Source organism: Kitasatospora sp. NPDC007106 (genome assembly GCF_040634455.1).
GTDB lineage: Bacteria > Actinomycetota > Actinomycetes > Streptomycetales > Streptomycetaceae > Kitasatospora > Kitasatospora arboriphila.
Map to the genome: position 1 here is coordinate 1 of NZ_JBEYFP010000005.1, position 51,987 is coordinate 51,987.

54 protein-coding genes are annotated in these 51,987 nt (G+C 70.6%); 46 read left to right on the top strand and 8 right to left on the bottom strand.

The features are described from left to right. The first annotated feature begins 113 nt into the window (after nucleotides 1-113). The 8 genes from ABZ641_RS01125 (at nucleotide 114) to ABZ641_RS01160 (ending at nucleotide 13,438) form a co-directional block, all read left to right on the top strand. On the top strand, nucleotides 114-941 hold the full coding sequence (locus ABZ641_RS01125; RefSeq protein ID WP_344621446.1) for a hypothetical protein: 828 nt from the start codon (nucleotides 114-116) through the stop codon (nucleotides 939-941). 333 nt (nucleotides 942-1,274) lie between these two features. Continuing rightward, nucleotides 1,275-1,829, top strand: a complete 555-nt coding sequence (rplJ, locus tag ABZ641_RS01130; RefSeq protein ID WP_095874414.1) for a 50S ribosomal protein L10 — start codon at nucleotides 1,275-1,277, stop codon at nucleotides 1,827-1,829. An 87-nt stretch (nucleotides 1,830-1,916) separates the two neighbouring features. Next, nucleotides 1,917-2,300 carry a 50S ribosomal protein L7/L12 gene (gene rplL / locus ABZ641_RS01135; protein WP_344621447.1) on the top strand — a complete coding sequence of 128 codons (384 nt, stop codon included), beginning with the start codon at nucleotides 1,917-1,919 and terminating at the stop codon, nucleotides 2,298-2,300. An 816-nt stretch (nucleotides 2,301-3,116) separates the two neighbouring features. After that, nucleotides 3,117-6,593 (top strand): DNA-directed RNA polymerase subunit beta, encoded by a 3,477-nt coding sequence (rpoB, locus tag ABZ641_RS01140; RefSeq protein ID WP_344621448.1) that lies wholly within the window; start codon nucleotides 3,117-3,119, stop codon nucleotides 6,591-6,593. Between the two features lie 98 nt (nucleotides 6,594-6,691). After that, nucleotides 6,692-10,585, top strand: coding sequence for a DNA-directed RNA polymerase subunit beta' (locus ABZ641_RS01145; protein WP_344621449.1), 3,894 nt, complete (start codon nucleotides 6,692-6,694; stop codon nucleotides 10,583-10,585). A 216-nt stretch (nucleotides 10,586-10,801) separates the two neighbouring features. Then, nucleotides 10,802-11,482 carry a DUF4097 family beta strand repeat-containing protein gene (locus ABZ641_RS01150; protein WP_344621450.1) on the top strand — a complete coding sequence of 227 codons (681 nt, stop codon included), beginning with the start codon at nucleotides 10,802-10,804 and terminating at the stop codon, nucleotides 11,480-11,482. Nucleotides 11,483-11,549: 67 nt separating this feature from the next. After that, nucleotides 11,550-12,746, top strand: a complete 1,197-nt coding sequence (locus tag ABZ641_RS01155; RefSeq protein WP_359978214.1) for a histidine kinase — start codon at nucleotides 11,550-11,552, stop codon at nucleotides 12,744-12,746. Between the two features lie 17 nt (nucleotides 12,747-12,763). Further along, nucleotides 12,764-13,438 carry a response regulator transcription factor gene (locus ABZ641_RS01160; protein ID WP_344621452.1) on the top strand — a complete coding sequence of 225 codons (675 nt, stop codon included), beginning with the start codon at nucleotides 12,764-12,766 and terminating at the stop codon, nucleotides 13,436-13,438. Between the two features lie 34 nt (nucleotides 13,439-13,472). Here the strand turns inward: ABZ641_RS01160 and ABZ641_RS01165 are convergent, their stop codons facing one another. Both ABZ641_RS01165 and ABZ641_RS01170 read right to left on the bottom strand, forming a co-directional pair. Further along, nucleotides 13,473-15,281: a hypothetical protein gene (locus ABZ641_RS01165; protein WP_344621453.1), complete on the bottom strand. Its 1,809-nt coding sequence runs from the start codon at nucleotides 15,279-15,281 to the stop codon at nucleotides 13,473-13,475. Further along, nucleotides 15,278-16,342: a MoxR family ATPase gene (locus ABZ641_RS01170; RefSeq protein WP_344621454.1), complete on the bottom strand. Its 1,065-nt coding sequence runs from the start codon at nucleotides 16,340-16,342 to the stop codon at nucleotides 15,278-15,280. Before ABZ641_RS01170 ends, ABZ641_RS01165 begins: the two co-directional genes overlap by 4 nt. A gap of 111 nt (nucleotides 16,343-16,453) precedes the next feature. On the opposite strand from ABZ641_RS01170, the gene ABZ641_RS01175 reads away from it, so the two are divergent. Genes ABZ641_RS01175 through ABZ641_RS01185 form a run of 3 tightly spaced genes read left to right on the top strand, consistent with a single transcriptional unit; the run spans nucleotide 16,454 to nucleotide 19,482 of the window. Then, nucleotides 16,454-17,206, top strand: coding sequence for a Sir2 family NAD-dependent protein deacetylase (locus ABZ641_RS01175; RefSeq protein WP_344621455.1), 753 nt, complete (start codon nucleotides 16,454-16,456; stop codon nucleotides 17,204-17,206). A gap of 46 nt (nucleotides 17,207-17,252) precedes the next feature. Then, nucleotides 17,253-18,464 (top strand): cytochrome P450, encoded by a 1,212-nt coding sequence (locus ABZ641_RS01180; protein ID WP_344621456.1) that lies wholly within the window; start codon nucleotides 17,253-17,255, stop codon nucleotides 18,462-18,464. A gap of 19 nt (nucleotides 18,465-18,483) precedes the next feature. Continuing rightward, complete coding sequence (locus ABZ641_RS01185; protein ID WP_359978218.1) at nucleotides 18,484-19,482, top strand: ADP-ribosylglycohydrolase family protein; 999 nt, start codon at nucleotides 18,484-18,486, stop codon at nucleotides 19,480-19,482. Between the two features lie 28 nt (nucleotides 19,483-19,510). Here ABZ641_RS01185 and ABZ641_RS01190 read toward each other — a convergent pair whose 3' ends face one another. Genes ABZ641_RS01190 through ABZ641_RS01200 form a run of 3 tightly spaced genes read right to left on the bottom strand, consistent with a single transcriptional unit; the run spans nucleotide 19,511 to nucleotide 22,711 of the window. Next, nucleotides 19,511-20,230 carry a VWA domain-containing protein gene (locus tag ABZ641_RS01190; RefSeq protein WP_359978221.1) on the bottom strand — a complete coding sequence of 240 codons (720 nt, stop codon included), beginning with the start codon at nucleotides 20,228-20,230 and terminating at the stop codon, nucleotides 19,511-19,513. A gap of 4 nt (nucleotides 20,231-20,234) precedes the next feature. Then, nucleotides 20,235-21,374 (bottom strand): ADP-ribosylglycohydrolase family protein, encoded by a 1,140-nt coding sequence (locus ABZ641_RS01195; RefSeq protein WP_359978224.1) that lies wholly within the window; start codon nucleotides 21,372-21,374, stop codon nucleotides 20,235-20,237. Between the two features lie 29 nt (nucleotides 21,375-21,403). Continuing rightward, nucleotides 21,404-22,711: a DUF2786 domain-containing protein gene (locus ABZ641_RS01200; RefSeq protein ID WP_344621460.1), complete on the bottom strand. Its 1,308-nt coding sequence runs from the start codon at nucleotides 22,709-22,711 to the stop codon at nucleotides 21,404-21,406. 225 nt (nucleotides 22,712-22,936) lie between these two features. On the opposite strand from ABZ641_RS01200, the gene ABZ641_RS01205 reads away from it, so the two are divergent. The 5 genes from ABZ641_RS01205 (at nucleotide 22,937) to tuf (ending at nucleotide 28,310) form a co-directional block, all read left to right on the top strand. Then, nucleotides 22,937-23,497, top strand: coding sequence for a DUF1707 and DUF4190 domain-containing protein (locus ABZ641_RS01205; RefSeq protein WP_344621461.1), 561 nt, complete (start codon nucleotides 22,937-22,939; stop codon nucleotides 23,495-23,497). A gap of 407 nt (nucleotides 23,498-23,904) precedes the next feature. Then, entirely contained in the window at nucleotides 23,905-24,276 is a 372-nt protein-coding gene (rpsL, locus tag ABZ641_RS01210; protein ID WP_014144289.1) for a 30S ribosomal protein S12, read from the top strand. A gap of 2 nt (nucleotides 24,277-24,278) precedes the next feature. Beyond that, nucleotides 24,279-24,749: a 30S ribosomal protein S7 gene (gene rpsG / locus ABZ641_RS01215; protein ID WP_030263556.1), complete on the top strand. Its 471-nt coding sequence runs from the start codon at nucleotides 24,279-24,281 to the stop codon at nucleotides 24,747-24,749. 39 nt (nucleotides 24,750-24,788) lie between these two features. Next, nucleotides 24,789-26,894 carry an elongation factor G gene (gene fusA / locus ABZ641_RS01220; protein ID WP_344621462.1) on the top strand — a complete coding sequence of 702 codons (2,106 nt, stop codon included), beginning with the start codon at nucleotides 24,789-24,791 and terminating at the stop codon, nucleotides 26,892-26,894. 222 nt (nucleotides 26,895-27,116) lie between these two features. Then, on the top strand, nucleotides 27,117-28,310 hold the full coding sequence (gene tuf / locus ABZ641_RS01225) for an elongation factor Tu (protein WP_030263551.1): 1,194 nt from the start codon (nucleotides 27,117-27,119) through the stop codon (nucleotides 28,308-28,310). A 114-nt stretch (nucleotides 28,311-28,424) separates the two neighbouring features. Here the strand turns inward: tuf and rfbC are convergent, their stop codons facing one another. After that, on the bottom strand, nucleotides 28,425-29,009 hold the full coding sequence (gene rfbC, locus ABZ641_RS01230) for a dTDP-4-dehydrorhamnose 3,5-epimerase (protein ID WP_359978260.1): 585 nt from the start codon (nucleotides 29,007-29,009) through the stop codon (nucleotides 28,425-28,427). A gap of 2 nt (nucleotides 29,010-29,011) precedes the next feature. Then, nucleotides 29,012-29,887, bottom strand: a complete 876-nt coding sequence (gene rfbA / locus ABZ641_RS01235) for a glucose-1-phosphate thymidylyltransferase RfbA (RefSeq protein WP_359978230.1) — start codon at nucleotides 29,885-29,887, stop codon at nucleotides 29,012-29,014. An 83-nt stretch (nucleotides 29,888-29,970) separates the two neighbouring features. Here rfbA and rfbB point away from each other — a divergent pair, with 83 nt between their 5' ends. The 6 genes from rfbB to ABZ641_RS01265 all read left to right on the top strand — a co-directional run bounded on the left by rfbB (nucleotide 29,971) and on the right by ABZ641_RS01265 (nucleotide 35,315). After that, nucleotides 29,971-30,948 (top strand): dTDP-glucose 4,6-dehydratase, encoded by a 978-nt coding sequence (gene rfbB, locus ABZ641_RS01240; RefSeq protein WP_359978233.1) that lies wholly within the window; start codon nucleotides 29,971-29,973, stop codon nucleotides 30,946-30,948. Next, a complete protein-coding gene (gene rfbD / locus ABZ641_RS01245; RefSeq protein WP_359978236.1) occupies nucleotides 30,945-31,862 on the top strand; it encodes a dTDP-4-dehydrorhamnose reductase in 918 nt (305 codons plus the stop codon). Before rfbB ends, rfbD begins: the two co-directional genes overlap by 4 nt. Beyond that, nucleotides 31,859-33,154: a hypothetical protein gene (locus ABZ641_RS01250; protein WP_359978239.1), complete on the top strand. Its 1,296-nt coding sequence runs from the start codon at nucleotides 31,859-31,861 to the stop codon at nucleotides 33,152-33,154. The genes rfbD and ABZ641_RS01250 overlap by 4 nt, the downstream gene beginning before the upstream one ends. 93 nt (nucleotides 33,155-33,247) lie before the next feature. After that, nucleotides 33,248-33,649, top strand: coding sequence for a DUF2304 domain-containing protein (locus ABZ641_RS01255; RefSeq protein ID WP_359978241.1), 402 nt, complete (start codon nucleotides 33,248-33,250; stop codon nucleotides 33,647-33,649). Beyond that, nucleotides 33,646-34,425 carry a glycosyltransferase family 2 protein gene (locus ABZ641_RS01260; RefSeq protein WP_359978243.1) on the top strand — a complete coding sequence of 260 codons (780 nt, stop codon included), beginning with the start codon at nucleotides 33,646-33,648 and terminating at the stop codon, nucleotides 34,423-34,425. The genes ABZ641_RS01255 and ABZ641_RS01260 overlap by 4 nt, the downstream gene beginning before the upstream one ends. Nucleotides 34,426-34,430: 5 nt before the next feature. Next, complete coding sequence (locus ABZ641_RS01265; protein ID WP_359978245.1) at nucleotides 34,431-35,315, top strand: glycosyltransferase family 2 protein; 885 nt, start codon at nucleotides 34,431-34,433, stop codon at nucleotides 35,313-35,315. Nucleotides 35,316-35,417: 102 nt separating this feature from the next. Here ABZ641_RS01265 and ABZ641_RS01270 read toward each other — a convergent pair whose 3' ends face one another. Continuing rightward, nucleotides 35,418-37,064 (bottom strand): DUF2142 domain-containing protein, encoded by a 1,647-nt coding sequence (locus ABZ641_RS01270; RefSeq protein WP_359978248.1) that lies wholly within the window; start codon nucleotides 37,062-37,064, stop codon nucleotides 35,418-35,420. A 271-nt stretch (nucleotides 37,065-37,335) separates the two neighbouring features. On the opposite strand from ABZ641_RS01270, the gene ABZ641_RS01275 reads away from it, so the two are divergent. The 24 genes from ABZ641_RS01275 (at nucleotide 37,336) to ABZ641_RS01390 (ending at nucleotide 51,952) form a co-directional block, all read left to right on the top strand. Continuing rightward, a complete protein-coding gene (locus ABZ641_RS01275; protein ID WP_359978251.1) occupies nucleotides 37,336-39,378 on the top strand; it encodes a hypothetical protein in 2,043 nt (680 codons plus the stop codon). A gap of 491 nt (nucleotides 39,379-39,869) precedes the next feature. Continuing rightward, on the top strand, nucleotides 39,870-40,178 hold the full coding sequence (gene rpsJ, locus ABZ641_RS01280; RefSeq protein ID WP_012785157.1) for a 30S ribosomal protein S10: 309 nt from the start codon (nucleotides 39,870-39,872) through the stop codon (nucleotides 40,176-40,178). Nucleotides 40,179-40,192: 14 nt separating this feature from the next. Further along, complete coding sequence (rplC, locus tag ABZ641_RS01285; protein WP_030263524.1) at nucleotides 40,193-40,840, top strand: 50S ribosomal protein L3; 648 nt, start codon at nucleotides 40,193-40,195, stop codon at nucleotides 40,838-40,840. Nucleotides 40,841-40,845: 5 nt separating this feature from the next. Continuing rightward, entirely contained in the window at nucleotides 40,846-41,523 is a 678-nt protein-coding gene (rplD, locus tag ABZ641_RS01290; protein WP_344621476.1) for a 50S ribosomal protein L4, read from the top strand. Continuing rightward, nucleotides 41,520-41,846 (top strand): 50S ribosomal protein L23, encoded by a 327-nt coding sequence (rplW, locus tag ABZ641_RS01295; protein ID WP_199922862.1) that lies wholly within the window; start codon nucleotides 41,520-41,522, stop codon nucleotides 41,844-41,846. Before rplD ends, rplW begins: the two co-directional genes overlap by 4 nt. A 36-nt stretch (nucleotides 41,847-41,882) precedes the next feature. After that, nucleotides 41,883-42,719 (top strand): 50S ribosomal protein L2, encoded by an 837-nt coding sequence (gene rplB, locus ABZ641_RS01300; RefSeq protein ID WP_030263511.1) that lies wholly within the window; start codon nucleotides 41,883-41,885, stop codon nucleotides 42,717-42,719. A gap of 11 nt (nucleotides 42,720-42,730) precedes the next feature. After that, complete coding sequence (gene rpsS / locus ABZ641_RS01305; RefSeq protein WP_014136283.1) at nucleotides 42,731-43,012, top strand: 30S ribosomal protein S19; 282 nt, start codon at nucleotides 42,731-42,733, stop codon at nucleotides 43,010-43,012. Between the two features lie 66 nt (nucleotides 43,013-43,078). Continuing rightward, the gene (gene rplV, locus ABZ641_RS01310) at nucleotides 43,079-43,426 is read left to right on the top strand and encodes a 50S ribosomal protein L22 (RefSeq protein WP_095874452.1); all 348 of its coding nucleotides are present in this window, start codon (nucleotides 43,079-43,081) and stop codon (nucleotides 43,424-43,426) included. Next, nucleotides 43,426-44,250, top strand: a complete 825-nt coding sequence (rpsC, locus tag ABZ641_RS01315; protein WP_030280775.1) for a 30S ribosomal protein S3 — start codon at nucleotides 43,426-43,428, stop codon at nucleotides 44,248-44,250. The genes rplV and rpsC overlap by 1 nt, the downstream gene beginning before the upstream one ends. 5 nt (nucleotides 44,251-44,255) lie before the next feature. Continuing rightward, a complete protein-coding gene (gene rplP / locus ABZ641_RS01320; RefSeq protein WP_030300385.1) occupies nucleotides 44,256-44,675 on the top strand; it encodes a 50S ribosomal protein L16 in 420 nt (139 codons plus the stop codon). Beyond that, nucleotides 44,675-44,899, top strand: a complete 225-nt coding sequence (gene rpmC, locus ABZ641_RS01325; RefSeq protein WP_030263491.1) for a 50S ribosomal protein L29 — start codon at nucleotides 44,675-44,677, stop codon at nucleotides 44,897-44,899. The genes rplP and rpmC overlap by 1 nt, the downstream gene beginning before the upstream one ends. Beyond that, a complete protein-coding gene (gene rpsQ / locus ABZ641_RS01330; protein WP_014136278.1) occupies nucleotides 44,899-45,171 on the top strand; it encodes a 30S ribosomal protein S17 in 273 nt (90 codons plus the stop codon). The genes rpmC and rpsQ overlap by 1 nt, the downstream gene beginning before the upstream one ends. Before the next feature lie 102 nt (nucleotides 45,172-45,273). Beyond that, nucleotides 45,274-45,645, top strand: a complete 372-nt coding sequence (gene rplN, locus ABZ641_RS01335; RefSeq protein WP_145790774.1) for a 50S ribosomal protein L14 — start codon at nucleotides 45,274-45,276, stop codon at nucleotides 45,643-45,645. Nucleotides 45,646-45,661: 16 nt separating this feature from the next. Beyond that, nucleotides 45,662-45,973: a 50S ribosomal protein L24 gene (rplX, locus tag ABZ641_RS01340; protein WP_033214113.1), complete on the top strand. Its 312-nt coding sequence runs from the start codon at nucleotides 45,662-45,664 to the stop codon at nucleotides 45,971-45,973. Continuing rightward, on the top strand, nucleotides 45,973-46,542 hold the full coding sequence (gene rplE, locus ABZ641_RS01345; protein WP_030263480.1) for a 50S ribosomal protein L5: 570 nt from the start codon (nucleotides 45,973-45,975) through the stop codon (nucleotides 46,540-46,542). Before rplX ends, rplE begins: the two co-directional genes overlap by 1 nt. Before the next feature lie 3 nt (nucleotides 46,543-46,545). Next, on the top strand, nucleotides 46,546-46,731 hold the full coding sequence (locus ABZ641_RS01350) for a type Z 30S ribosomal protein S14 (protein WP_030263476.1): 186 nt from the start codon (nucleotides 46,546-46,548) through the stop codon (nucleotides 46,729-46,731). 263 nt (nucleotides 46,732-46,994) lie between these two features. Further along, nucleotides 46,995-47,402: a 30S ribosomal protein S8 gene (gene rpsH / locus ABZ641_RS01355; RefSeq protein ID WP_030263474.1), complete on the top strand. Its 408-nt coding sequence runs from the start codon at nucleotides 46,995-46,997 to the stop codon at nucleotides 47,400-47,402. Nucleotides 47,403-47,424: 22 nt separating this feature from the next. Further along, entirely contained in the window at nucleotides 47,425-47,964 is a 540-nt protein-coding gene (gene rplF / locus ABZ641_RS01360; protein WP_344621478.1) for a 50S ribosomal protein L6, read from the top strand. Nucleotides 47,965-47,967: 3 nt separating this feature from the next. Then, on the top strand, nucleotides 47,968-48,351 hold the full coding sequence (gene rplR, locus ABZ641_RS01365; RefSeq protein WP_030263465.1) for a 50S ribosomal protein L18: 384 nt from the start codon (nucleotides 47,968-47,970) through the stop codon (nucleotides 48,349-48,351). Between the two features lie 49 nt (nucleotides 48,352-48,400). Further along, the gene (gene rpsE / locus ABZ641_RS01370) at nucleotides 48,401-49,021 is read left to right on the top strand and encodes a 30S ribosomal protein S5 (RefSeq protein WP_263104954.1); all 621 of its coding nucleotides are present in this window, start codon (nucleotides 48,401-48,403) and stop codon (nucleotides 49,019-49,021) included. Next, the gene (gene rpmD, locus ABZ641_RS01375; RefSeq protein WP_014136270.1) at nucleotides 49,021-49,203 is read left to right on the top strand and encodes a 50S ribosomal protein L30; all 183 of its coding nucleotides are present in this window, start codon (nucleotides 49,021-49,023) and stop codon (nucleotides 49,201-49,203) included. The genes rpsE and rpmD overlap by 1 nt, the downstream gene beginning before the upstream one ends. Nucleotide 49,204: 1 nt before the next feature. Further along, entirely contained in the window at nucleotides 49,205-49,657 is a 453-nt protein-coding gene (gene rplO / locus ABZ641_RS01380; RefSeq protein WP_095874457.1) for a 50S ribosomal protein L15, read from the top strand. A gap of 325 nt (nucleotides 49,658-49,982) precedes the next feature. After that, nucleotides 49,983-51,293: a preprotein translocase subunit SecY gene (secY, locus tag ABZ641_RS01385; protein ID WP_344621479.1), complete on the top strand. Its 1,311-nt coding sequence runs from the start codon at nucleotides 49,983-49,985 to the stop codon at nucleotides 51,291-51,293. After that, nucleotides 51,293-51,952, top strand: a complete 660-nt coding sequence (locus ABZ641_RS01390) for an adenylate kinase (RefSeq protein ID WP_344621480.1) — start codon at nucleotides 51,293-51,295, stop codon at nucleotides 51,950-51,952. The genes secY and ABZ641_RS01390 overlap by 1 nt, the downstream gene beginning before the upstream one ends. The last annotated feature ends 35 nt before the right edge of the window (nucleotides 51,953-51,987 follow it).

A 51,987-nucleotide genomic window follows, 5' to 3' on the forward strand; every position in this document is an offset into this window, starting at 1 on the left:
GCCGTGTGCGCGGCCGCGCGGGGCCGCGGCCAGGGCCGGCCGGACGCCGGGGCGGCCGGCATGGCAGGGTGAAGGGCAGCGGACGAGGCACGGGACGGGCAGGGGAGGCGGGGATGGCGGGACGGGCGGTGCGCCGCGCGGCTGCGGCCGCGGCACTGGCCGCGGTGCTCACCGCCTGCGGCAGCGGCTCCGGGGGCGCCCCGGCGGCCTCGCCGAGCGCCTCCGCCGACCCGACGGTGCTCGCGACCCCGACCGACCGTTCGCCGCACGGCGTGCTGCTCTCCGCCCAGCTGGCCGTGCACGGCGCCCGGCGGGCCCGCTTCAGCGGCAACCTCGGCTCGGACACCGTGGCCGGCCTGTTGTTCTGGGCGCCCAAGACGGTGCTGCAGCTCAAGCGCCCCGGCACCACCGAGGAGGTCGTGGTGCTGGACACCACCGCCTACCGCGGCGGCGACGCGGCCACCGCGAGCCGGCTCGGCGGGCGGCACTGGGAGAAGTTCACCGGCGTGCCCGGCACCGACGGCCAGCGCGCCGTGCCGTACGCCGACACCGTCGACCGGCTCAACCCGGTGGTGGCGTTGACCGCGGCGGTGGCCGCCCCCGCGCCCGAGCGGATCGGCGCGGAGGAGATCGACGACACCGCCGTGGTGCACTACCGGGTCGCCACCACGGTCGCCGACTACGCCGAGGCGCAGACCCAGCTCCCGCCCGCCCGGCGGGCCGCCCTGCGCACCGCGCTGGGCGACGGCGGGGTGATCACCCTCGACGTCTGGCTGAACGACCGCGACCAGCCCGTCCAACTGCAGCGCACCGGCTCCGGCGCGGCCGAGCGGATCTCCGACACGCTGCGCTTCGACGAGTTCGGCGGGCCGCTGTCGGTGCAGGCCCCGGCCGAGTCGGACACCGCCGACGCGGGCGGGCGGAGCCTGCCGCCGCTGTAGCGGATGCCCGGATTTGGTCGATGCGCCGGGAGTCCAGTACGGTGGTGGCTGCCGAAGACCGCTGGTTGTCGTCCGCTTCCTTTCGGGGGCGAGGCGCCGAAGGATCTGCGATTCGTCGCAGGCAGCCCGCGCAGGAGTGTTTGGAGCTTGGACTTCCGCCCGTCGTGATCCGTCACGTCGGACGTCGAGGTCTTTCAGAGCCCCGTGCGCCTGCGCACCGGGGCTCTCATCGTTTCTGCTGAGGCTTCCTTCGAACCGGCGCGTCGAGGCGTTGAATGGTCGACTGCTCCAAGGTCGGCCCGACTTCGACATCACGGAAGGAGGCGTAAGCCTATGGCAAGGCCCGACAAGGCTGCTGCCGTCGCCGAGATCACGGACAAGTTCCGTGGCTCCTCCGCGGCGCTGCTGACCGAGTACCGCGGTCTCACGGTGAAGCAGGTCAAGACCCTGCGTCGCTCGCTGGGTGAGAACGCCGAGTACGCCGTGGTGAAGAACACGCTGACCAAGATCGCGGCCAATGAGGCCGGGATCTCCGAGCTGGACGACCTGTTCGCCGGCCCGACGGCTGTTGCCTTCGTCACCGGTGACCCGGTGGAGTCGGCGAAGGCTCTGCGTGACTTCGCCAAGGAGAACCCCGCTCTCATCATCAAGGGCGGTGTCCTTGACGGCAAGGCGCTGTCCGCCGATGAGATCAAGAAGCTCGCGGACCTCGAGTCCCGCGAGGTGCTGCTCGCCAAGCTCGCGGGTGCCCTGAAGGCCAAGCCCTCCCAGGCTGCCGCGGTCTTCCAGGCCCTGCCGTCGAAGCTCGTCCGCACCGTGGACGCGCTGCGCGACAAGGTCGAGCAGGGCGGTGCCGGTACGCCGGCTCCCGCCGAGGACGCGGAGTAATCACTCCCGCCCTCTAGCGGGCCCGTAGTACGCCCGCCAATCCGTACATCCGGCACCACCTGCCGATTTAGTGGAAGGACGCCAATCATGGCGAAGCTGACCCAGGACGAGCTGCTCGCGCAGTTCGAGGAGATGACCCTCATCGAGCTCTCCGAGTTCGTGAAGGCCTTCGAGGAGAAGTTCGACGTCACCGCTGCCGCCCCGGTCGCCGTTGCCGGCATCGCCGGCCCGGCCGCCACCGAGGCCGCTGTCGAGGAGCAGGACGAGTTCGACGTCATCCTCGACGGTGCGGGCGACAAGAAGATCCAGGTCATCAAGGAGGTGCGCGCCCTGACCTCCCTCGGCCTGAAGGAGGCCAAGGACCTCGTCGACACCGCCGGTGCCAAGGTTCTCGAGAAGGTCAACAAGGAGACCGCCGAGAAGGCCAAGGCCCAGCTCGAGGGCGCGGGCGCCAAGGTCACCGTCAAGTGACCCCTCCCCGGCCCTGAGGGCCGGGAGGTGCCTCCACGCCCCCGCTGAGGGGGCGCGCAGGAACACGGGCCGGGCCGGCCATCCGCGAGGATGGCCGGCCCGGCCTTTCGCGTACCCGCCCGCCCGTGCCGCGGGCCCGCGTCCGCGGCGCGCCCGGGTCTGCCGGATACCTGCACAGGGCCCGCCCGCTGTGCGCCCGGCCACTGTCGGTGGCGGCCGGTAGGGTGATCACTGTCGTCGCGGCGACTCCACCACGGGATCTGTAACGCTCCCGGGGCCGCGGACGATGAGGCAGGCGAGGTCCGCACTCCGATGGGGGCCTTGACGAACGGCAGCAGGCGCGCGATTCTCAAGGCGCGCGCCGTGCTCGGCCCGTCCGCCCCGGTTGGAGCGGCTCCGGATGCATATTCGGTGGCCCCAGCGGGAAGTGACTCCGAGTAGAGGTGCGGTGGCCCGGGAGCTCCCGGGCCGTCGGTTGTACGAGGGCAGGGCACCCCCTGCGGCACGGCTCCCCGGCGGGGGCCGGAGCGCACGGGATGCGACCGGAGGGAGTGTCCGATTCGGTCTCCGAATCAGGGCTTGTCAGCAGTGTCGCCTTTGGCTACACTGTCCCTTTGCGCTGCCTGTTAGCTGCTCCGTGACTCGTCGCCCGGAGTCTGCGCTGCCCTGAAGGGGTCTGGCTCCGCCTCCGTGAACCGGCACTGACCTGGGGATTCTCCTCCCGGTCGGCGGTGGTCCCCGGTGGTGGCACCGGTCCCGTCTCGGCCCGGCCGGTACGCGCGTAGTGAGCTCCGAGCCCTCGGAAGGACCCCCCTCTTGGCCGCGCCGCGCAACGCCTCGAACAATTCCGCCGCATCCACCGCCCCGCTCCGCGTTTCGTTCGCGAAGATCAAGGAGCCCCTCGAGGTCCCGAACCTCCTGGCCCTGCAGACCGAGAGCTTTGACTGGCTGCTCGGCAATGCGGCCTGGAAGTCCCGGGTCGAGGAGGCGCTGGACAACGGTCAGGACGTCCCCACGAAGTCCGGTCTGGAGGAGATCTTCGAGGAGATCTCGCCGATCGAGGACTTCTCCGGGTCGATGTCGCTGACCTTCCGCGACCACCGTTTCGAGCCGCCGAAGAACTCCATTGACGAGTGCAAGGACCGCGACTTCACCTACGCGGCCCCGCTCTTCGTCACCGCCGAATTCACCAACAACGAGACCGGCGAGATCAAGTCCCAGACGGTCTTCATGGGCGACTTCCCGCTCATGACCCACAAGGGCACGTTCGTGATCAACGGCACCGAGCGCGTCGTCGTGTCGCAGCTGGTCCGTTCCCCGGGCGTCTACTTCGACTCCTCCCTGGACAAGGTGTCCGACAAGGACATCTACTCCGCCAAGATCATCCCCTCCCGCGGTGCCTGGCTGGAGATGGAGATCGACAAGCGCGACATGGTCGGTGTCCGCATCGACCGCAAGCGCAAGCAGTCGGTCACCGTGCTGCTGAAGGCCCTCGGCTGGACCAACGAGATGATCCTCGAGGAGTTCGGCCAGTACGAGTCGATGCGCGCCACCCTGGAGAAGGACCACACCCAGGGTCAGGACGACGCGCTGCTCGACATCTACCGCAAGCTGCGTCCGGGCGAGCCGCCGACGCGTGAGGCCGCGCAGACCCTGCTCGAGAACCTCTACTTCAACCCGAAGCGCTACGACCTGGCCAAGGTCGGCCGCTACAAGGTCAACCGCAAGCTCGGCAACGGCGAGTCCCTGGACTCCGGCGTGCTCACCGAGCCGGACATCATCAACACCATCAAGTACCTGGTGAAGCTGCACGCCGGCGAGACCGAGTGGCGTGACGACGAGGGCCGCGACATCGTCATCGAGGTCGACGACATCGACCACTTCGGCAACCGGCGCCTGCGCAACGTCGGCGAGCTCATCCAGAACCAGGTCCGCACGGGTCTCGCCCGTATGGAGCGCGTCGTGCGCGAGCGCATGACCACCCAGGACGTCGAGGCCATCACGCCGCAGACCCTGATCAACATCCGGCCGGTCGTCGCCTCCATCAAGGAGTTCTTCGGCACCAGCCAGCTGTCGCAGTTCATGGACCAGACGAACCCGCTGTCGGGCCTGACCCACAAGCGCCGTCTGTCCGCGCTCGGCCCCGGTGGTCTGTCCCGTGAGCGGGCCGGCTTCGAGGTCCGTGACGTGCACCCCTCGCACTACGGCCGCATGTGTCCGATCGAGACGCCGGAAGGCCCGAACATCGGTCTGATCGGCTCGCTCGCCTCGTACGGCCGGGTCAACGCGTTCGGCTTCATCGAGACGCCGTACCGCAAGGTCGTCGACGGTGTGGTCACCGAGCAGGTGGACTACCTCACCGCCGACGAGGAGGACCGCTACGTCATCGCGCAGGCCAACGCGCCGCTGACGAACGACCTGCACTTCGCGGAGCCCCGCGTGCTGGTCCGCCGCCGCGGCGGCGAGATCGACTACATCCCGGGCACCGAGATCGACTACATGGACGTCTCGCCGCGCCAGATGGTGTCGGTCGCGACCGCCATGATCCCCTTCCTCGAGCACGACGACGCCAACCGCGCGCTCATGGGCTCGAACATGATGCGCCAGGCGGTGCCGCTGCTGAAGAGCGAGGCCCCGCTGGTCGGCACCGGCATGGAGTACCGCTGCGCGGTCGACGCCGCCGACGTCATCACCGCCGAGAAGGCCGGTGTGGTGCAGGAGGTCTCGGCCGACTACGTCACCGTGGCCAACGACGACGGCACGTACACCACGTACCGCGCCGCCAAGTTCACCCGCTCGAACCAGGGCACCTCCTTCAACCAGAAGGTGCTCGTGGACGAGGGCGCCCGCGTCGAGGCCGGCCAGGTGCTGGCCGACGGCCCGTGCACCGACCAGGGCGAGATGGCGCTCGGCAAGAACCTCCTCGTGGCGTTCATGTCGTGGGAGGGCCACAACTACGAGGACGCGATCATCCTGTCGCAGCGCCTCGTCCAGGACGACGTCCTCTCCTCGATCCACATCGAGGAGCACGAGGTCGACGCCCGTGACACCAAGCTGGGCCCCGAGGAGATCACCCGGGACATCCCGAACGTCTCCGAGGAGGTCCTCGCCGACCTCGACGAGCGCGGCATCATCCGGATCGGCGCCGACGTCGTCACCGGCGACATCCTGGTCGGCAAGGTCACCCCGAAGGGCGAGACCGAGCTGACCCCCGAGGAGCGCCTGCTCCGCGCGATCTTCGGTGAGAAGGCGCGCGAGGTCCGCGACACCTCGCTGAAGGTGCCGCACGGCGAGTCCGGCAAGGTCATCGGCGTCCGCGTCTTCGACCGCGAGGAGGGCGACGAGCTCCCTCCGGGCGTCAACCAGCTGGTCCGCGTCTACGTGGCCCAGAAGCGCAAGATCACCAACGGTGACAAGCTCGCCGGCCGTCACGGCAACAAGGGCGTCATCTCCAAGATCCTGCCGGTCGAGGACATGCCGTTCCTGGAGGACGGCACCCCGGTCGACATCATCCTCAACCCGCTGGGTGTCCCGTCCCGAATGAACCCGGGACAGGTCCTGGAGATCCACCTCGGCTGGCTCGCCCAGCAGGGCTGGGACGTCTCCGGCCTCGCCGACGAGTGGGCCCAGCGCCTGCAGGAGATCGGCGCCGACCAGGTCGTCGGTGGCACCAACCTCGCCACCCCGGTCTTCGACGGCGCCCGCGAGGACGAGATCACCGGCCTGCTGGACAACACCACGCTCACCCGCGACGGCGAGCGCCTGGTGAACTCCACCGGCAAGGCCCGGCTGTTCGACGGCCGCTCCGGCGAGCCGTTCCCGATGCCGATCTCGGTCGGCTACATGTACATCCTCAAGCTGCACCACCTGGTCGACGACAAGCTGCACGCCCGTTCGACCGGTCCGTACTCGATGATCACCCAGCAGCCGCTCGGTGGTAAGGCGCAGTTCGGTGGTCAGCGATTCGGCGAGATGGAGGTGTGGGCCCTCGAGGCGTACGGAGCCGCGTACGCGCTGCAGGAGCTCCTCACCATCAAGTCCGACGACGTCCTCGGCCGCGTGAAGGTCTACGAGGCCATCGTCAAGGGCGAGAACATCCCCGAGCCCGGCATTCCCGAGTCCTTCAAGGTGCTCATCAAGGAAATGCAGTCGCTCTGCCTCAACGTGGAGGTGCTGTCCTCGGACGGCCAGTCCATCGAGATGCGGGACTCCGACGAGGACGTCTTCCGTGCGGCCGAGGAGCTCGGCATTGACCTGTCCCGGCGCGAGCCGAGCAGCGTCGAAGAGGTCTGACGGAGGCCGGGCCGGCTGCCCCGAGCAGCCGGCCCGCCCCCAGGCCCCCCTCAGACCACAGACAAACTCTCGAATCACGAAAGAGGGCTTGACGACCAGTGCTTGACGTCAACTTCTTCGACGAGCTCCGTATCGGCCTGGCCACCGCCGACGACATCCGCCAGTGGTCCCACGGCGAGGTCAAGAAGCCGGAGACCATCAACTACCGCACCCTGAAGCCCGAGAAGGACGGCCTCTTCTGCGAGAAGATCTTCGGCCCCACCCGGGACTGGGAGTGCTACTGCGGTAAGTACAAGCGCGTCCGCTTCAAGGGCATCATCTGCGAGCGCTGCGGCGTCGAGGTGACCCGCGCCAAGGTGCGCCGCGAGCGGATGGGCCACATCGAGCTGGCCGCCCCGGTCACCCACATCTGGTACTTCAAGGGTGTCCCGTCCCGCCTGGGCTACCTGCTGGACCTGGCGCCGAAGGACCTCGAGAAGGTCATCTACTTCGCCGCCTACATGATCACCTGGGTCGACGACGAGCGCCGCCAGCGCGACCTGCCGTCCCTGGAGGCGCACGTCTCGGTCGAGCGCCAGCAGATCGAGAACCGCCGCGACGCCGACCTCGAAGGCCGTGCCAAGAAGGCCGAGACCGACCTGGCCGAGCTGGAGGCCGAGGGCGCCAAGGCCGACGTCCGCCGCAAGGTGCGCGAGGGCGCCGAGCGCGAGATGAAGCAGCTGCGCGACCGCGCCCAGCGCGAGCTGGACCGCCTCGACGAGGTGTGGAGCCGCTTCAAGAACCTCAAGGTCCAGGACCTCGAGGGCGACGAGCTGCTCTACCGCGAGCTGCGCGACCGCTTCGGCACGTACTTCTCCGGCTCGATGGGCGCCGCGGCGCTCAAGGACCGCCTGGAGTCGTTCGACCTGGCGGAGGAGTCCGAGCGCCTGCGCGAGATCATCCGCACCGGCAAGGGCCAGAAGAAGACCCGTGCGCTCAAGCGCCTCAAGGTCGTCTCCGCGTTCCTGCAGACCACCAACAAGCCCAAGGGCATGGTGCTGGACTGCGTGCCGGTCATCCCGCCGGACCTGCGTCCGATGGTGCAGCTCGACGGTGGCCGCTTCGCGACCTCCGACCTGAACGACCTGTACCGCCGCGTCATCAACCGCAACAACCGCCTGAAGCGCCTCCTCGACCTCGGTGCCCCCGAGATCATCGTGAACAACGAGAAGCGCATGCTCCAGGAGGCCGTCGACGCGCTCTTCGACAACGGCCGCCGCGGCCGCCCGGTCACGGGCCCCGGCAACCGTCCGCTGAAGTCGCTGTCCGACATGCTCAAGGGCAAGCAGGGTCGTTTCCGCCAGAACCTGCTCGGCAAGCGCGTCGACTACTCGGCCCGTTCGGTCATCGTCGTCGGCCCGCAGCTCAAGCTGCACCAGTGCGGTCTGCCCAAGGCCATGGCGCTGGAGCTCTTCAAGCCGTTCGTGATGAAGCGCCTGGTCGACCTGAACCACGCGCAGAACATCAAGTCGGCCAAGCGCATGGTCGAGCGCGCCCGCCCGGTCGTGTGGGACGTCCTCGAAGAGGTCATCGCCGAGCACCCCGTCCTGCTGAACCGTGCGCCCACCCTGCACCGCCTCGGCATCCAGGCCTTCGAGCCGCAGCTGGTCGAGGGCAAGGCCATCCAGATCCACCCGCTCGTCTGCACCGCGTTCAACGCGGACTTCGACGGTGACCAGATGGCCGTCCACCTGCCGCTCTCCGCGGAGGCGCAGGCCGAGGCCCGCATCCTGATGCTGTCCTCGAACAACATCCTCAAGCCGGCCGACGGCCGTCCGGTCACCATGCCGACCCAGGACATGGTGCTCGGTCTGTTCTTCCTCACCTCGGACCGCGACGACGTGAAGGGCGCCGGCCGCTCCTTCTCGTCGACCGCCGAGGCGATCATGGCCTTCGACGCCCGCGAGCTGGACGTCCAGGCCCCGATCGACCTGCGCATGCCCGCCGGCACGGTCCCGCCGCGCGGCTGGACGGCGCCGGTGGACGAGGACGGCCAGTCGACCTGGTTCGAGGGCGAGCCGTTCCGCATCACCACCACCCTGGGCCGCGCGCTCTTCAACGAGCTGCTGCCCGAGGACTACCCGTTCGTCGACTACGAGGTCGGCAAGAAGCAGCTGTCGGCCATCGTCAACGACCTGGCCGAGCGCTACCCGAAGGTCGTCGTCGCCGCGACGCTCGACAACCTGAAGGCGTCCGGCTTCCACTGGTCGACCCGTTCCGGTGTCACCGTCTCGATCTCGGACGTCATCGTCCCGCCGAGCAAGCCCCAGATCCTCGAGGGCTACGAGGCGCAGGCGGAGAAGGTCCAGAAGCAGTACGAGCGCGGTCTGATCACCAACGACGAGCGCAAGAGCGAGCTGGTCGGCATCTGGACCCGCGCGACCAACGAGGTCGCCGAGGCCATGGCCGTGAACTTCCCGAAGACGAACCCCATCTTCATGATGGTCGACTCGGGCGCTCGTGGAAACATGATGCAGATGCGTCAGATCGCCGGTATGCGTGGTCTGGTGTCGAACGCCAAGAACGAGACGATCCCGCGTCCCATCAAGGCGTCCTTCCGCGAGGGCCTGTCCGTGCTGGAGTACTTCATCTCCACCCACGGTGCCCGTAAGGGTCTCGCCGACACCGCCCTCCGTACCGCCGACTCCGGCTACCTCACCCGTCGTCTGGTCGACGTCTCCCAGGACGTCATCATCCGCGAGGAGGACTGCGGCACCGAGCGCGGCCTGAAGCTGTCGATCGGTTCCGTGGGCGCCGACGGCGTGCTGCGCAAGGCCGACGACGTCGAGACCAGCGTCTACGCCCGCATGCTCGCCGAGGACATCACCGTCGACGGCAAGCTGCTGGCCACCGCCAACACCGACCTCGGCGACGTCCTGATCGACGAGCTGATCCGGCACGGCATCAGCGAGGTCAAGACCCGCTCGATCCTCACCTGTGAGTCGGCGGTCGGCACCTGCGCCATGTGCTACGGCCGCTCGCTGGCCACCGGCAAGCTGGTCGACATCGGTGAGGCGGTCGGCATCATCGCCGCCCAGTCCATCGGTGAGCCCGGTACCCAGCTGACGATGCGTACCTTCCACACCGGTGGTGTGGCCGGTGACGACATCACCCAGGGTCTGCCGCGTGTCGTCGAGCTCTTCGAGGCCCGTACCCCCAAGGGTGTGGCCCCGATCTCGGAGGCGCAGGGCCGGGTCCGCATCGAGGACACCGAGAAGACCCGCAAGCTGGTCGTCACCCCGGACGACGGCAGCGACGAGATCGCCTACCCGGTCTCCAAGCGCGTCAAGCTCCTGGTGAGCGAGGGCGAGGCGGTCGAGGTCGGCCAAAAGCTGACCGTCGGTGCCACCAACCCGCACGACGTCCTGCGCATCATGGGCCAGCGCGCCGTCCAGGTCCACCTGGTCGCCGAGGTCCAGAAGGTCTACAACTCGCAGGGTGTGTCGATCCACGACAAGCACATCGAGATCATCATCCGGCAGATGCTCCGCCGCGTGACGATCATCGAGTCGGGCGACGCCGAGCTGCTCCCGGGCGAGCTCGTCGAGCGCGGCCGCTTCGAGCAGGAGAACCGCCGCGTGGTGTCCGAGGGCGGTCACCCCGCCTCCGGCCGTCCGCAGCTCATGGGTATCACCAAGGCCTCGCTGGCCACCGAGTCCTGGCTGTCGGCCGCCTCCTTCCAGGAGACGACCCGGGTGCTCACCGACGCGGCGATCCACGCCAAGTCGGACCCGCTGCTGGGCCTCAAGGAGAACGTCATCCTCGGTAAGCTCATCCCGGCCGGTACGGGTCTGCCCCGCTACCGCAACATCCGGGTCGAGCCGACCGAGGAGGCCAAGGCCGCGATGTATTCGGCCGTCGGCTACGACGACTACGACCTGTCGCCCTTCGGCGCCGGCTCCGGCCAGGCGGTCCCGCTGGACGACTACGACTACGGCCCGTACACCGGCTGAGTCCGCAGGCCCTGAACGCCACAGGTCCTTGACGCCGCAGGGCGGCCACCCCGAGAGGGGCGGCCGCCCTGCGGCGTTCCTGCGTTCCTGCGTTCCTCCCCCGCGCGGGGGAGGCGGCAGGACCGCTCCGGCGGGGGATCCGGAGGAGCCCCTCCGACGGGCAGTGTGGTCCCCGCGGCGGTCCGGACGGTCCGGGCGGCCGAGGGGGAGGACCGCATGAACCGTCCACTGGCCAAGGTGCTGCTGTACACGGCCGTGACCGCGCTGACCGGGGCCGCCCTGGTGGGCTGCCTCGCCGAGGACCACCGGCGGGACGTCGGCTACCGGGTCACCGAGCAGGTGCGCACCCTGGTGATCGAGGGGGAGACCGGGGACGTCGAGGTCACCGGCGGCGCCACCGGGATCGAGGTGACCGAGCAGCAGACCTACCGGGAGAGCGCCCCCGAGGCGAGCCACACCGTGGCCGACGGCACGCTGACCCTCTCCTACCGCTGCCCGGACGGCGACTGCGGGGTCGGCTACAAGGTCCGGGTGCCGGCCGGCATCGTGGTGAAGGTGCACGACTCCACCGGCAGCATCCGGCTGACCGGTCTGAGCGGCGAGGTGGAGGCCCGGACCGGTACGGGCGGGATCACCGCCGCCCTGAGCTCGCCGGTGGTCCGGCTGGCGGCCGAGACGGGGGACGTCTCGGCGTCCGTCGACGGCGACGTGCGCCGGGTGGAGGCGGTCAGCAGCACCGGCGACGTCCGGGTCCGGGTGCCCCGGGACCGCCCGTACGCGGTGGACTCCGCCACCGACACCGGCGCGGTGAAGGTCTCGGTGGACCGCTCGGCGGGCGCCGGGTGCAGCATCACGGCCCGCACCGAGACCGGCGACGTGACGGTGGACGGTGTCTGAGCCGCCGCCGGTACGACATGATCGTTCCGGGACGGGTCACGGCGCAGGACACGGGGGAGGTTCGGCGGTGGGGGAGCGGGCGGCGCACGTCCGGGCGCGGGCGGCCGCGCTCGCCGACCGGTGGCGGGCGGGGCCCGGCCGGGCCGGTCCGTACGTGGTGGACACCGGCCTCGCCCTGGCCGCGGCGGCGATCTCGGTCTGGGCGGTGTTCTGCGACGACCGCGGCTGGCCCTGGTGGGTGTACCTGCTGGTGGTGGCCGCGGCCGCGCCGCTGCCCTGGCGCCGCCGGGCGCCGTTCACCGTCTGGCTGGTCAGCGGGGTTTTCTCGCTGACCCAGTCGATCGTCGCGCACTCCGTCGCGCCGCAGATCCCGCTGCACCAGGTGCTGACCGTCTACACCGTCGCCGACCGCGGCCGGGACTGGCAGCGCTGGCTGATGCTGGCGATTCTGGTGCCGGCCAACATCCTGGGCACCCGCTCGCCGAACGGCATGCTGTTCAGCCTGCTGATGTCGGTGGGCAGCTTCATCCTCGGCTCGCTCACCCGCGAACTGCGCCGACGGGCCCGGGTCGCGGCCGAACGGGCCGGCGCCGAGGCGGAACGCGCCCGGGAGGCCGCACTGCGCGCCGCCGGAGAGGCCGGTCGGGCGGTCGCCGAGGAGCGCGGCCGGATCGCCCGCGAGATGCACGACATCCTCGCCCACGCCGTCTCCCTGATGGTCATCCAGGCCGAGGCCGGTCCACTGGTCGTCCGCAGCGACCCCGACCGGGCGATCCGGACCTTCGACACCATCGCCGACTCCGGACGGGACGCGATGGTCCAGCTCCGCCGGGTGCTCGGCGTGCTGAAGGAGGACGGGGCCCGACCCGAACTCGCCCCGCAGCCCACGCTGGCCGAGCTGCCGACAGTGGTCGACCGGGTCCGCGACGCGGGCATCGCCGTCCGGGCCGAGATCGAGGAGCACGGGCCGGCCGACGTGCAGTCCGCCGCCTACCGGATCGTCCAGGAGGCACTGACCAACGTGCTGAAGCACGCCGAGGCGCGGCACGTCAGCGTCCGGGTGGGCGTGCGGGGCCCGGTGCTGGAGGTCGAGGTCGCCGACGACGGCCGGGGCGTACCGCCGGCCCGGACCGGCGGGCTGCCCGGCGGCCGCGGACTGATCGGCATCCGCGAACGGGCGGCCGCCTGCGGCGGCAGCGCCGAGGCGGGGCCGCGGCCGGACGGCGGCTTCCTGGTGAACGCCCGCCTCCCCCTGGACATCTGACGGAAGGAGAGCACGCAGTGGTGATCCGTGTGGTCGTCGCGGACGACCAGGAGCTCGTCCGGGCCGGCTTCGGCATGATCCTGGACGCACAGCCCGACATCGAGGTGGTCGCCGAGGCGGCGGACGGCGCCCAGGCGGTCGAGGCCGTCCGGGAGCACCGGCCAGACGTGCTGCTCCTGGACGTCCGCATGCCGGTCATGGACGGACTGGAGGCGGCCCGCCGGGTCTGCGCCGACCACCCCGGTACCAAGGTCGTCATGCTGACCACCTTCGACATCGACGACTACGTCTTCGACGCGCTGTACGCCGGAGCCAGCGGCTTCCTCCTGAAGGACGTCAGGCGCGACGACCTCACCCACGGCGTCCGCACGGTCGCCTCCGGCGAGGCGCTGCTCGCGCCCTCCGTCACCCGCCGGCTGATCGGCGAGTTCACCGCCCGCCGGGCGGGACCGGCGGGCCCGGCTCGCCCGCCCTCCCGACTGCTGCAGCAGCTGACCGGCCGCGAGGCCGAGACGCTGCGGCTGCTCGCCCGCGGACTCTCCAACGCCGAGATCGCCGCCGAACTCACCGTCAGCGAGCACACCGTGAAGACCCACGTCTCCAACCTCCTCGCCAAGCTGCGGCTGCGCGACCGCGTGCACGCCGTGGTCTTCGCCTACGAGTCCGGGGCGGTGGTCGCGGGAGAGCCGTGACGGCCCGCCCCGACGCGCCGGCAGGGGAGACGGCCTAGTGCATGCGGAAGACCGGGCCGCGGGGGGTGAAGGGGAGGGTGGCGCCGCGGGGGACGAGGTAGGCGTGCTCGCGGCGGATCCGCAGGACGTCGCACTCGGCGTCGGTGATCACCAGCAGCGGAGCCCCCGGCGGGAAGTCCTCGGCGCGTTCCAGCAGGTCGACCCCGGGCTGCAGCACCGTGCCGCCGCGGCCCCGGACGCGGACCCGGCCAGCGATCTCCTCCGGCGGCAGGTAGCCGGCGTCGTGCGGTGCGGCGTCGCAGAACACCACCCGGGCGGCGGCCACGTCGCGGGCCGCCGCGTACGAGGCGATGGCGCCGAGGGCCTTGCCGAGCAGCGGCCGGCTCATCGAGCCGGAGGTGTCGAGCACCACGCCGAAGGTGCACCGGGCGACCTCCTCCTCGGGCCGCCACCGCCCCGCCCGCGGGATGTCCGGGGTGGCGGACTGCCGGCGCGAGGGCCGGGCGTAGCTGCGCACGGTCTGCGGGGACGGCACGAACTCGTCGAACCAGCGGGCGAGCCGCGCGTCCCAGGGCAGCGGCGGGTGGGCGAGCGCGCGGATCTCCTCGACCAGTCCGGCGGGGAGGGTGCCGCGCTCCCGGGTGTGGAGTTCGAAGCCCTGCTGCAGGCCGCGCCGGTAGAACCCGTCCAGGTCGACGTAGTCGCGCGGGCTGCCGAGCGGCTCGCCGAGCACGTCCGGCCGGCCCTTCCCGGCGAGGGTGGCGAGGCGGCGGATCCGCCGCTGGTCGCGGACGATCCGGTCGTACACCTCCTCGGCGGAGAGCCCCTTGAGCTGCGGGTCGTGCAGCAGGCCCTCCGGCATGTCGCCGACGCCCATCTCGACCAGCCAGCCGTTCACCACGAAGTCGCAGGCGACGTTGAAGAGGTACGGGTCGCGGGCGCCCGTCCGGTCGCCGTGCCGCAGGGCGGCGTGCAGCATCTCGTGGCCGAGGACGAACCGCCACTCCTCGTCGGTCAGGTGCAGCAGCGGGTTGACGTAGAGCTCGCCGGCCGCGGCGTTCACCGCGGCGACGGAGATCCCGTGCGCGCGGGCGAGTTCGGCGTCGGCGACGAGGGTCATGCCGGCCGCGATGCCGCCGAGCAGCGGGTAGGAGGAGACGAACCAGTTCAGCGCCCGCATCCAGGGCCGCTGCGGTTCGCGGGCGTCGGTGAGGCCGGCCCGGCGGCCGCCGGCGACGTCCATCGCGGCGGAGACCGTCCGGGTGAGGGCCGCGGCGAACGCGGCCGTCCAGTCCTCCGGGTCCCGGTACCCCTGCCAGGGCACCAGCAGCTGGTCGGCGAGGCCCGGGCCGCAGGCGCTCGGGACGTCCGGCACCCCGTCGCGGCGCCAGCGGGCGGCGAGTTCGTCCTCGTCGCCGGCGGGCAGCGACCGCGGCAGGTCGAACGGGCAGCGCCCCACGTGGAAGGTGGCCTGGAAGCGGTGGACGGCGGTGCAGCGGGCGGCCTGCAGCGCGTCGTCGGCCGGTGTGCGCCGGCCGCGCGCGGCGGGCACGTGGCCGAAGCCGAGGTGGAGCAGGCAGTGCGTCAGCACCCAGGCCCACTCGGCGGGTTCGGCGCGCCGCCCGATGTCGGCGTGCACGGTGCCGTCGGAGTCGACGACCGCCCAGCCGCCGGGTGGGACGGCCTCGCAGTCGGGGGCGGTGCAGATCCGGGCGTCGATCGCGTTCAGGGCGTGGTTGGCCCCGACCAGCGCGAGTCCCGCCCGGAAGGCCTCGGCGGCCGGGTCCGGGCGCTCCTCGGGATCACGGCCGGCGGCGCGGCGCTTCGCGGCGGCCCGGCTCACCGCCGGGCCTCGACCAGCCGCGGCATGTCCCGGGCGGCCTCGACCAGGAACCAGGACGGCAGCACCGGGTTGCCGTCCTCGCCGTCCGCGATGACGGTCTGGGCGACCTCGACGGAGATCTCGGCGAGCTGGACGAGCAGCGACTTCGCCCGGTACGCGGTGCGCCGCAGCTGCTCGGAGGCGTGCTCCTTGCGGGCCGGGAGCACCTTGACCAGCCTCCCGCGGAAGGCGTCGGCCAGGTAGTACAGCAGGTCGCGGTCCTCCGGCCGGGCGGGCCAGCGGGCGTCGCCCTTGAGGATGGCGTCCAGCCCGTACGCGTTGCGGACGATCTTGGCGTAGCCGCAGAAGGCCACCGCGTGCTGCGGGGTGAGCAGTCCGTGCGCGACCACCTGCAGCGCCGCCTCGTCCAGAGCCGGGCCGAAGGAGTGCAGCGCGTCGGAGAGCATGTGCCAGGAGCGCGGGGTGGAGAACGGCTCCTCGGTCTTCGGCGGCGCCGACCACAGGTGGTCCGGCCGGTCGCTGAGGTGGTCCAGCACCCACGGGTGGATGCCCGCGCCGGCCGCCCAGGCCAGCCAGTCGGTGGCGCTGGCCCGCAGGTGCACGTGGACCAGCCGGTTGACCAGCGCGGAGGCCATCGGCCGGGCCAGCGCACCGTCGGTCGCCCGGTTGCCCGCGCCGATCACGATCGAGCCCGGCGGCAGCTCGTAGGAGCCGATCCGGCGGTCCAGGATCAGCGAGTAGAAGGCCTTCTGCACGTCCGGCGAGGCCGCGTTGAGCTCGTCGAGGAACAGGCAGTACGGCTCGTCGCGGGCGATCGACTCCGGCGGGCAGAACCGGGACCGGCCGTCCGCGGTCAGCTGCGGCACGCCGACCAGGTCCTCCGGCGCCAGCTGGGTGCCGATCAGGCTCACGCACTCCAGACCCAGCGAATCGGCGAACCCCCGCACCAGCGAGGACTTGCCGATGCCGGGCGCACCCCACAGGAAGACCGGGCGGACGGTCGCCAGACCCAGCAGCAACTCCGGTACCTGGGACGGCGAGACGGTGACGGCACCCTGCACAGGACTCCTTCGACACGGTGGGGTTCCCGGCCAGTGTGCGCACCGGCCGCCGCGCGGCGCACCAGGTTTTCCGGTGGCGCCGCCCGCGGCCGCCCGCGTACCGTCCCGGCCATGAACGCCAAGCGGCCCCTGATCGCCGTCCTCACCGGCGCCGGCATCTCCACCGACTCCGGCATCCCCGACTACCGCGGCCCGAACGGCCTGTGGCAGCGCGACCCGAAGGCACAGGAGCTCGTCACCATCGGCCCGTACCTCGCCGATCCGGACGTCCGCCGGCGCTCCTGGCAGCTGCGCAAGGAGGTCGGCGCCGTCGGTGCCGAACCCAACGCCGGCCACCTCGCGCTCGTCGAACTGGAGCGCTCCGGGCTGCCGATGCGCGTCCTCACGCAGAACGTCGACGGCCTGCACCGGCGTTCGGGCCTGCCCGAGCGCAAGGTGCTCGAACTCCACGGCACCGCCGACCGGGTGCAGTGCGTCCGCTGCCGCCTGCGCACCCCGATGGCCGAGGCGCTGGCCCGGGTCGACGCCGGCGAACCGGACCCGGCCTGCCTCGCCTGCGGGGGCGTGCTCAAGCCGTGCACCGTGATGTTCGGCGAGGTGCTCGACGAACGGGTGCTCGCGGACGCCGCGGCGATCGCCAAGGCCTGCGACCTGTTCCTCGCCGTCGGCACCCTGCTGCAGGTCCACCCGGCGGCCGGGCTCGCCCGGGTCGCGGTCGAGCACGGCGCCCGGCTGATCGTCGTCAACGCCGACCCGACCCCCTACGACGACGAGGCCGCCGAGGTGATCCGCGAACCCATCTCGCAGGCCCTGCCCGCCCTGGTCGCCCGGATCACCGCAGGGGAGTTCTCCGCCCCGGCCTGACCGGCTGCGTAGCATGGGCCGTCCCCGAGGAAGAGGGAGCCGGACGATGGCAAGCGGTGGTTTCGACCCGTGGTCGGCGGCGTTCGTCGCCCACCCCTACGACGCGTACGCCGAGCTCCGGGCGAAGGCGCCGGTCACCCGGTACGAACCCAGCAACCAGTGGCTGGTCGCCCGGTACGCCGACGTCTCCGCCCTGCTGCGCGACCGCCGGCTCGGCCGTACCTACACCCACCGCTACACCCACGCCGAGTTCGGCCGGCCCGAGCCCGACCCCGCGCACGAGCCCTTCCACACCCTCAACGACAACGGCCTGCTCGACCTGGAGGCCCCCGACCACACCCGCATCCGCCGCCTGGTCTCCAAGGCCTTCACCCCGCGCCGGGTCGAGTCGCTGCGCCCCACCGTCGCCCGGCTCGCCGACGGACTCGTCACCGGCCTGCTGGCCGACGGCGGCGGCGACCTGATCGCGACGGTCGCCGAGCCGCTGCCGGTCGCCGTCATCGCCGAGATGCTCGGCGTTCCGGAGGGCGACCGGCACCTGCTGCGGCCGTGGTCCGCCGACATCACCGGCATGTTCGAGCTCAACCCGGGCGAGGAGACCGCGCGGCGCGCCGTTCGCGCCAGCACCGAGTTCTCCGACTACCTGCGCGCCCTGATCCGACGGCGCCGCACCGACCCCGGCGAGGACCTGATCAGTGCGCTCGCCCTGGTCGCCGACGAGGGGGAGGTGCTCAGCGAGCAGGAGGTCGTCTCCACCTGCGTGCTGCTGCTCAACGCCGGGCACGAGGCGACCGTCAACACCACCGGCAACGGCTGGTGGGCGCTCTTCCGCAACCCCGGCGAACTCGCCCGGCTCCGCGCCTCGGTGGACGAACTGCTGCCCACCGCCGTCGAGGAACTGATGCGCTGGGACACCCCGCTGCAGATGTTCGAACGCTGGGTGCTGGAGGACATCGAGGTCGGCGGGGTCCGGATCCCGCGCGGCTCCGAGGTCGCGCTGCTCTTCGGCTCCGCCAACCGCGACCCCGAGCGCTTCGCCGACCCCGACCGGCTCGACCTCGGCCGCACCGACAACCCGCACATCACCTTCGGCGCCGGAATCCATTTCTGTCTCGGCGCCCCGCTCGCCAGACTGGAGCTCAACGAGTCCTTCGGCGCACTGCTCCGCCGGGCACCCGGCCTGCGCCTCGTCCGCGAGCCCGTCTGGCGGCCCGGTTACGTGATCCGCGGACTCGAAGAACTGCTGGTCGAGGTCTGACACACCGCTGGAGGCGGCCGTGGGAGCGGCAACGGGGGCACTGCTGGGGCTGGCGATCGGCGACGCCATGGGACACCCCACCGAGTTCGACACCATGGCGGGCATCACCGCCGGCTGCCCCGACTGGCGCCGGCTCCCGCTGCCCGACCCGGCCGGGGTCACCGACGACACCCAGATGACCCTCGCCCTCGGCCGCGCGCTGCGCACCGCCCTGGAGCGCGGCCGGCTCACCCCGCTGCGCCTGGAGCGGCCGCTGCGCGAGGAGTTCGTCGACTGGTGGCGCTCTCCGGAGAACAACCGCGCCCCCGGCCGCACCTGCATGCGCTCCTGCTACCGCCTCAGCAAGGACGGCACGCCCTGGCAGCAGGCGAGCGACGTCGGCTCCAAGGGCTGCGGCGCCAACATGCGGGTCGCCCCGCTCGGCCTCGTCCGCGGGCTGACGCCGGCCCAGCTCTCCGGCGCCGCGCAGTTGCAGTCCGGGCTGACCCACGGCCACCCCACCGCGCTCGCCGCCAGCGTGCTCACCGCGCACACCGTGCGGCTGCTCGCCGACGGCACCGCCCCGGCCGAACTCCCGGGCCTGCTGCGCGCGTACGCCACCGGGCAGCGCGGCCGTTACGACGCGTTCTGGCTCGGCGACCTCGCCGCCCACGCCCAGGACCCGTCGCCGGAGACCTTCGCCACCCGCGGCTGGGACGAGTGCCTCTTCGTCCTCGACCGGCTGGACGCCGCGCTCGCCCGGCCCTCCCTCGACACCGACCCGTGCGAGATCACCGGTGCCGGGTGGATCGCCGAAGAGGCCTTCGCCACCGGCCTGCTGTGCTTCCTGCTGCTGCCCGACGATCCGGTCGCCGCCGTCCGCCGGGCCGCCTTCTCCTCCGGCGACTCCGACTCCATCGCCTGCCTCACCGGCGCCTTCGCCGGTGCCCGGCACGGCAGCGCCGCCTGGCCCGCAGAGTGGGCCGGGCGCATCGAGTACCGCGACGAACTCCTCGCGCTCGGCGCGCTCTGGGACTGACACCCGATCAGCCGCCCGGGGCGCCGACTCAGCCGGTCAGGACGCCCGCCGCCCGGGCGGCCGCCAGCCACGCGGGGAAGCCGTCCAGCAGCCGGTCGTACAGCTCGGCGTCGGAGTGGGATCCGGGGTCGCGGCCGGCCGGGAAGAAGCCGGCGTTGTCGACCGGCCGGGCCGCGGGCACCGGGAGCTCGTCCAGCCGGTGCAGGAAGGCGAACTCCTGGTCGGCCGGGTCTCCGAAGCCCACGAACTGCCAGTAGAGCGGCAGTTCGGCGGCCAGGCAGAGCAGCTCGCGGGCCGCGCCGCGGGCGGTCGGGCCGCCGTCGGTCTGGAACACCACCAGCGCCGGGGCGTTCGCCCCGGACAGCTGGTGGTGCCGGATCACGGCCTTCATCGCCAGGTGGTAGTTGGTGCGGCCCATGTGCCCGAGCCCGGCGTGCAGGGCGTCGATCCGGCCGCGGTGGTCGTCGAGCGCGAGCTCGGCCACCCCGTCCACCTCGGTGGAGAAGAACACCACCGGCACCCGCCCGTCGTCGTCCAGGTGCGCGGAGAGCGCCAGCACCTGCTCGGCGAAGCGCTGGACGGCACCCGAGCGGTAGAACGGCCGCATCGACCCGGACCGGTCCAGCACCAGGTACACCGCGGCCCGCACCCCGCGCAGCCCGGACTTCTCCAGGCTGACCCGCGCCGACGCGTAGTGGCCGACCAGCCCCGGCGCGGCGGCCGCCACCTTCTCCGGGCTCAGGCCCACCGGCTCAGTCCCTGGTCCGGAAGCGCTGCCGGCCCGCCGGCGGCGCCGGGGGAGCAGCGGGCACCGGGGCAGCGACGGGAGCCGAGAAGGCGGGAGCCGCGGGAGCCTCCACCGGGGGCAGCAGCGGGTACCGGTCCGCCAGTGCGGCCCGGTCGCCGTCCGCGAAGGCCGCCACCAGGTCGTCCGCGACCTGCAGCACCACGTCCAGGCCCTCCACCTCGGCCGTCCAGTCCGCCGGCAGCCCGGCGGCGCCGTACATCGCGCCGACCAGGTTGCCGCAGACCGCACCGGTGGAGTCGCTGTCCCCCGAGTGGTTCGCCGCCAGCACCAGCGCCTCCCGGGCGTCCGCGCCCACCAGCGCCGCGTACACCGCGATCGCCAGGCACTCCTCGGCGATCCAGCCGAGGCCCACCTGCTCCACCCGCTCGGGGCACGCCGGGCCGAGCCCGGCCACCCGCACCGCGCGCCGCAGCGCCGCCACCGTCTCCTCGCCGCCCGGGTACGCCGCGGTCTGCTCGACGGTCTCCTCGACCGCCCGCCGCAGCTCCGTCCCGTGCACCAGCCGTTCGACCAGCGCCGCGAAGGCCCCCGCCGCCAGGTACCCCGTCGGGTGTCCGTGCGTCAGCTGAGCGCAGTCCGCCGCCAGTTCGAAGGCCCGCCGCACCCCCAGCCGGGCCAGCCCGAACGGTGCCGAGCGCATCACCGTGCCGCAGCCCTTGGACTGCGCGTTCACCTCGCCGTGCAGCCCGTACGCCACCGGCGGCAGGTAGCCGTACCCGGCGAGCCCGCTGGTGCAGGCCGTCCCCGGCGCCCGCGAGGCGTACAGGAACTCCTGGCCGAGCAGCCAGCCGTCCGGGTGGCGCTCCGGCCCGGGCAGCCGCTGGGTCAGCATCCACCGCCGGTACGCCCGGTGGACCTCCTCGCGGGTGCCGCCGCGCAGCAGGCCCTCGGCGGTGAACAGCGTCATCTGGGTGTCGTCGGTCACCTCGCCGTGCCGGCCGCCGGCCGCCGGCGAGCGCAGCCCGTCCGGGCCGAAGCGGTCCCGGATGTCGTCCAGCCGCTGGAACTCCACCGGCCAGCCCAGCGCGTCGCCGAGCGCCCCGCCCACCAGTGAGCCGCGCACCCGGTCCCGGTACTCCACCATCGTCTCCCCCTCCGCGGCCGCCCCGGCCGTCAGTCCTCGATCGCCCCGGCGCGCCCGTGCAGCGCCGCCCGGTCCGCGGCGGCCCGTCCGGCCGCCCACCCCTCTCCGTCGCTGACCCGCACCCGCTGCGAGACCAGCTTCGGGAACATCCGCCCGACCGTGTCGTCCACCGCCTGCCCGCGGGCCGCCAGCACCGGCAGCAGCCGCTCGTCCGGCGCCAGCTGCTCGGAGGTGCCGTCCTCGCGCAGGTGCCGTCCGGCCGCCGCGTCGGCGGTCGCCCGCTCGGTCGCCTCGGTGAGCCGTTCCCGGATCCGCGCAGCATAGGAGATCAGGAAGGACTGACGGAACGCCTTCGTCCGCGGCGCGCCGTCCTGGTGCCGGCGGCTGCCCGCCCGGTGCATCGCCGCGGTGCCCTGCACCAGCAGCGAGGTGTAGAGCAGCTCCACCGCGTCCAGGTCCGCGTCGAAGCCGATCACCGTGCAGAAGCCGAACTCCTTCGCCCACACCACCCGGCACCGGTTCGCCGCCGCCACCGCGTCCAGCAGCATCGCCTTCGGGCTCTCGTACGGCTGGTCGACCCCGATCCGCAGCGCGGCCGGCGCGTCCTTCGCCGGGCCGCCCGCCGCGAGCAGCGCTTCGTCGATCGAGTGCTGCGCCATCAGCTGCTGGGCCTTTTCGGTCAGCGCCTCCGCCTCGTCGGGGAACTCCGTCGACTCGGCCTTCGCCAGCAGCGCCCGGATCCGCCCGAGCATCCGCGGCTCGCCCGCCGCCGGGCGCGCGGCCGCCGGGTCGAACGCCCGACCGCCGCCCTGCTGCCCGGGCACCGGGCCGACCGGCGCGATCGGCGGCAGCAGCGACCAGGCCCGCAGCAGCTCCAGCGCGGCCGTCGCCAGCGCGAACCGGTCCTGCCGGTGCCGGGCCGCGAACTCCGGCAGGTACGCCTCGTCCGACCCCCACCACACCTCGGCCGCCAGCTCCCGCAGCTGCTCCTGCCAGCGCCGGTCCAGCGAGGCGGCCGGGTGCCGCCTGCCCTCCGCCGCGATCAGGTCGACCGCCAGCGCCAGGTGCACCGGCCCCAGCTCGCGCCGCACCACCCGGACGAGGTCGGCGGGCCGCCACCCGGCCGTCCAGCACCGGCCGACCGCGCGCTCCGCGCACGCCAGCAGCGCCCGGCCGACCTCCGGCCACTGCTCCGCCGAGGCGGCCAGCAGCGAGGCGCCGCCGTCCAGCGCGTACTCCAACGTCTCCGCGGGCGCCGCCACGACCTGCTGCACCGCCGAGGCCAGCAGCCCCTCGACGGCGGAGTCCTGCCCGGCCCTGCCGCTGCGCCTGCCCACGATGCCTCTTCCGTCCGCGTCCGCCGGCCCGGCCACGACCGGCCGGACCCCGTCCCATGATGCAGGAGCGGCTTCGACGGGCGGGCCGGCCGCGGGCGGCGCGTGGCGGCCGCCACGTGAATCGGTCTTCGTGGCGGGCAACTACTCGGGGCTGCCGCTCGTCCTGCATTCTGTAGGGGCAGCACGCGCAGCCGACGCGCGACGGGGTGTCAGGGAGGTGGCCGCATGGCCGTTGAGCCGTGGAGGCATCCGCAGCAGCCGTACGGCCCGCCGCCGCAGCCCTGGCAGCCGGCGGCCACCCCGCAGGCCGCGATGCGCGCCGCCCACGCGGACCGCGAGCGGACGGTCGACGTGCTGAAGGCCGCCTACGCCGAGGGCCGGCTGACGGCGGAGGAGTACTCGCAGCGCTTCGACCACGCGCACCGCGCGCAGACGTACGGTCAGCTCGCGCAGCTGGTCGCCGACCTGCCGTCCGGGCCGATGGTGGCGCCGATGGGCGCGGCCGTGCCGGTCGTCCCGCCGACCTTCATGCCGCCGCCGGCGCCGTACGCGCCGCCGCGCACCAACGGGATGGCGATCGCCTCGATGGTGCTGGGCCTGCTCTGCCTGCCGACCATGGGCGCGCTCGGCATCCCGGCCGTGGTCACCGGGCACATCGCGAAGTCGCAGCTGCGGGCCGGCCGCGAGGAGGGCGACGGCATGGCGACCGCCGGTCTGGTGATCGGCTGGCTGTCGGTGGCCGGATGGGCGCTGATGATGCTGCTCGCCGTGGTGTCCGTGCGCTGACCTGCGGGTCCGCCCCGTTCCGCGGGCCGGGACGGCGGCCGGGCCGGGTGGCGGCCCCGTCCGATGTGTGGTAAGACGGCTCGAACGTTCCCGCACCGTTCCGGTTGTCCAGGCTCGCCCGGGTGAGCAGCGGCGTTGCATTTGTTTTGACCGCCGCCGATGCGCTAGGTACGCTCTGATTCGTGCCTGGGGTGTCCCCGGGTCCTTGTGCGTGCCAGTTGACCGGCCGCCGTAGCGGAGCGCTGATCCCGCTCTCGCCGTGCGAGCGCCGTCGCTGTCCATCAGCTCATGGGATTCCGTGATTCCTCCGCCGGGAGACTCGACACACCCGACCGCGTGGGTCGGTGGGTCGAGGGGCGCCGCAGGTTAGTTTTACGCAGCCTTGGCACACAGAAAACGGAGAAACGGTGCCTACGATCCAGCAGCTGGTCCGAAAGGGCCGGCAGGACAAGGTCGAGAAGAACAAGACGCCCGCCCTGAAGGGCTCCCCGCAGCGTCGTGGCGTCTGCACGCGTGTGTACACGACCACCCCGAAGAAGCCGAACTCGGCGCTTCGTAAGGTCGCCCGTGTGCGCCTCACCAGCGGGATCGAGGTCACCGCCTACATCCCGGGCGAGGGCCACAACCTGCAGGAGCACTCCATCGTGCTGGTCCGCGGTGGCCGTGTGAAGGACCTTCCTGGTGTCCGCTACAAGATCATCCGCGGCTCCCTCGACACCCAGGGTGTCAAGAACCGCAAGCAGGCTCGCAGCCGCTACGGCGCCAAGAAGGAGAAGTAAGAATGCCTCGTAAGGGCCCCGCCCCGAAGCGCCCGGTCATCATCGACCCGGTTTACGGCTCCCCGCTGGTGACCTCGCTGGTCAACAAGATCCTGCTGCACGGCAAGCGCTCCACCGCCGAGCGGATCGTGTACGGCGCCCTCGAGGGCGTCCGCGAGAAGACCGGCGCCGACCCGGTGGTCGCGCTCAAGCGCGCCCTGGAGAACGTCAAGCCGACCCTCGAGGTCAAGTCCCGCCGTGTCGGTGGCGCGACCTACCAGGTGCCGGTCGAGGTCAAGCCGGGCCGTGCCAACACCCTGGCGCTGCGCTGGCTCGTCGGTTACTCCCGCGCCCGTCGCGAGAAGACCATGACCGAGCGTCTGCTGAACGAGATCCTCGACGCCAGCAACGGCCTCGGCGCGTCCGTGAAGCGTCGCGAGGACACCCACAAGATGGCCGAGTCCAACAAGGCCTTCGCGCACTACCGCTGGTAGTCCGAACCCCGTCACTAGACAGAGAGAGAACGAGCCACCATGGCTGCAACCTCCCTTGACCTCGCCAAGGTCCGCAACATCGGGATCATGGCGCACATCGACGCGGGCAAGACCACCACCACCGAGCGGATCCTGTTCTACACCGGTGTCTCGTACAAGATCGGTGAAGTCCACGACGGCGCTGCCACCATGGACTGGATGGAGCAGGAGCAGGAGCGCGGCATCACCATCACGTCGGCCGCGACGACCTGTCACTGGACGCTCGACGGCGTCGACAACACCATCAACATCATCGACACCCCGGGCCACGTCGACTTCACCGTCGAGGTGGAGCGCTCGCTGCGCGTGCTCGACGGTGGCGTGACGGTGTTCGACGGCGTCGCCGGCGTCGAGCCCCAGTCCGAGACCGTGTGGCGGCAGGCTGACCGCTACGGCGTCCCGCGCATCTGCTTCATCAACAAGCTGGACCGCACGGGCGCCGACTTCTACTTCTGCGTGCAGACCATCGTGGACCGCCTCGGCGCCACCCCGCTGGTCATGCAGCTCCCGATCGGCGCGGAGTCCGACTTCGTCGGCGTCGTCGACCTGGTGAAGATGAAGGCCCTGGTCTGGTCGCCCGAGGCCACCAAGGGTGAGATGTACGACGTCGTCGACATCCCGGCCGACCTCGCCGACAAGGCCGAGGAGTACCGCGAGGCCCTGCTCGACACCGTGTCGAACGTCAGCGACGAGGTGATGGAGCTCGCCCTGGAGGGCGAGGACATCCCCGAGGAGCTGCTGATCGCCGCGATCCGCAAGGGCACGCTGAACTCGGACTTCACCCCGATCTTCTGCGGCTCGGCGTTCAAGAACAAGGGCGTTCAGCCCCTGCTCGACGCGGTTGTGAAGTACCTGCCGTCGCCCCTCGACATCGAGGGCATCGAGGGCACCAAGCCGAACAACCCCGAAGAGAAGATCGTCCGCCAGGCCTCGGACGACGAGCCGCTGGCCGCCCTGGCGTTCAAGATCATGTCTGACCCGCACCTGGGCAAGCTCACCTTCGTCCGCGTGTACTCCGGCCGCCTGGAGTCCGGCACCTCGGTGCTGAACTCCGTCAAGGGCAAGAAGGAGCGCATCGGCAAGATCTACCGCATGCACGCGAACAAGCGTGAGGAGATCGACTCGGTGGGCGCCGGCGACATCATCGCCGTCATGGGCCTGAAGCAGACCACCACCGGTGAGACGCTGTCCGACGAGAAGCAGCCGGTCATCCTGGAGTCCATGGACTTCCCGGCCCCGGTCATCCGCGTCGCGATCGAGCCCAAGTCCAAGGGTGACCAGGAGAAGCTGGGTGTCGCCATCCAGCGTCTCGCCGAGGAGGACCCGTCCTTCCAGGTCAACACGGACGAGGAGACCGGCCAGACCATCATCGCGGGTATGGGCGAGCTGCACCTCGAGGTGCTCGTCGACCGTATGCGCCGTGAGTTCAAGGTCGAGGCCAACGTCGGCAAGCCGCAGGTCGCGTACCGCGAGACGATCCGCAAGGCCGTCGAGCGCATCGACTACACGCACAAGAAGCAGACCGGTGGTTCGGGTCAGTTCGCGAAGATCCAGATCGCGATCGAGCCGCTGGAGTCGGGCGAGGGCTACGAGTTCGTCAACAAGGTCACCGGTGGCCGCGTGCCGAAGGAGTACATCCCCTCGGTCGACGCCGGTTGCCAGGAGGCCATGGAGTTCGGTGTCCTCGCCGGCTACCCGCTCCAGGGCGTCCGCGTGACCCTGCTCGACGGTGCGTCGCACGACGTCGACTCGTCCGAGCTCGCGTTCAAGATCGCCGGTTCGATGGCCTTCAAGGAAGGCGCCAAGAAGGCCGGTCCGGCCCTCCTGGAGCCGATGATGGCCGTCGAGGTCACCACGCCCGAGGACTACATGGGCGACGTGATCGGCGACATCAACTCCCGCCGTGGCCAGATCCGGGCCATGGAGGAGCGTCACGGTGCGCGCGTCGTCAAGGCGCTCGTGCCGCTCTCCGAGATGTTCGGCTACGTCGGTGACCTGCGCAGCAAGACCTCTGGTCGCGCAAGCTACTCGATGCAGTTCGACTCGTACGCCGAGGTTCCGCGGAACGTGGCGGACGACATCATCGCCAAGGCCAAGGGCGAGTAAGGCCGGCTCCGCCGGTCAAGGTTCGGCCCGTTATTCGGGACGAATCCGACCCCTTAGGCTAGAAGGAGGTAACCCGGGGCGAATCCCCACGGATTCCCCCGGGCCCTCCCGGCACCCCACCCCGCGGGACGGCATGGAGCGCTACCAGCGCCCCGTTCCCAATCCCGATCAAAGACCAACTGACGTCGTACGGCGTACAGAACTGTCCTCAGGAGGACTGCAGTGGCGAAGGCGAAGTTCGAGCGGACGAAGCCCCACGTCAACATCGGCACCATCGGTCACATCGACCACGGTAAGACCACGCTGACCGCGGCGATCACCAAGGTGCTGCACGACGCGTACCCGGACATCAACCCCTTCACGCCGTTCGACCAGATCGACAAGGCGCCGGAGGAGCGGCAGCGCGGTATCACCATCTCGATCGCGCACGTCGAGTACCAGACCGAGGCGCGTCACTACGCCCACGTTGACTGCCCGGGTCACGCTGACTACATCAAGAACATGATCACCGGTGCGGCCCAGATGGACGGTGCGATCCTCGTCGTCGCCGCCACCGACGGCCCGATGCCGCAGACCAAGGAGCACGTCCTCCTGGCCCGCCAGGTCGGCGTCCCCTACATCGTCGTCGCCCTGAACAAGGCCGACATGGTGGACGACGAGGAGATCCTGGAGCTCGTCGAGCTCGAGGTCCGTGAGCTCCTCTCCGAGTACGAGTTCCCGGGCGACGACCTGCCGGTCGTGCGCGTCTCGGCGCTCAAGGCGCTCGAGGGCGACAAGGAGTGGGGCGAGAAGCTCCTCGGCCTCATGCACGCCGTCGACGAGTCGATCCCGACCCCGGCCCGTGCCACCGAGCTGCCGTTCCTGATGCCGATCGAGGACGTCTTCACGATCACCGGTCGTGGCACCGTCGTCACCGGCCGCATCGAGCGCGGTGTCCTCAAGGTCAACGAGACCGTCGACATCATCGGCATCAAGACCACCAAGACCACCACCACGGTCACCGGTATCGAGATGTTCCGCAAGCTGCTCGACGAGGGCCAGGCCGGTGAGAACGTCGGTCTGCTCCTCCGTGGCATCAAGCGCGAGGACGTCGAGCGCGGCCAGGTCATCATCAAGCCGGGTTCGGTCACCCCGCACACCGACTTCGAGGCCCAGGCCTACATCCTGTCGAAGGACGAGGGTGGCCGTCACACCCCCTTCTTCAACAACTACCGCCCGCAGTTCTACTTCCGTACCACGGACGTGACCGGCGTCGTGACCCTCCCCGAGGGCACCGAGATGGTCATGCCGGGCGACAACACCGCCATGACCGTCGCGCTGATCCAGCCCGTCGCCATGGAGGAGGGCCTCAAGTTCGCCATCCGTGAGGGTGGCCGCACCGTCGGCGCCGGCCAGGTCACCAAGATCGTCAAGTGACGATCTGACCCTGGTCTGTCGTAGACAGGCTCGCCGCGAGGCAAACGGAAGGGCCCGCCCCCTCCGTCCGCGAGGACGGGGAGGGCGGGCCCTTCCGCGTTTCCGGTTACCGGGTCACAGGCCCGCGGAGTACGTGCGGCAGGTCTCGTAGTCCGGCAGCAGGCCGGTGGCGATCGCCTCGGCGAGCGAGGGCGCGGCCTCGTCGCGGGCCGACAGCTGCGGCAGCTCGGCCGGCCACTCGATGCCCAGCTCCGCGTCGAGCGGGTGCACCGCGTGCTCCCCGGTGGGGTTGTAGGTCTCCGAGCAGAGGTACGACAGCGTGGCGTCGTCGGTGAGCGCGCAGAAGCCGTGGCCGAGGCCCTCGGCTATGTACAGCGCCCGGCGCTCGGTGTCGTCCAGCCGGACGCCCTCCCAGCGGCCGAAGGTCGGCGAGCCGACCCGCAGGTCCACCACCACGTCGAGCACCGCACCGCGCACGCAGGTCACGTACTTCGCCTGACCGGGCGGCACGTCGGCGAAGTGGATGCCGCGCACCACGCCGCGCGCCGAGACGGAGAGGTTGCCCTGGGCCAGGCGCAGCGGGTGCCCGACCGCCTCGGCCAGCCGGTCGAAGCGGTACCACTCGGTGAACAGGCCGCGCGGGTCCCCGTGCAGCTGCGGGGTGATCTCGAACGCTCCCTCGATGCCGAGCTCGCGGATCTTCACCGGGACTCCTCCTCGTCCAGCAGGTTCAACAGGTAGGTGCCGTAACCGCTCTTCAGCAGCGGCAGGGCCAGCTCGCGCAGCTGCTCGGAGTCGATCAGCCCGGCGCGCCAGCACGCCTCCTCGATGCAGCCGATCTTGAAGCCCTGGCGTTCCTCGATCACGCGGACGAACTCCGAGGCCTGCACCATCGACACGAACGTCCCGGTGTCCAGCCAGGCGGTGCCGCGGTCGAGGATCGTCACGTGCAGCCGGCCGTCGCGCAGGTACGCCTCGTTGACGGCGGTGATCTCGAGCTCGCCGCGGGCGCTCGGCTCCAGGTCGCGGGCGATCTCCACCACGCGGTTGTCGTAGAAGTAGAGGCCCGGCACCGCGTACCGGGACTTCGGCTTCTCCGGCTTCTCCTCGATGGAGATGACCTGGCCCCGCTCGTCGAACTCGACCACGCCGTAGGCGGTCGGGTCGGCCACCGGGTACGCGAAGACCCGGCCGCCGACCGCGTCGGTGTGCTCGGCGAGCCGCGTGCCGAGGCCGCTGCCGTGAAAGATGTTGTCGCCGAGGATCAGCGCCACGTGCTCGTCGCCGATGAAGTCCGCGCCGAGGACGAACGCCTGGGCGATGCCCTCGGGACGCTCCTGCACCGCGTATTCGAGGCTGAGGCCCAGCTGGGAGCCGTCGCCGAGCAGGCGCTCGAACTGCGGCCGGTCCTCCGGGGTCGTGATGATCAGGATCTCGCTGATGCCCGCCATCACCAGGGTGGAGAGCGGGTAGTAGATCATCGGCTTGTCGAAGACCGGGAGCAGCTGCTTCGAGACCGCTCGCGTCAGGGGCCACAGCCGGGACCCGGTGCCGCCGGCCAAGAGAATTCCACGCATGGCGTGCAGCCTATGCGAGGACCGCCCCATACCCCTCGCCCGGGCCGTCCATGCGTCCGGACGGCAAGTAGACTGCGGGCACTATGCGCATTCTCGTCACCGGCGGTGCCGGCTTCATCGGTTCAGAGTTTGTCCGACAGCTGCTCGGCGCGGACGGGTCGCTCAGGATCACCGTGCTCGACAAGCTCACCTACTCGGGCGTCGAGGCGAACCTCGCCCCCGTGGCGGAGCACCCGGGCTACACCTTCGTGAAGGGCGACATCTGCGACGAGGCCGTCGTCGACCAGGTGATGCCCGGCCACGACGTCGTCGTGCACTTCGCCGCGGAGTCCCACGTGGACCGCTCGATCGCCGGTGCCGGCCCCTTCGTCCTCACCAACGTCGTCGGCACCCAGGTGCTGCTCGACGCCGCCCGCAAGCACGGGGTCGGCCGCTTCGTCCACGTCTCCACCGACGAGGTCTACGGCTCCATCACCGAGGGCTCCTGGACGGAGGAGTGGCCGCTCGCGCCCAACTCCCCGTACTCCGCCTCCAAGGCGTCCTCCGACCTGCTGGCGCTGGCCTACCACCGCACCCACGGCATGGACGTGGTGGTCACCCGCTGCTCCAACAACTACGGGTACTACCAGTTCCCGGAGAAGGTCATCCCGCTGTTCACCACCAACCTGATCGACGGCAGGAAGGTGCCGCTGTACGGCGACGGCGGCAACATCCGGGACTGGCTGCACGTCTCCGACCACTGCCGGGGCATCGACCTGGTGATGCGCGGCGGCCGGGCCGGCGAGGTCTACAACATCGGCGGCGGCACCGAGGTCACCAACAAGGAGCTCACCGGCCTCCTGCTGGAAGCCGCCGGCGCCGGCTGGGACATGGTCGAGCACGTCCAGGACCGCAAGGGCCACGACCTGCGCTACTCCCTCGACATCTCCAAGATCCGCGAGGAGCTCGGCTACACCCCGCAGGTGCGCTTCGAGGACGGCCTCGCGGCCACCATCGCCTGGTACCGCGAGAACCGCGCCTGGTGGGAGCCGCTCAAGACGAAGGCGGCCCTGGCGAAGTGAGTACCCGCTGGCTGGTGACGGGCGCGGCCGGCATGCTCGGCCGCGACCTCGTCACCGTCCTCGAGAACGAGGGCGACGAGGTGACGGCGCTGGGCCGGGCCGACCTCGACATCACCGACCCGGCCGCCGTCCGGGCCGCCGTCCGCGGCCACCGGGTGGTCGTCAACTGCGCCGCCTGGACGGACGTCGACGGCGCGGAGAGCGCCGAGGCCGCCGCCACCGCGGTCAACGGCGACGGTGCCCGCAACCTCGCCGCCGCCTGTGCCGCCGAGGGCGCGCGGCTGCTGCAGGTCTCCACCGACTACGTGCTGCCCGGCGACGCCACCGAGCCCTACCCGGAGACCGCCGCCACCGCGCCGGTCAACGCCTACGGCCGCAGCAAGCTGGCCGGCGAGCGCGCCGTGCTGGAGCTGCTGCCGGAGAACGGCTACGTGGTGCGCACCGCGTGGCTCTACGGCGAGCACGGCCCGAACTTCGTCGCCACCATGCTCAAGCTGGCCGCCCAGCGGCCCGCCCTCGACGTCGTCGACGACCAGCACGGCCAGCCCACCTGGTCCCGCGCCCTCGCCCGGCAGCTGGCCGCCCTCGGCCGGTCCGCCGACGCACCGGCCGGTGTCTACCACGGCACCGCCGCCGGCCGGACGACCTGGCACGGGCTCGCCCGGGAGGCCTACCGCCTGGCCGGACTGGACCCGGAGCGGATCCGCACCACCACCTCGGCGGCCTTCGTCCGCCCCGCCGTCCGGCCCGCCTTCAGCGTGCTCGGGCACGACCGCTTCGCCGCGGCCGGCCTCGCGCCGCAGGCCGACTGGCGGGCCCAGCTGGAGGAGGCCATGGCCACCCCGGCGTTCGCCGCGCTCGCCGCCGCCGCCCGCACGTCCGTCCCCGCCGCCGAGGACGGCGGCACCCGATGAGGAACCCGCTCGCCAGGGTCCTGGCCGCCCTTCCGGCCGGCACCCCGGTCGTGGCCGCCGGCACGGTGGTCCTCGGCGCCGCCTCCTACGTCCACCTGGGCGTGGCCGGCCACAGCCTGTCGGTCGACGCGATGGCGAACGTCTCGGTGCTGTGGACCATCGTCATGTCGATCGGGATCGGCGTCTTCTTCCCGATCGAACAGGAGCTGACCCGGATCGTCGCCGCCCGGGCCGTCCTCGGCCACGGCGCGCTCCCGGTGCTGCGCAAGGCGGCCCTGCTCACCGGCGGGATCCTGGCGGCGACCCTCGCCGTCCTCGCGGCCGCGTCCCGGCCGATCGCCGACTCCTTCTTCCACGGCGACCTGGCGATGGTGGCCGCCCTCGGCGCGGCCTTCGTCGGCCTCGCCGCCGGCTACCTCACCCGCGGCATCCTCGCCGGCCTCGGCCGGTTCACCGCGTACGGCACCCAGCTCGGCGTGGACGGCGGCCTGCGGATGGGCCTCGCCTTCGGCTGCGCCGCGGCGGGTGCGCACACGGCCCTGGCCTTCAGCCTGATCCTCGCGGTCGCGCCGCTGGTGTCCGTGCTGGTGACCCTGCCGCCGCTCGTCCGGGTGCTGCGGCCCGGCCCGGCCATCGCCTGGCGGGACCTCTCCCGCGGGCTGTGGCTGCTGATCTGCTCGACCCTGCTCGCCCAGCTCGTGGTGAACGCGGTCGTCCTCAGCACCCAGCTGCTGGAGCCGACGGCGGTCGCGCTGATCGCCGCCCTGCTGAACGCCCTGGTGCTGGCCCGGGTGCCGCTCTTCGTCTTCGGCTCGCTGCAGGCCTCGCTGCTCAGCGGGCTGTCGAGCGCCGCCGCGGCGGGCGACCGCCCGGCCTTCAACCAGCTGCTCCGGCGCAGCGGGGCGGTCATCTGCCTGCTCGGCGGAGCCGGTGGAGCCGTCGCGGTCGCCCTCGGGCCGTGGCTCATCCGCGTGCTGTTCGCCGCACCGCCGGTGCTGGGCGGCTGGGACTTCCTCTGGCTCTCCCTCGGCACCCTCTTCTACATGCTGGCGATGCTCCTCGGCCAGGCCCTCATGGTGCTCGACCGGCACCGCTTCCAGCTGCTCGGCTGGGTCCTGGGAACGGCCTGCCTGGTGGGGGTGACCCTGCTGCCGGGGCCCATCGCCACCCGGACGGAACTCGCCTACTTCGCGGGCTCCGCGGTGACGTGCCTCGGCATGCTCGCCGCGCTCCGGCCCGCCCGCCGCACCTCGTCGCCCAACCCGCCGACCGCCGTGCTCGACCGGGTCTGAACGGCCCGCGCAACGGTTCGACCCCGTCCACGGACCCTGCCGCACGTGCGACTACGATGAGCCTCCCGCCGATGCCGAAAGGCGAATTCTTCCGTGCAACTCACAGTTCTCACCTCGATCACCGGCGTGCTGGTGCTCGCCTGCATCGTCGAGCTGCTGCGCAGGCAACAGCTGCGTGAGAAGTACGCCGCGATATGGATAGCCATCGGCCTGGTCGTGGCTCCGCTGGGGTTCGTCCCCCGGGTCCTCGACGCCACGGCCCGCCGGCTCGGGGTCGCTTCCGGTGTGAGCCTGGTCCTGTTCGCGGGCTTCATCCTCATCCTGCTCGTTTGCCTGCACCTCAGCTGGGAGGCCAGCCGTCTGGAGGCCGAGACCCGCAGCCTTTCCGAGGAGGTCGCGCTGATGCGGGCCCACCTGATGGAACGGGACGGGTACTCGCTGCAGACCGCCCGCGACCTCCCCGAGGACAGTGCCGAAACCGAGGTGCACTCATGATCGACGGGCGCCGAGTCCTCGTCATCCTTCCGGCCTGGAACGAGGCCGAGGGCCTTCCCGGCGTGCTCAAGGAGTTGCAGACCCAACTCCCCTGGGTGGACACGCTGGTGGTGAACGACGGCTCCTCGGACGCCACCGCCCAGGTGGCCGCCGCGGCCGGCTCCGCGGTCGTCAGCCTGCCCTACAACCTCGGCGTCGGCGGCGCGATGCGGCTCGGCTACCGCTACGCGCAGCAGAACGGCTACGACGTCGCGATCCAGGTGGACGCCGACGGCCAGCACGACCCCGCGTACATACCCACCCTGCTCGCGAAGCTCTCCGAGGCCGACCTGGTGATAGGCGCCCGCTTCGACGGCGAGGGCGACTACAAGGTCCGCGGCCCGCGCAAGTGGGCCATGGGCCTGCTCTCCCGGGTGCTGTCGCGGATCGCCCGGACCCGCCTCACCGACACCACCTCCGGCTTCCGCGCCTGCAACCGCGACCTCATCGAGTTCTTCGCCCAGTGGTACCCGGTCGAGTACCTGGGCGACACGGTGGAGAGCATGGTCGGCGCCGTCCGCTGCGGCTACGTCGTCCGCCAGGTCCCGGTCGCGATGCGGCCCCGGACGACCGGCCGGCCGAGCGCCTCCCCGGTCAAGGCGATGATCTACCTCGCCCGGGCCGGCCTGGTCCTGCTGCTCGCCATGATGCGGCGCATGCCGGAGCACCTCCGCACCCGTCCGGTCGCCCCCGTCCACCCGGCCGGGTCCGAACTCCCGTCCGCCCTGAAGGTCTAGGCCCGATGTCGCGTTTCGAGATCCTGCTGCCGTACTACGGCGACGTGGCCCTGATGCAGGACGCCGTGCGCAGCGTCCTCGCCCAGGACGGCGACGACTGGCGGCTGACCGTCGTCGACGACGGGCGCGAGCCCGACGTACCCGGATGGTTCGAGTCCCTGGGCGACGACCGGGTCCGGTACTTCCGCAACGACGAGAACCTCGGCGTCACCGGCAACTTCAACCGCTGCGTGGAGCTCGCCGAGTACGAGTACCTGACCCTCATGGGCTGCGACGACCTGATGCACCCGAACTACCTCCGGGTCGTCCGGGAGGCCGTGGAGCGGTTCCCGGCCGCCACCATGGTCCAGCCGGGCGTCCGGGTCATCGGCAGCGACGGCGAGCCGTTCGACACCCTGGTGGACCGCACCAAGCGGAAGCTGTACGCGCCCAAGGACGCCGGCCGCGAACTGCTCGCCGGCGAGGAGCTCGCGGTCAGCCTGCTGCGCGGCAACTGGCTCTACTTCCCGTCGATCTGCTGGCGCACCGAGTCCATCAGGAAGTTCGGCTTCCGCGCCGACCTCGGCGTGATCCAGGACCTCGCCCTGGTGATCGACCTGCTGGTGGACGGCGCCTCGCTGGCCGTGGCGTCCGAGGAGTGCTTCAGCTACCGGCGGCACGCCGAGAGCGAGTCCTCGGCGAAGGCGTACACCGGTGCCCGCTTCGGCGAGGCCAAGCGCTTCTTCGTGGAGACCGCGGACCGGCTCGGGGCGCACGGCTGGGCCCAGGCGGCCCGGGTGTCCCGCCTCCACCTCTCCTCACGGCTGCACGCCCTCACCCTGCTCCCGGGGGCGGCCAAGCACGCCGGCCGGCCCGGCGTGAACGCCATGCTGCGGCACGCCGTGCGCTGACCCCGGCCACGGGAACACCGGTCGTAGAACGGCACCGGGCCCGCAGGAACGCCTTCGAGGGGCGTCCTGCGGGCCCGGTGCCGTTCCCGGGCCGTGCGGCGGTCAGACCTCGGCCGCCCCGGCGGGGACCGCGGAGGGGACGGTGAGGGACCGGCTGACGCCGGCGTCCGGCGAGGCGGTCACCGGCAGCGCCGCGGAGGCGCTCCCCGTGCCGTCGGCGTCCCCGGCCGTCGGCGGGCGGTAGTCGCTCTGACCCGCCACCAGCCAGACCACGCCGATCGATCCCAGCGCGTACACCACCGTCCACAGCACCCACGTCCCCGGCGGGCTCCACGCCGCCGGCATCGGGATGACGTGCCCCTCGACGCCGACCGTGAAGCGGCGCAGCGCCCAGAAGAACGCCGCCAGCTGTGCGGCGGCCAGCGCGGAGCCGATGACGAGGGTCAGCCGGGCGCGCATCAACCCGCCCTGCGGGGAGCGCTTGGAGAGGATGGTGGCGGCGAGCAGCGGCAGGCCCACCGCGAACGGCAGCAGGTAGCGGCCCTGCCAGATGAGGCCGAGGGTGGAGGCCTGCAGCCCCTGGGCGACGATCGGGATGCCGAGGATCGCCGCCATCAGCCCGAGCAGCGCGATCACGTCGCGGCGCCGTCCGCACGCCAGCGACAGCATGATCAGCAGCAGGATCGTGCCGGACCAGACCGACACGGTCAGGAACGGGCTCTCCGCGTCCAGCCAGCCGAACCAGCCGATCATCTGGCGCAGGTACTTGTCGCTCTCCAGGAAGGTGTGCTCGGCCGCCTTGAAGAAGCTCAGGTCCGCGGAGGTCTGGATGGTCGAGTGGTCGGGATGGGTGCTGTTCCACGCCTGCGCCGCGGCGAGCGCGACGGCCAGGACGACCGCCCAGAGCCGGGTGCTGCGGTGCCTGACGATCTCGCGCACCGCGCCCTGCTGGGAGGCCAGCAGACCGAAGAACACGGTGCCGACGATCCAGGCCAGCCCGAGCGGCCTGATCTCCAGCAGGACGACGCCGGCCACCCCCGTGCGGGCCAACCGCCGCTTCAGCAGGTCCGGTTGCGGATCTATCAGCAGCGACAGCACCGCCGTCCAGAACAGCAGGCCCGCCGCGATCTCGACGCCGTTGGGATTGACCATGCCGCCGAGGAACAGCGTCATGGGCGTGGCGGCGGCGAGCACACCGATCTTCGGCAGCCAGGACCGGCGCCACTCGCCGGCCGTGACCATCGCGCTCGCCAGCAGCAGCGCGGACAGCACGGCGGAGACCAGGCGCATCAGGTAGACGCTGTGCGGGCCGGACACCAGCAGGCTGGGCCAGCCGACCGCGAAGTAGTAGACCGGGTTGTAGCGGCCGGCACTCGTCGTCACCAGCACGGTGTCCGAGTCCTCGTGGACCTTCTTCGCGCACTTCGCGGGGATCTTGCCCTTGAAGCGGTAGCAGGTGTCGGCCGTCTTGAGCTGCTGGTACCAGCTGGGGAGTTCGACGCCGGAGTTCGCCCAGGTGCTGTGGATGTACCCCACCATCTGGGGCTCCATCACCTCGACGCCGTTCACCTGGCCGCGGACCACCGCCGCCGCCCGCACCACGTGCGCGGGCTCGTCGGGCGAGGCCATCAGCGGGGTGGCGACGGACCAGGTGCCGCCGAGGATCGCGAAGGTGAGGAAGGCGATCGTCCACAGTCTGCGCCGGTCGCTCGGCGACCGCGTCGCCATCGCCTTCAGCACCCTGAACATCGGGTTGGGTCCCCCTCGTACGTGCACGCTCCGGTCCGGTCGGAGCGGACAGCCGAATTCGAGCCGCAGGAAGCCGGGCAGCGACCGGCAACCGCTCCGCTCCTACGGAAGAGTATCCGTGCATCGGCGGGGACGGGCGCACCGGGTGCCCCGGAGGCGTCGGGCCCCTCCTGGACACGCTCTGATAGGTTGCTCGCGTCGCGACCTGATCTTAGGCGGCTGGACGCCCCTAACCTAACCATCGAAGGGGCTCGGGTTGCCCTCCGAAACCATGCCGATCAAGACTCTCAACGGCGCTTCCGCCTCCGACCCGGCCCGGCCGGACAGCGGGGGCCGCGGCAGGGGCACGGCCTCCCGGTGGACAGGGGCCCCGGTCTTCGCGGCGGTGCTCCTGCTGGCGCCGGTGCTGCTGCACCTGGTCTCCGCCGACCTGCTGACGCCCCTTCTGCTGTGGACCGCGGCGGCCTCGCTGATCCGCTCGCGCACGTCGCTGCTGGACCGGCTGTTCATATCGGCGGCCGTCCTGGTCGGCTGGATATGCGTGCTCGGCCTGATCGCCTCCTTCTGGCCCTGGGGCCTGGACCCGCTGGCCCTGGCCGAGACCACGGCGCTCGCCCTGACCGGCGTGCGCGTCCTCAGGGGAGCGCCGGACGACTCCGCGCGGCGGCGGACCCGGCGGAACCTGCTGCCGGCCCGGGACGTGCCCGTCCTGCTGACCTCGGCCTTCGGCTTCGCCTTCTTCCTGCGCCCCCTCCTGCACCGCGACGCGGTCGACCGCCTCGCGCTGGTCATCACCTCCGAGGACCTGGGCCGCCACTTCGCGCTGTACGACAGCATGATCCGCTTCTCCGGCTACCTGGCCCTGCGGGCGGACGACGCCGCCAGGACCATCCAGGAGGGCGTGTACACCTACCCGCCCGGCAGCCACATGACGCTGGCCGTGCTGACCTCGTTCGTGCGCGGCACCGACGCGCCGGCCGCGCCGCTGCACGCGCTCTCCCTGTTCATCCTGCTGAGCACGGCCGTCGCGGGGGCCCTGGTGGCCTTCACCGCGTGGGCGGTGCGCTGGGCGGCGGGCCCGGCCGTCGCCGCCCGTTTCCTCCTGCCGGTCTGCCTGGCGGGCGGCGTCTGGGTCGCCGTGGTGGAACTGCCCCGGCTGGTGCTGACCGGCTTCCTCAGCGAGATCTTCGGCCTGGCGCTCTTCGCGGTGTTCCTGGCCCTCGCCGTCCGCCCGCTGAGCCGCACCGGCGAGCAGCTGGTGTGCATGGGCGCGGTCTTCGTGGCGATCGCCTGCAGCTACTACCTGCTGCTGCCGGCCACCGGCCTGGTCGCCCTGGTGTGGGCCTGGGCGCACCGCCGGCGCTGGCTCCGGCAGATCGGCCGCACCCTGCTGGCCGCCGCGGCCGCCGGCGTGCTGGCGCTCCTGCCGATCGCCGCCAACTGGGCGTCGGCCGGATCGGCCAGCGTGCTGACCGTGCCCGGCGCGGTGTACCCCGTCAGCCGCCACCTGCTCTACCCGGTGCTCGCCGTGGCGGCGGTCCTGCTGCTCGGACGCGGCGCCCGCCGCAATCCCTCGGCCCGGGTGGCCGCGGGCTGCCTCGCCGCCACCGGTCTGCTCGCCTTCGGCATCCGCGAGTACCAGATGGCGGTCGCCGGCCAGACCTCGTACTTCTTCGAGAAGATGATGCACGGTCTGTTCCTGGCGACCGTGGTCACGGCCGGCGCCGCCGTCGGGCCGGCCCTGCTGGCCGCGTCCCGCCGGGCCCGCCCCGCCGGGACGGGCGTGCTCGGCAGGCTCGCCCCGGCGGTCACCGCGCTGGTGGCGACCGCCTGCCTGCTCGCCGCCCTGCTGATGAACTCGCAGCCCGACCTCGCGAAGGACTCCGGCTGGAGCAGCAGTGCGGGGCGGGTGTACCTCCGGGCCCAGTCCGCCCACCCGCGCATCGCCGACCAGGTGACCGCCATCGACCGGGCCCGGCCCAAGGACGACGGCAAGGTGTCGATGCTGCTGCTCGGCGACCGCGTCCCGACCGATCCCGCGCGGATCGAGGACAACCTCTGGCTGGGCGTGCTGAGCCGCGACCAGGGACTCTCCTGGCGGGCGTGGACGTTCGCGCTGAAGGGGCGGACGGGGCAGGAGATCGTCGACTTCGCCGACCAGTCGGCCGTCCCGCTGCGGATCTACCTCTCGGACCCGGAGCTCCTCGCGCAGGTCCGGCAGGCCGCGCGGACCGGCCACCACAAGGCGCTCGACGTCGTCATGGTGACCTTCGAGGGCCACCGGGCCGAGCTCGCGCCGCAGCGCCTCGGCTGACCGGGGCGGGGCCGGTGCCGCTCGGCGCCGGCCCCGCCCGATTGGCGCCGGGGCCGTCTGGTGTGGCAGTATGTCCAAGTTGCTCGGTTGAGTGCCGATGCTGCGCGCCTCCCGCCGGGAGGACCGGAAGCGAGTCCCACGTACTCGTCGTTCCCGTGATGGCCGTTCATGCGTCCGCGTTCACTGCTTCTGCGGTGGGCGTGTGGGCGCAGTGGTGTGTAAGCGACACCGCGGCAGCTGCGGGGCGGACGTACGGGAATCTTCCGGGAAGCGTGGGCGGGGCCTCGACCCGGCGCCTGGTGGGTGCAAGACCTCACCGACCGAGAGCGGAACCGAAGAGGGAGACCTCTTTGGTTTTTTGCAAGCGGTAGGGCGACACGCCCGACCGCGGGGGTCGGAGAGGGTAACCACCCGGAGGCGCCGCCGGACCAGTCCGCTCGGACGAAGCCGGTCGTGGAAGCAACAGACCACAGAAGGACTACTGAGTAGCCATGGCGGGACAGAAGATCCGCATCCGGCTCAAGGCCTACGACCACGAGGTCATCGACTCCTCGGCGAAGAAGATCGTCGAGACGGTGATCCGTACTGGTGCGCAGGTCGCGGGCCCGGTGCCGCTGCCCACTGAGAAGAACGTGTACTGCGTCATCCGCTCGCCGCACAAGTACAAGGACTCGCGCGAGCACTTCGAGATGCGTACTCACAAGCGTCTGATCGACATCCTCGACCCCACGCCGAAGACGGTTGACTCGCTCATGCGTCTCGACCTGCCGGCCGGTGTCGACATCGAGATCAAGCTCTGAGAGGCACACCGAAGATGGCTAAGCAGATTAAGGGCATCCTGGGCGAGAAGCTCGGCATGACCCAGGTCTGGGACGAGAACAACCGGATCGTTCCGGTGACCGTCGTCAAGGCTGGGCCGAATGTCGTGACCCAGGTCCACACCGCCGACAGCCCGGCCGGCTACGACGCCGTCCAGATCGGCTTCGGCGAGATCGACCCCCGCAAGGTGAACAAGCCCCTCGCGGGTCACTTCGCCAAGGCCGGTGTCACCCCGCGCCGCCACCTGGTCGAGCTGCGTACCTCGGACGCGTCCGAGTACACCCTGGGCCAGGAGATCACCGCCGAGCTGTTCGAGGCGGGTGTCAAGGTCGACGTGACCGGCACCTCCAAGGGCAAGGGCTTCGCCGGTGTCATGAAGCGTCACAACTTCAAGGGCCTCGGCGCCGGTCACGGCACCCAGCGCAAGCACCGCTCGCCCGGTTCCATCGGTGGCTGCGCCACCCCGGGCCGCGTGTTCAAGGGCCTGCGCATGGCGGGTCGGATGGGCCACGAGCGTGTGACCACCCAGAACCTGACCGTGCACGCGGTCGACGCGGAGAAGGGCCTGCTCCTCATCAAGGGCGCCGTCCCGGGCCCGAACGGCGGCCTCGTCCTCGTCCGCACCGCGGCGAAGGGGCTGTGAAGGATATGACCACCATTGACATCCTGTCGCCGGCCGGCGACAAGGCCGGCAGCCTCGAGCTGCCCGCCGAGATCTTCGACGCCAAGGTCAGCATCCCGCTGATGCACCAGGTCGTCGTCGCGCAGCTCGCCGCTGCCCGCCAGGGCACGCACAAGGTGAAGCGCCGCGGCGAGGTCCGTGGTGGCGGCAAGAAGCCGTACCGCCAGAAGGGCACCGGCCGCGCCCGTCAGGGCTCGACCCGTGCGCCGCAGTTCGCCGGCGGTGGCGTCGTGCACGGTCCCGTGCCGCGCGACTACTCGCAGCGGACCCCGAAGAAGATGATCGCCGCCGCCCTCCGCGGTGCGCTCACCGACCGGGCCCGCCACGAGCGCATCCACGTGATCACCGCGGTGACCGCGACCGATGCGCCGTCGACCAAGGCCGCCAAGAGCCTGTTCGGCAAGATCTCCGAGCGCAAGAACGTCCTCCTGGTCGTCGAGCGCGAGGACGAGCTGGGCCTCAAGTCCGCTCGCAACCTGCCGAACGTGCACATCCTGGACGCCGGCCAGCTGAACACCTACGACGTGCTCGTCTCCGACGACGTGGTCTTCACCCAGGCAGCCTTCGAGCGTTTCGTGGCCGGTCCGGTCGCGTCCGCCAAGGCCGTTGCTGCTGAGGGCGAGCTCGAAGGGAGCGCCGCCTGATGGCTGCCGAGATCACGAGCAAGACGTACACGGACCCCCGTGACGTCCTGGTCAAGCCGGTCATCTCCGAGAAGAGCTACTCGCTCCTCGACGAGAACAAGTACACGTTCGTCGTGTCGCCGGACGCCAACAAGACCCAGATCAAGCAGGCCGTCGAGGCGGTCTTCTCGGTCAAGGTCGAGGCCGTCAACACGCTCAACCGTCAGGGCAAGCGCAAGCGCTCCAAGACGGGCTTTGGCAAGCGCAAGGACACCAAGCGCGCCATCGTGACGCTGGCCGAGGGCAACCGCATCGACATCTTCGGTGGTCCGGTCTCCGCCTGACGGAGAACGTGATCGTCGTTAAGGACGAGGACGAAAATGGGTATCCGCAAGTACAAGCCGACTACGCCGGGCCGCCGCGGCTCCAGCGTGGCCGACTTCGTCGAAATCACGCGGTCCACGCCGGAGAAGTCGCTGGTTCGCCCGCTGCACAGCAAGGGCGGCCGTAACAACGCCGGTCGTGTCACCGCCCGCCACCAGGGTGGCGGTCACAAGCGCGCCTACCGCGTGATCGACTTCCGTCGTCACGACAAGGACGGCGTGCCGGCCAAGGTCGCTCACATCGAGTACGACCCCAACCGCACCGCGCGCATCGCGCTCCTGCACTACGCGGACGGCGAGAAGCGCTACATCATCGCCCCCCGCGGCGTCGCGCAGGGTGACCGGATCGAGAACGGCCCCGGGGCCGACATCAAGCCGGGCAACAACCTGCCGCTGCGCAACATCCCGGTCGGTACCACCATCCACGCGGTGGAGCTGCGTCCCGGTGGCGGTGCCAAGATGGCCCGCTCCGCCGGTTCCGGCATCCAGCTGCTCGCCCGTGAGGGCCGCATGGCGCACCTGCGCATGCCCTCCGGTGAGATCCGTCTGGTTGACGCGCGCTGCCGCGCGACCGTCGGCGAGGTCGGCAACGCCGAGCAGTCGAACATCAACTGGGGCAAGGCCGGCCGTATGCGCTGGAAGGGCGTCCGCCCGACCGTGCGTGGTGTCGCCATGAACCCGATCGACCACCCGCACGGTGGTGGTGAGGGTAAGACCTCCGGTGGTCGCCACCCGGTCTCGCCGTGGGGCAAGCCCGAGGGCCGTACCCGTCGCCCGAACAAGGCGTCGGACAAGCTCATCGTGCGCCGCCGCAAGACCAACAAGAAGCGCTAGGAGCAGGTCAGATGCCGCGCAGTCTCAAGAAGGGCCCCTTCATCGACGACCACCTTCAGAAGAAGGTGGACGTGCAGAACGAGGCGGGCACGCAGAACGTCATCAAGACCTGGTCCCGTCGTTCCGTGATCTCCCCGGCCATGCTCGGCCACACGATCGCGGTTCACGATGGCCGTAAGCACGTCCCGGTGTTCGTCACCGAGTCGATGGTCGGCCACAAGCTCGGCGAGTTCGCTCCCACGCGCACCTTCAAGGGGCACGTGAAGGAAGACCGCAAGTCGAAGCGTCGCTAGTCGCTCCGCGGGCTTGAGCTCAGCGCCAGACAGACTTAAGTGACTTACTCCATTAAGGGGACAACCATGGAAGCCAGGGCCCAGGCGCGGTACATCCGCGTCACGCCCATGAAGGCCCGCCGCGTGGTGGACCTCATCCGCGGCCTTCCGGCCACGGAGGCCCAGGCCGTCCTGCGTTTCGCTCCGCAGGCAGCCACCGTGCCGGTCGGCAAGGTGCTCGACAGCGCCATCGCCAACGCCGCGCACAACTACAACCACTCCAACGTGGACGACCTCTACATCTCCGAGGCGTACGTTGACGAGGGCCCGACCCTGAAGCGGTTCCGTCCGCGCGCCCAGGGCCGTGCCTACCGGATCCGCAAGCGGACCAGCCACATCACCGTGGTCGTCAGCAGCAAGGAAGGGACCCGGTAATGGGCCAGAAGGTTAACCCGCACGGGTTCCGCCTCGGCATCAGCACGGACTTCAAGTCCCGCTGGTACGCCGACAAGCTGTACAAGGACTACGTCAAGGAAGACGTCGCCATTCGTCGCATGATGACGAAGGGCATGGAGCGCGCCGGCATCTCCAAGGTCGAGATCGAGCGCACCCGCGACCGCGTCCGCGTCGACATCCACACCGCTCGCCCCGGCATCGTCATCGGCCGGCGCGGCACCGAGGCCGACCGCATCCGCGGCGACCTCGAGAAGCTGACCGGCAAGCAGGTCCAGCTGAACATCCTCGAGGTCAAGAACCCCGAGCTGGACGCCCAGCTCGTGGCTCAGGGCGTCGCGGAGCAGCTGTCCTCCCGCGTCTCCTTCCGCCGTGCCATGCGCAAGTCGATGCAGGGCACCATGAAGTCCGGCGCCAAGGGCATCAAGGTCCAGTGCTCCGGTCGTCTCGGCGGCGCCGAGATGAGCCGTTCGGAGTTCTACCGCGAGGGTCGCGTGCCGCTGCACACCCTCCGTGCGAACGTCGACTACGGCTTCTTCGAGGCCAAGACCACCTTCGGCCGCATCGGCGTGAAGGTCTGGATCTACAAGGGCGACGTCAAGAACATCGCCGAGGTCCGCGCTGAGAACGCCGCTGCCCGCTCGGGCAACCGCCCGGCCCGTCCCGAGGGTGGTCGTCCCGCCCGCGGTGGCGAGCGCCGTGGTGGCGAGCGCGGTGGCCGCGGCCGTCGTCCCGCCGCTGCTGAGGCCCCCGCGGCCGCTGCGGTCGAGGCTCCGGCTGCCGAGAACACCGGAACGGAGGCCTGACCCCCATGCTGATCCCCCGTAGGGTCAAGCACCGCAAGCAGCACCACCCGAAGCGTCGCGGCGCTTCGAAGGGCGGCACCGAGCTGGCGTTCGGCCAGTTCGGCATCCAGGCCGTGACCCCGGCCTACGTGACGAACCGTCAGATCGAGTCCGCTCGTATCGCGATCACCCGTCACATCCGCCGTGGCGGCAAGGTCTGGATCAACATCTACCCGGACCGCCCGCTCACCAAGAAGCCGGCCGAGACCCGCATGGGTTCCGGTAAGGGTTCGCCGGAGTGGTGGATCGCGAACGTGCACCCGGGTCGGGTCATGTTCGAGCTGTCGTACCCGAACGAGAAGGTTGCTCGCGAGGCGCTCACCCGTGCCGCGCACAAGCTGCCGATGAAGTGCCGGATCGTCCGGCGCGAGGACGGTGAGAGCTGATGTCGGCCGCTACCAAGGCTGCTGAGCTTCGTCAGCTGGACAACGAGGGCCTCGTTGCCAAGCTGCGTGAGGCCAAGGAGGAGCTGTTCAACCTCCGCTTCCAGGCGGCGACCGGGCAGCTCGACAACCACGGCCGGCTGAAGCTGGTCCGTAAGGACATCGCGCGGATCTACACCCTGATGCGCGAGCGCGAGCTGGGCATCGAGACGGTGGAGAACGCCTGATGACTGAGAACACCAACGAGACGCGCGGTTTCCGCAAGACCCGTGAGGGTCTCGTCGTCAGCGACAAGATGGACAAGACCGTCGTCGTCGCCGTCGAGGACCGCGTCAAGCACGCGCTGTACGGCAAGGTCATCCGCCGTACGAACAAGCTGAAGGCGCACGACGAGCAGAACGCGTGCGGTGTCGGCGACCGTGTCCTCCTCATGGAGACCCGGCCGCTGTCCGCGACGAAGCGCTGGCGCGTCGTCGAGATCCTCGAGAAGGCCAAGTAACGAAGCCGATGAGGTACGGCCGTATGTGCACCAGGCCCCGCAGGGGCGCAGGTGTGAGCAGCGGCCGGCCCGTCGACTCTCGTTGACGATCAGGAGAAAGCTGTGATCCAGCAGGAGTCGCGACTGCGTGTCGCCGACAACACGGGTGCCAAGGAGATTCTCTGCATCCGCGTTCTCGGTGGCTCCGGTCGCCGCTACGCCGGTATCGGGGACGTCATCGTCGCCACCGTCAAGGACGCGATCCCCGGCGGTTCGGTGAAGAAGGGTGACGTCGTCAAGTGCGTCATCGTCCGCACCGTGAAGGAGCGCCGTCGTCCGGACGGTTCCTACATCCGGTTCGACGAGAACGCCGCCGTCGTCCTCAAGAACACCGAGGGTGACCCCCGCGGTACCCGCATCTTCGGCCCCGTGGGCCGCGAGCTGCGCGACAAGAAGTTCATGAAGATCATCTCGCTGGCGCCGGAGGTGCTCTAATCTCATGGCGAACAGCATGAAGATCAAGAAGGGTGACCTGGTCCAGGTCATCACCGGCAAGGACAAGGGCAAGCAGGGCAAGGTCATCCAGGCCATCCCCGCTGAGAACAAGGTCCTCGTCGAGGGTGTCAACCGGGTCAAGAAGCACACCAAGCCGGGCCCGGGCACCCAGGGCGGCATCGTGACCGTCGAGGCCCCGGTGCACGTCTCCAACGTCCAGCTGGTCGTGGAGAAGGACGGCAAGAAGGTCGTCACCCGCGTCGGCTACCGCTTCGACGACCAGGGCAACAAGATCCGCGTTGCCAAGCGGACCGGTGAGGACATCTGATGTCTGAGACGACTGTTGAGAAGGTGGCCCCCCGCCTCAAGGAGCGTTACAACTCCGAGGTCAAGGGCCAGCTGCAGGAGCAGTTCTCGTACGAGAACGTCATGCTGATCCCCGGCCTGGTCAAGGTCGTGGTCAACATGGGTGTCGGCGAGGCCGCCCGTGACAGCAAGCTGATCGAGGGCGCGATCAAGGACCTGACCGCGATCACCGGTCAGAAGCCGGCCGTGACCAAGGCCCGCAAGTCGATCGCGCAGTTCAAGCTGCGCGAGGGCCAGCCGATCGGCGCCCACGTCACCCTCCGTGGTGACCGCATGTGGGAGTTCGTGGACCGTCTGGTGTCGCTGGCCCTGCCGCGCATCCGCGACTTCCGCGGCCTCTCCCCGAAGCAGTTCGACGGCCGTGGCAACTACACCTTCGGTCTGACCGAGCAGGTCATGTTCCACGAGATCGACCAGGACAAGGTCGACCGTCAGCGCGGTATGGACATCACCGTCGTGACCACCGCTCAGACCGACGATGAGGGCCGGGCGCTCCTGCGCGCTCTGGGCTTCCCGTTCAAGGAGGCGTGAGCCATGGCGAAGAAGGCCCTGATCGCAAAGGCCGAGCGTAAGCCGAAGTTCGGCGTCCGGGCGTACACCCGGTGCCAGCGCTGCGGTCGTCCGCACTCGGTGTACCGCAAGTTCGGCCTGTGCCGTGTCTGCCTCCGTGAGATGGCACACCGCGGCGAGCTGCCGGGCGTGACCAAGAGCTCCTGGTAGTCCAGGCGCCCTAGGCACACCACTGCGAAGCAGCGTGCCCGACTCCACCGCTTTTTGGGCTTCCGAGAGGATTCCCGTAAGGTGGTGGGGTCGGGCCCCTGCCGCGGCATCTCCACAGGTGCTCGCGGCTCTCTTGTGAGGGCTCGCACCCATGTCTTACTACGTCGCAGGTCCCCTGCGCTTGTGCCCCTTTCGCACTCCCCGGAGTGCGCGGAGGGGGACCTGGCGCGGAGAAACCACGGCGAGAGAGGCCTGAGGCCACCATGACCATGACCGACCCGATCGCAGACATGCTCACTCGTCTGCGTAACGCGAACTCGGCGTACCACGACTCCGTCGTGATGCCGTCGAGCAAGATCAAGGCGCACGTCGCCGAGATCCTGCAGCAGGAGGGTTACATCTCCTCCTACAAGGTTGAGGACCCGACCGAGGGCGAGGTCGGCAAGAAGCTGACCATCGAGCTCAAGTTCGGCCCCAACCGTGAGCGCTCCATCGCCGGCATCAAGCGCATCAGCAAGCCGGGTCTGCGCGTTTACGCAAAGTCCACCAACCTGCCGAAGGTGCTCGGCGGCCTGGGCGTGGCGATCATCTCCACGTCCTCCGGTCTCCTCACCGACAAGCAGGCCGCCAAGAAGGGCGTAGGCGGAGAAGTTCTCGCCTACGTCTGGTAATTCGGGAAACGGAGGTACAGCAATGTCGCGTATTGGACGGCTGCCCATCCCGGTTCCCGCCGGCGTGGACGTCACCATCGATGGCCAGGCGGTCTCGGTGAAGGGCCCCAAGGGCACCCTCACCCACGTCGTCGCCGCGCCGATCGAGATCAGCAAGGGCGAGGACGGCACCCTGGTCGTCTCCCGCCCGAACGACGAGCGTCAGTCGAAGGCCCTGCACGGCCTGTCGCGGACGCTGGTGGCGAACATGATCACCGGCGTGACCGCGGGCTACCGCAAGTCGCTGGAGATCAGCGGTGTTGGTTACCGAGTCGCCGCGAAGGGCTCCGCGATGGAGTTCTCGCTCGGCTACAGCCACCCGATCCTGGTCGAGGCCCCGGAGGGCATCTCCTTCGTGGTCGAGTCGCCCACCAAGTTCCACGTGGACGGCACTGACAAGCAGAAGGTCGGCGAGGTCGCTGCCAAGATCCGCAAGCTGCGCAAGCCCGACCCGTACAAGGCCAAGGGCGTCAAGTACGCGGGCGAGGTCATCCGCCGCAAGGTCGGAAAGAGTGGTAAGTAAGCGATGAGCGTCTCTGTCAAGATCGGCAAGGGCAACGCCTACAAGAACGCCGCCCGCAAGCGCCGCGCCATCCGCGTTCGCAAGCGCGTCACCGGCACCGAGGTGCGTCCGCGCCTCGTCGTGACCCGCTCGAACCGCCACATGGTCGCCCAGGTCATCGACGACGCCAAGGGTCACACCCTGGCGTCGGCGTCCACCCTCGACGTGTCCATCCGCGGCACCGAGGGCGACAAGACCGAGCTGGCCAAGAAGGTCGGAAGCCTGGTCGCCGAGCGCGCCAAGGCCGCCGGCGTCGAGACGGTCGTCTTCGACCGTGCGGGCAACCGGTACGCCGGCCGCATCGCCGCCCTGGCGGACGCGGCCCGCGAGGCCGGGCTCGACTTCTAAGCCCGCTCGTCGACTCTGTCGACGGACGTAAACGAGAGAGGTAATTCCAATGGCTGGACCCCAGCGCCGCGGTAGCGGCGCCGGCGGCGGCACCGGCGGCGAGCGGCGTGACCGTAAGCGTGACGACCGGGGCAACGCCCCCGCCGTCGAGAAGACCGCTTACGTCGAGCGCGTCGTCGCGATCAACCGTGTCGCCAAGGTTGTCAAGGGTGGTCGTCGCTTTAGCTTCACCGCGCTGGTCGTGGTGGGCGACGGTGACGGCACCGTGGGTGTCGGTTACGGCAAGGCGAAGGAGGTTCCGGCCGCCATCGCCAAGGGCGTTGAGGAGGCCAAGAAGAACTTCTTCAAGGTCCCCCGTATCCAGGGCACCATCCCGCACCCCGTCCAGGGCGAGAAGGCCGCCGGCGTCGTGCTGCTGAAGCCGGCGTCCCCCGGTACCGGTGTCATCGCCGGTGGCCCGGTGCGTGCCGTCCTGGAGTGCGCCGGCGTTCACGACATCCTGTCGAAGTCGCTCGGCTCGGACAACGCGATCAACATCGTGCACGCCACCGTGGCCGCTCTGAAGGGCCTCGTGCGCCCCGAGGAGATCGCCGCCCGTCGTGGCCTGCCCCTGGAGGACGTGGCTCCGGCTGCTCTGCTCCGGGCCCGTGCGGCTGGGGTGAGCGCCTGATGGCTCGCCTCAAGGTCACCCAGACCAAGTCGTACATCGGTAGCAAGCAGAACCACCGTGACACCCTGCGTTCGCTCGGCCTCAAGCGGCTGAACGACACCGTGGTGAAGGAGGACCGCCCGGAGATCCGCGGCATGGTCCACACCGTTCGTCACCTCGTCACGGTCGAGGAGGTGGACTGACATGGCGGACTCGCCGATCAAGATCCACAACCTGCGGCCCGCCCCCGGCGCCAAGACCGAGAAGACCCGTGTGGGTCGCGGTGAGGGTTCCAAGGGTAAGACCGCCGGTCGTGGTACCAAGGGCACCAAGGCCCGTTACCAGGTTCCGCAGCGCTTCGAGGGTGGCCAGATGCCGCTCCACATGCGCCTGCCGAAGCTGAAGGGCTTCAAGAACCCGGCCCACAAGCAGTTCCAGGTCGTGAACCTGGACAAGCTGGCCGAGCTCTACCCGCAGGGTGGCGAGGTCACCGTGGCCGACCTGGTCGCCAAGGGTGCCGTTCGCAAGAACGAGCTCGTCAAGGTCCTCGGCCAGGGCGAGGTCTCGGTCGCGCTGCAGGTGACGGTCGACGCCGTCTCCGGCTCGGCCGCCGAGAAGATCGCCGCCGCCGGCGGCTCCGTCACCGAGCTCCTCTGAACTCGTTGACCTAAGTGGGCCCGTACCTCTCTCGGGAGGTGCGGGCCCACTGCTTTTCCCCGTTCGTCCGTCGACCCGCCGGGTCGGCGTGGATCTGACGTGTGCTCAACACCGGCCAAAACCGGGCATCCCGGCCGGTCGGCCGGTACCGGCGCCGGGACTCGCTTCTCGACCGTTGCCGCACACTGTTAGAGTCCGTTGGGTTCCCTTGTAGGCTGCGGGTCAGGCGTGCCTGTGCAGTCGTCCGGCAGCCGACAAGAGCCCCACACCCCCCCATCAGGACCGACCCTCCCGCCGTCAACGTGCGGGAGGCGCAGGAGGCACCGTGCTCAGTGCGTTCGCGCGGGCGTTCCAGACGCCCGACCTGCGCAAGAAGCTGCTGTTCACGCTGGGCATCATGGTGCTGTTCCGGCTGGGCGCACACGTCCCGATCCCGGGCGTCAACTTCGTCGCCGTCAACCAGTGCATCAAGGACACCTCGTCCAGTGGCATCTTCGGCCTGGTGAACCTGTTCAGCGGCAATGCGCTGCTGCAGCTGACGATCTTCGCGCTCGGCATCATGCCGTACATCACGGCCAGCATCATCCTCCAGCTCCTCACCGTCGTGATCCCGCGGCTCGAGGCGCTGAAGAAGGAGGGCCAGGCGGGTACGGCGAAGATCACGCAGTACACCCGCTACCTGACCATCGCGCTCGCCGTGCTCCAGGGCACCGGCATCGTCGCGACGGCCTCCAGCGGCGCGCTGTTCTCCGGCTGCTCGGTCGCCAACGAGGTCGTGCCGGACACCAGCGTCTTCCGGGTGGCCGTGATGGTCATCACCATGACCGCCGGCACCACGGTGATCATGTGGCTCGGCGAGCTCATCACCGACCGCGGCATCGGCAACGGCATGTCGATCCTGATCTTCACCTCCATCGCGGCCGGCTTCCCCGGCTCGATGTGGGCGATCAAGCAGTCCGGCAAGATCGGCGGCGGCTGGGTCGAGTTCTTCAGCGTCATCGCGATCGGCATCGTGGTGGTCTGCCTGGTCATCTTCGTCGAGCAGGCCCAGCGCCGGATCCCGGTGCAGTACGCCAAGCGCATGATCGGCCGCCGCGCCTTCGGCGGCACCTCGACCTACATCCCGCTCAAGGTCAACCAGGCCGGTGTGATCCCGGTCATCTTCGCCTCGTCGCTGCTCTACATCCCCGCGCTGGTGGTGCAGCTCACCAACAGCAAGTCCGGATGGGCGAACTGGATCAGTGGCCACTTCGTCAAGGGTGACCACCCGATCTACATGGCGACCTACTTCGTCCTGATTGTCTTCTTCGCGTTCTTCTACGTGGCCATCTCCTTCAACCCCGAAGAAGTTGCGGACAACATGAAGAAGTATGGTGGGTTCATCCCGGGCATCCGGGCGGGCCGACCGACGGCCGAGTACCTGAACTACGTGCTCACCCGCATCACGTGGCCGGGATCGTTCTACCTGGGCCTTATCGCGCTGATCCCGATGATCGCCCTGGTTGCCTTCAACGCGAACCAGAACTTCCCGTTCGGCGGCACCAGCGTGCTCATCGTCGTCGGCGTCGGACTCGAAACTGTGAAGCAGATCGAGAGCCAGCTCCAGCAGCGCAATTACGAAGGGTTCCTCCGCTGATGCGTATCGTCCTCGTCGGACCTCCCGGGGCCGGGAAGGGTACTCAGGCGCACGTGCTCGCCAAGACCCTGTCCATCCCGCACATCTCCACTGGCGACCTGTTCCGCGCCAACATCAGCCAGGGCACCCCGCTGGGGCTCGAGGCCAAGGCGTACATGGACGCGGGTCGGCTGGTGCCGGACGAGGTCACCATCGGCATGGCAAAGGACCGGATGCTGCAGCCGGACGCCGCGGGCGGCTTCCTGCTCGACGGCTTCCCGCGCAACCTGGGCCAGGCCAAGGCTCTGGACGAGATCCTCGCCGAGGAGGGCATCGTCCTCAACGGCGTGCTCGACCTGGAGGTCCCCGAGGACGAGGTCGTCAAGCGCATCGCCGGTCGCCGGCTGTGCCGCAACGACGGCAGCCACGTGTTCCACGTGGTGTACAACCCGCCGAAGGCCGAGGACGTCTGCGACGAGTGCGGCGGCGAGCTGTACCAGCGCTCGGACGACACCGAGGAGGCCGTGCGGGTCCGCCTGGAGGAGTACCACTCCAAGACGGAGCCGATCATCGGCTACTACGCCGACCAGGGCCTGCTGGTCACCATCTCCGCCCTCGGCAAGGTGAACGAGGTGACGGAGCGCGCGATCGGCGCCCTGGAGCAGAAGAAGTCCGCCTGAGACGGTCCGCAACGGCCGGGAAGCCCCGCGACGGG

Coding starts and splice junctions, on each gene's coding strand:
- ABZ641_RS01125 (WP_344621446.1), top strand. CDS start 114: ATGGCGGGACGGGCGGTGCGCCGCGCGGCTGCGGCCGCGGCACTGGCC.
- rplJ (WP_095874414.1), top strand. CDS start 1,275: ATGGCAAGGCCCGACAAGGCTGCTGCCGTCGCCGAGATCACGGACAAG.
- rplL (WP_344621447.1), top strand. CDS start 1,917: ATGGCGAAGCTGACCCAGGACGAGCTGCTCGCGCAGTTCGAGGAGATG.
- ABZ641_RS01150 (WP_344621450.1), top strand. CDS start 10,802: ATGAACCGTCCACTGGCCAAGGTGCTGCTGTACACGGCCGTGACCGCG.
- ABZ641_RS01175 (WP_344621455.1), top strand. CDS start 16,454: ATGAACGCCAAGCGGCCCCTGATCGCCGTCCTCACCGGCGCCGGCATC.
- ABZ641_RS01180 (WP_344621456.1), top strand. CDS start 17,253: ATGGCAAGCGGTGGTTTCGACCCGTGGTCGGCGGCGTTCGTCGCCCAC.
- ABZ641_RS01195 (WP_359978224.1), bottom strand. CDS start 21,374: ATGGTGGAGTACCGGGACCGGGTGCGCGGCTCACTGGTGGGCGGGGCG.
- ABZ641_RS01205 (WP_344621461.1), top strand. CDS start 22,937: ATGGCCGTTGAGCCGTGGAGGCATCCGCAGCAGCCGTACGGCCCGCCG.
- rpsG (WP_030263556.1), top strand. CDS start 24,279: ATGCCTCGTAAGGGCCCCGCCCCGAAGCGCCCGGTCATCATCGACCCG.
- fusA (WP_344621462.1), top strand. CDS start 24,789: ATGGCTGCAACCTCCCTTGACCTCGCCAAGGTCCGCAACATCGGGATC.
- rfbA (WP_359978230.1), bottom strand. CDS start 29,887: ATGCGTGGAATTCTCTTGGCCGGCGGCACCGGGTCCCGGCTGTGGCCC.
- rfbB (WP_359978233.1), top strand. CDS start 29,971: ATGCGCATTCTCGTCACCGGCGGTGCCGGCTTCATCGGTTCAGAGTTT.
- ABZ641_RS01250 (WP_359978239.1), top strand. CDS start 31,859: ATGAGGAACCCGCTCGCCAGGGTCCTGGCCGCCCTTCCGGCCGGCACC.
- ABZ641_RS01260 (WP_359978243.1), top strand. CDS start 33,646: ATGATCGACGGGCGCCGAGTCCTCGTCATCCTTCCGGCCTGGAACGAG.
- ABZ641_RS01265 (WP_359978245.1), top strand. CDS start 34,431: ATGTCGCGTTTCGAGATCCTGCTGCCGTACTACGGCGACGTGGCCCTG.
- ABZ641_RS01270 (WP_359978248.1), bottom strand. CDS start 37,064: ATGTTCAGGGTGCTGAAGGCGATGGCGACGCGGTCGCCGAGCGACCGG.
- ABZ641_RS01275 (WP_359978251.1), top strand. CDS start 37,336: ATGCCGATCAAGACTCTCAACGGCGCTTCCGCCTCCGACCCGGCCCGG.
- rpsJ (WP_012785157.1), top strand. CDS start 39,870: ATGGCGGGACAGAAGATCCGCATCCGGCTCAAGGCCTACGACCACGAG.
- rplC (WP_030263524.1), top strand. CDS start 40,193: ATGGCTAAGCAGATTAAGGGCATCCTGGGCGAGAAGCTCGGCATGACC.
- rplD (WP_344621476.1), top strand. CDS start 40,846: ATGACCACCATTGACATCCTGTCGCCGGCCGGCGACAAGGCCGGCAGC.
- rplB (WP_030263511.1), top strand. CDS start 41,883: ATGGGTATCCGCAAGTACAAGCCGACTACGCCGGGCCGCCGCGGCTCC.
- rpsS (WP_014136283.1), top strand. CDS start 42,731: ATGCCGCGCAGTCTCAAGAAGGGCCCCTTCATCGACGACCACCTTCAG.
- rplV (WP_095874452.1), top strand. CDS start 43,079: ATGGAAGCCAGGGCCCAGGCGCGGTACATCCGCGTCACGCCCATGAAG.
- rpsC (WP_030280775.1), top strand. CDS start 43,426: ATGGGCCAGAAGGTTAACCCGCACGGGTTCCGCCTCGGCATCAGCACG.
- rplP (WP_030300385.1), top strand. CDS start 44,256: ATGCTGATCCCCCGTAGGGTCAAGCACCGCAAGCAGCACCACCCGAAG.
- rpmC (WP_030263491.1), top strand. CDS start 44,675: ATGTCGGCCGCTACCAAGGCTGCTGAGCTTCGTCAGCTGGACAACGAG.
- rpsQ (WP_014136278.1), top strand. CDS start 44,899: ATGACTGAGAACACCAACGAGACGCGCGGTTTCCGCAAGACCCGTGAG.
- rplX (WP_033214113.1), top strand. CDS start 45,662: ATGAAGATCAAGAAGGGTGACCTGGTCCAGGTCATCACCGGCAAGGAC.
- rplE (WP_030263480.1), top strand. CDS start 45,973: ATGTCTGAGACGACTGTTGAGAAGGTGGCCCCCCGCCTCAAGGAGCGT.
- ABZ641_RS01350 (WP_030263476.1), top strand. CDS start 46,546: ATGGCGAAGAAGGCCCTGATCGCAAAGGCCGAGCGTAAGCCGAAGTTC.
- rpsH (WP_030263474.1), top strand. CDS start 46,995: ATGACCATGACCGACCCGATCGCAGACATGCTCACTCGTCTGCGTAAC.
- rplF (WP_344621478.1), top strand. CDS start 47,425: ATGTCGCGTATTGGACGGCTGCCCATCCCGGTTCCCGCCGGCGTGGAC.
- rplR (WP_030263465.1), top strand. CDS start 47,968: ATGAGCGTCTCTGTCAAGATCGGCAAGGGCAACGCCTACAAGAACGCC.
- rpsE (WP_263104954.1), top strand. CDS start 48,401: ATGGCTGGACCCCAGCGCCGCGGTAGCGGCGCCGGCGGCGGCACCGGC.
- rpmD (WP_014136270.1), top strand. CDS start 49,021: ATGGCTCGCCTCAAGGTCACCCAGACCAAGTCGTACATCGGTAGCAAG.
- rplO (WP_095874457.1), top strand. CDS start 49,205: ATGGCGGACTCGCCGATCAAGATCCACAACCTGCGGCCCGCCCCCGGC.
- ABZ641_RS01390 (WP_344621480.1), top strand. CDS start 51,293: ATGCGTATCGTCCTCGTCGGACCTCCCGGGGCCGGGAAGGGTACTCAG.